Annotated in this window: 54 protein-coding genes (2 of these 54 cut by a window edge); 28 read left to right on the forward strand and 26 right to left on the reverse strand. The window is 66.6% G+C overall.

The annotated features are described in order from the left end of the window. The 7 genes from ACVK00_RS26075 to dapA all read right to left on the reverse strand — a co-directional run. On the reverse strand, positions 1-264 hold the 5' portion of the coding sequence (locus ACVK00_RS26075) for a DeoR/GlpR family DNA-binding transcription regulator (protein WP_166724513.1). It extends 543 nt beyond the left edge of the window; only the first 264 of its 807 coding nucleotides appear in the window; the start codon lies at positions 262-264; the stop codon falls past the left edge of the window. A gap of 104 nt (positions 265-368) precedes the next feature. Beyond that, entirely contained in the window at positions 369-1,556 is a 1,188-nt protein-coding gene (locus ACVK00_RS26080) for a sialidase family protein (RefSeq protein WP_284894071.1), read from the reverse strand. A gap of 23 nt (positions 1,557-1,579) precedes the next feature. After that, positions 1,580-2,998, reverse strand: coding sequence for a sodium:solute symporter family protein (locus tag ACVK00_RS26085; protein WP_284894072.1), 1,419 nt, complete (start codon positions 2,996-2,998; stop codon positions 1,580-1,582). A gap of 130 nt (positions 2,999-3,128) precedes the next feature. Then, positions 3,129-4,154 (reverse strand): 4-hydroxythreonine-4-phosphate dehydrogenase PdxA, encoded by a 1,026-nt coding sequence (gene pdxA / locus ACVK00_RS26090; RefSeq protein ID WP_284894073.1) that lies wholly within the window; start codon positions 4,152-4,154, stop codon positions 3,129-3,131. 11 nt (positions 4,155-4,165) lie between these two features. Further along, the gene (locus ACVK00_RS26095) at positions 4,166-5,449 is read right to left on the reverse strand and encodes a four-carbon acid sugar kinase family protein (protein ID WP_284894074.1); all 1,284 of its coding nucleotides are present in this window, start codon (positions 5,447-5,449) and stop codon (positions 4,166-4,168) included. After that, positions 5,446-6,612 carry an iron-containing alcohol dehydrogenase gene (locus ACVK00_RS26100; protein WP_284894075.1) on the reverse strand — a complete coding sequence of 389 codons (1,167 nt, stop codon included), beginning with the start codon at positions 6,610-6,612 and terminating at the stop codon, positions 5,446-5,448. The genes ACVK00_RS26095 and ACVK00_RS26100 overlap by 4 nt, the downstream gene beginning before the upstream one ends. Before the next feature lie 14 nt (positions 6,613-6,626). After that, positions 6,627-7,523 carry a 4-hydroxy-tetrahydrodipicolinate synthase gene (gene dapA / locus ACVK00_RS26105; RefSeq protein ID WP_166724526.1) on the reverse strand — a complete coding sequence of 299 codons (897 nt, stop codon included), beginning with the start codon at positions 7,521-7,523 and terminating at the stop codon, positions 6,627-6,629. Positions 7,524-7,750: 227 nt separating this feature from the next. Between dapA and ACVK00_RS26110 the strand changes: the two genes are divergently transcribed. After that, positions 7,751-7,897 carry an MFS transporter small subunit gene (locus tag ACVK00_RS26110; protein ID WP_284894175.1) on the forward strand — a complete coding sequence of 49 codons (147 nt, stop codon included), beginning with the start codon at positions 7,751-7,753 and terminating at the stop codon, positions 7,895-7,897. 78 nt (positions 7,898-7,975) lie between these two features. Then, positions 7,976-9,421, forward strand: coding sequence for a DEAD/DEAH box helicase (locus tag ACVK00_RS26115; RefSeq protein WP_284894077.1), 1,446 nt, complete (start codon positions 7,976-7,978; stop codon positions 9,419-9,421). Positions 9,422-9,465: 44 nt separating this feature from the next. Here the strand turns inward: ACVK00_RS26115 and ACVK00_RS26120 are convergent, their stop codons facing one another. From ACVK00_RS26120 to ACVK00_RS26145, 6 genes are all read right to left on the reverse strand, one after another. Continuing rightward, complete coding sequence (locus ACVK00_RS26120) at positions 9,466-10,398, reverse strand: hypothetical protein (RefSeq protein ID WP_284894078.1); 933 nt, start codon at positions 10,396-10,398, stop codon at positions 9,466-9,468. 81 nt (positions 10,399-10,479) lie between these two features. Then, positions 10,480-11,049, reverse strand: a complete 570-nt coding sequence (locus ACVK00_RS26125) for a YdeI/OmpD-associated family protein (RefSeq protein WP_284894176.1) — start codon at positions 11,047-11,049, stop codon at positions 10,480-10,482. A 106-nt stretch (positions 11,050-11,155) separates the two neighbouring features. After that, positions 11,156-12,544, reverse strand: coding sequence for an MFS transporter (locus tag ACVK00_RS26130; protein ID WP_284894079.1), 1,389 nt, complete (start codon positions 12,542-12,544; stop codon positions 11,156-11,158). A 102-nt stretch (positions 12,545-12,646) separates the two neighbouring features. After that, on the reverse strand, positions 12,647-13,825 hold the full coding sequence (locus ACVK00_RS26135) for a CaiB/BaiF CoA transferase family protein (RefSeq protein ID WP_284894080.1): 1,179 nt from the start codon (positions 13,823-13,825) through the stop codon (positions 12,647-12,649). 14 nt (positions 13,826-13,839) lie between these two features. Then, complete coding sequence (locus ACVK00_RS26140; RefSeq protein WP_284894081.1) at positions 13,840-14,997, reverse strand: acyl-CoA dehydrogenase family protein; 1,158 nt, start codon at positions 14,995-14,997, stop codon at positions 13,840-13,842. Positions 14,998-15,027: 30 nt separating this feature from the next. Continuing rightward, positions 15,028-15,873: an FAS1-like dehydratase domain-containing protein gene (locus ACVK00_RS26145; RefSeq protein ID WP_284894082.1), complete on the reverse strand. Its 846-nt coding sequence runs from the start codon at positions 15,871-15,873 to the stop codon at positions 15,028-15,030. A 139-nt stretch (positions 15,874-16,012) separates the two neighbouring features. Between ACVK00_RS26145 and ACVK00_RS26150 the strand changes: the two genes are divergently transcribed. Together ACVK00_RS26150 and ACVK00_RS26155 are read left to right on the forward strand one after the other, a co-directional pair. Further along, positions 16,013-16,963: a LysR substrate-binding domain-containing protein gene (locus ACVK00_RS26150; protein ID WP_284894083.1), complete on the forward strand. Its 951-nt coding sequence runs from the start codon at positions 16,013-16,015 to the stop codon at positions 16,961-16,963. 33 nt (positions 16,964-16,996) lie between these two features. Beyond that, on the forward strand, positions 16,997-17,239 hold the full coding sequence (locus tag ACVK00_RS26155; RefSeq protein ID WP_284894084.1) for a helix-turn-helix transcriptional regulator: 243 nt from the start codon (positions 16,997-16,999) through the stop codon (positions 17,237-17,239). Between the two features lie 90 nt (positions 17,240-17,329). Here the strand turns inward: ACVK00_RS26155 and ACVK00_RS26160 are convergent, their stop codons facing one another. Beyond that, positions 17,330-18,064, reverse strand: coding sequence for an ABC transporter substrate-binding protein (locus tag ACVK00_RS26160; protein WP_284894177.1), 735 nt, complete (start codon positions 18,062-18,064; stop codon positions 17,330-17,332). 349 nt (positions 18,065-18,413) lie between these two features. Continuing rightward, positions 18,414-18,707: an antibiotic biosynthesis monooxygenase family protein gene (locus tag ACVK00_RS26165; RefSeq protein ID WP_284894085.1), complete on the reverse strand. Its 294-nt coding sequence runs from the start codon at positions 18,705-18,707 to the stop codon at positions 18,414-18,416. 113 nt (positions 18,708-18,820) lie between these two features. On the opposite strand from ACVK00_RS26165, the gene ACVK00_RS26170 reads away from it, so the two are divergent. The 4 genes from ACVK00_RS26170 (at position 18,821) to ACVK00_RS26185 (ending at position 22,864) form a co-directional block, all read left to right on the forward strand. Then, positions 18,821-18,979 carry a hypothetical protein gene (locus ACVK00_RS26170; protein ID WP_284894086.1) on the forward strand — a complete coding sequence of 53 codons (159 nt, stop codon included), beginning with the start codon at positions 18,821-18,823 and terminating at the stop codon, positions 18,977-18,979. A gap of 70 nt (positions 18,980-19,049) precedes the next feature. After that, positions 19,050-19,487, forward strand: coding sequence for a tetratricopeptide repeat protein (locus ACVK00_RS26175; RefSeq protein WP_228910215.1), 438 nt, complete (start codon positions 19,050-19,052; stop codon positions 19,485-19,487). A gap of 105 nt (positions 19,488-19,592) precedes the next feature. Further along, a complete protein-coding gene (locus ACVK00_RS26180) occupies positions 19,593-21,002 on the forward strand; it encodes an HD domain-containing phosphohydrolase (protein WP_354123358.1) in 1,410 nt (469 codons plus the stop codon). 77 nt (positions 21,003-21,079) lie between these two features. After that, positions 21,080-22,864 (forward strand): histidine kinase, encoded by a 1,785-nt coding sequence (locus ACVK00_RS26185; RefSeq protein WP_284894088.1) that lies wholly within the window; start codon positions 21,080-21,082, stop codon positions 22,862-22,864. Positions 22,865-22,887: 23 nt separating this feature from the next. On the opposite strand, the gene ACVK00_RS26190 is transcribed toward ACVK00_RS26185, so the two are convergent. Further along, positions 22,888-23,955 carry an extracellular catalytic domain type 1 short-chain-length polyhydroxyalkanoate depolymerase gene (locus ACVK00_RS26190; RefSeq protein WP_284894089.1) on the reverse strand — a complete coding sequence of 356 codons (1,068 nt, stop codon included), beginning with the start codon at positions 23,953-23,955 and terminating at the stop codon, positions 22,888-22,890. Positions 23,956-24,298: 343 nt separating this feature from the next. Next, positions 24,299-25,207: a LysR family transcriptional regulator gene (locus ACVK00_RS26195; RefSeq protein ID WP_284894090.1), complete on the reverse strand. Its 909-nt coding sequence runs from the start codon at positions 25,205-25,207 to the stop codon at positions 24,299-24,301. A 281-nt stretch (positions 25,208-25,488) separates the two neighbouring features. On the opposite strand from ACVK00_RS26195, the gene ACVK00_RS26200 reads away from it, so the two are divergent. From ACVK00_RS26200 to ACVK00_RS26210, 3 genes are all read left to right on the forward strand, one after another. Beyond that, positions 25,489-26,430, forward strand: a complete 942-nt coding sequence (locus ACVK00_RS26200; RefSeq protein ID WP_354123357.1) for a hydroxymethylglutaryl-CoA lyase — start codon at positions 25,489-25,491, stop codon at positions 26,428-26,430. A gap of 7 nt (positions 26,431-26,437) precedes the next feature. Continuing rightward, positions 26,438-27,589: a CaiB/BaiF CoA transferase family protein gene (locus ACVK00_RS26205; RefSeq protein ID WP_284894092.1), complete on the forward strand. Its 1,152-nt coding sequence runs from the start codon at positions 26,438-26,440 to the stop codon at positions 27,587-27,589. Between the two features lie 159 nt (positions 27,590-27,748). Beyond that, the gene (locus tag ACVK00_RS26210; RefSeq protein ID WP_284894093.1) at positions 27,749-29,188 is read left to right on the forward strand and encodes an MFS transporter; all 1,440 of its coding nucleotides are present in this window, start codon (positions 27,749-27,751) and stop codon (positions 29,186-29,188) included. Positions 29,189-29,369: 181 nt separating this feature from the next. On the opposite strand, the gene ACVK00_RS26215 is transcribed toward ACVK00_RS26210, so the two are convergent. The 4 genes from ACVK00_RS26215 to ACVK00_RS26230 are packed head-to-tail and all read right to left on the reverse strand — an operon-like array spanning position 29,370 to position 33,451. After that, positions 29,370-29,753 (reverse strand): GtrA family protein, encoded by a 384-nt coding sequence (locus ACVK00_RS26215; protein WP_354123356.1) that lies wholly within the window; start codon positions 29,751-29,753, stop codon positions 29,370-29,372. Positions 29,754-29,768: 15 nt separating this feature from the next. Further along, on the reverse strand, positions 29,769-30,812 hold the full coding sequence (locus ACVK00_RS26220) for a glycosyltransferase family 2 protein (protein ID WP_228910208.1): 1,044 nt from the start codon (positions 30,810-30,812) through the stop codon (positions 29,769-29,771). Between the two features lie 24 nt (positions 30,813-30,836). Beyond that, positions 30,837-32,216 carry a glycosyltransferase family 87 protein gene (locus ACVK00_RS26225; RefSeq protein WP_284894094.1) on the reverse strand — a complete coding sequence of 460 codons (1,380 nt, stop codon included), beginning with the start codon at positions 32,214-32,216 and terminating at the stop codon, positions 30,837-30,839. Beyond that, positions 32,213-33,451 (reverse strand): glycosyltransferase family 87 protein, encoded by a 1,239-nt coding sequence (locus ACVK00_RS26230; RefSeq protein WP_284894179.1) that lies wholly within the window; start codon positions 33,449-33,451, stop codon positions 32,213-32,215. The genes ACVK00_RS26225 and ACVK00_RS26230 overlap by 4 nt, the downstream gene beginning before the upstream one ends. A 1,037-nt stretch (positions 33,452-34,488) precedes the next feature. Here ACVK00_RS26230 and ACVK00_RS26235 point away from each other — a divergent pair. The 17 genes from ACVK00_RS26235 to ACVK00_RS26315 all read left to right on the forward strand — a co-directional run bounded on the left by ACVK00_RS26235 (position 34,489) and on the right by ACVK00_RS26315 (position 52,246). Next, positions 34,489-34,671, forward strand: a complete 183-nt coding sequence (locus ACVK00_RS26235; RefSeq protein ID WP_228910206.1) for a Flp family type IVb pilin — start codon at positions 34,489-34,491, stop codon at positions 34,669-34,671. A gap of 167 nt (positions 34,672-34,838) precedes the next feature. Continuing rightward, complete coding sequence (locus ACVK00_RS26240) at positions 34,839-35,045, forward strand: Flp family type IVb pilin (RefSeq protein WP_228910205.1); 207 nt, start codon at positions 34,839-34,841, stop codon at positions 35,043-35,045. A 34-nt stretch (positions 35,046-35,079) separates the two neighbouring features. After that, complete coding sequence (locus tag ACVK00_RS26245; RefSeq protein ID WP_284894180.1) at positions 35,080-35,619, forward strand: A24 family peptidase; 540 nt, start codon at positions 35,080-35,082, stop codon at positions 35,617-35,619. A gap of 34 nt (positions 35,620-35,653) precedes the next feature. After that, the gene (locus tag ACVK00_RS26250) at positions 35,654-37,054 is read left to right on the forward strand and encodes a P-loop NTPase family protein (protein ID WP_228910204.1); all 1,401 of its coding nucleotides are present in this window, start codon (positions 35,654-35,656) and stop codon (positions 37,052-37,054) included. Between the two features lie 35 nt (positions 37,055-37,089). After that, entirely contained in the window at positions 37,090-37,935 is an 846-nt protein-coding gene (cpaB, locus tag ACVK00_RS26255; RefSeq protein WP_284894096.1) for a Flp pilus assembly protein CpaB, read from the forward strand. A gap of 113 nt (positions 37,936-38,048) precedes the next feature. After that, positions 38,049-40,028 (forward strand): type II and III secretion system protein family protein, encoded by a 1,980-nt coding sequence (locus tag ACVK00_RS26260; RefSeq protein ID WP_228910202.1) that lies wholly within the window; start codon positions 38,049-38,051, stop codon positions 40,026-40,028. 20 nt (positions 40,029-40,048) lie between these two features. Then, positions 40,049-40,345, forward strand: coding sequence for a hypothetical protein (locus ACVK00_RS26265; RefSeq protein WP_228910201.1), 297 nt, complete (start codon positions 40,049-40,051; stop codon positions 40,343-40,345). A 25-nt stretch (positions 40,346-40,370) separates the two neighbouring features. Further along, entirely contained in the window at positions 40,371-41,642 is a 1,272-nt protein-coding gene (locus tag ACVK00_RS26270; RefSeq protein WP_228910200.1) for a pilus assembly protein TadG-related protein, read from the forward strand. Positions 41,643-41,655: 13 nt separating this feature from the next. Next, on the forward strand, positions 41,656-42,189 hold the full coding sequence (locus ACVK00_RS26275) for a TadE/TadG family type IV pilus assembly protein (protein ID WP_284894097.1): 534 nt from the start codon (positions 41,656-41,658) through the stop codon (positions 42,187-42,189). After that, a complete protein-coding gene (locus tag ACVK00_RS26280; protein ID WP_228910198.1) occupies positions 42,186-42,629 on the forward strand; it encodes a TadE/TadG family type IV pilus assembly protein in 444 nt (147 codons plus the stop codon). The genes ACVK00_RS26275 and ACVK00_RS26280 overlap by 4 nt, the downstream gene beginning before the upstream one ends. Positions 42,630-42,650: 21 nt before the next feature. Then, positions 42,651-43,859 (forward strand): AAA family ATPase, encoded by a 1,209-nt coding sequence (locus tag ACVK00_RS26285; RefSeq protein WP_228910197.1) that lies wholly within the window; start codon positions 42,651-42,653, stop codon positions 43,857-43,859. Between the two features lie 19 nt (positions 43,860-43,878). Next, complete coding sequence (locus ACVK00_RS26290) at positions 43,879-45,246, forward strand: CpaF family protein (RefSeq protein ID WP_284894098.1); 1,368 nt, start codon at positions 43,879-43,881, stop codon at positions 45,244-45,246. Between the two features lie 33 nt (positions 45,247-45,279). Next, positions 45,280-46,257 carry a type II secretion system F family protein gene (locus ACVK00_RS26295; protein WP_228910195.1) on the forward strand — a complete coding sequence of 326 codons (978 nt, stop codon included), beginning with the start codon at positions 45,280-45,282 and terminating at the stop codon, positions 46,255-46,257. A 38-nt stretch (positions 46,258-46,295) separates the two neighbouring features. Further along, positions 46,296-47,267 carry a type II secretion system F family protein gene (locus ACVK00_RS26300; RefSeq protein WP_284894099.1) on the forward strand — a complete coding sequence of 324 codons (972 nt, stop codon included), beginning with the start codon at positions 46,296-46,298 and terminating at the stop codon, positions 47,265-47,267. Between the two features lie 736 nt (positions 47,268-48,003). Next, entirely contained in the window at positions 48,004-50,733 is a 2,730-nt protein-coding gene (locus ACVK00_RS26305) for a xanthine dehydrogenase family protein molybdopterin-binding subunit (protein WP_284894100.1), read from the forward strand. Further along, the gene (locus ACVK00_RS26310; protein WP_284894101.1) at positions 50,730-51,248 is read left to right on the forward strand and encodes a (2Fe-2S)-binding protein; all 519 of its coding nucleotides are present in this window, start codon (positions 50,730-50,732) and stop codon (positions 51,246-51,248) included. The genes ACVK00_RS26305 and ACVK00_RS26310 overlap by 4 nt, the downstream gene beginning before the upstream one ends. Continuing rightward, positions 51,245-52,246 (forward strand): hypothetical protein, encoded by a 1,002-nt coding sequence (locus ACVK00_RS26315; RefSeq protein WP_228910191.1) that lies wholly within the window; start codon positions 51,245-51,247, stop codon positions 52,244-52,246. Before ACVK00_RS26310 ends, ACVK00_RS26315 begins: the two co-directional genes overlap by 4 nt. Before the next feature lie 28 nt (positions 52,247-52,274). On the opposite strand, the gene ACVK00_RS26320 is transcribed toward ACVK00_RS26315, so the two are convergent. The 5 genes from ACVK00_RS26320 to ACVK00_RS26340 all read right to left on the reverse strand — a co-directional run. Continuing rightward, positions 52,275-53,537: a serine hydrolase domain-containing protein gene (locus tag ACVK00_RS26320; protein WP_284894102.1), complete on the reverse strand. Its 1,263-nt coding sequence runs from the start codon at positions 53,535-53,537 to the stop codon at positions 52,275-52,277. A gap of 153 nt (positions 53,538-53,690) precedes the next feature. After that, positions 53,691-54,650 (reverse strand): SphA family protein, encoded by a 960-nt coding sequence (locus ACVK00_RS26325; RefSeq protein ID WP_284894103.1) that lies wholly within the window; start codon positions 54,648-54,650, stop codon positions 53,691-53,693. Between the two features lie 33 nt (positions 54,651-54,683). Beyond that, a complete protein-coding gene (locus tag ACVK00_RS26330; RefSeq protein WP_165754404.1) occupies positions 54,684-55,211 on the reverse strand; it encodes a flavin reductase family protein in 528 nt (175 codons plus the stop codon). 5 nt (positions 55,212-55,216) lie between these two features. Next, a complete protein-coding gene (locus ACVK00_RS26335; protein WP_284894104.1) occupies positions 55,217-56,455 on the reverse strand; it encodes a styrene monooxygenase/indole monooxygenase family protein in 1,239 nt (412 codons plus the stop codon). A 63-nt stretch (positions 56,456-56,518) separates the two neighbouring features. Beyond that, positions 56,519-57,038, reverse strand: partial view of an SDR family oxidoreductase gene (locus ACVK00_RS26340; RefSeq protein WP_284894105.1) — the 3' portion only. The gene runs 269 nt beyond the window's last position; only the last 520 of its 789 coding nucleotides appear in the window; the start codon falls outside the window, past its right edge; its stop codon occupies positions 56,519-56,521.

A 57,038-nucleotide genomic window follows, 5' to 3' on the forward strand; every position in this document is an offset into this window, starting at 1 on the left:
GAACGCGCTCGCCGCGTGCGCGATCGCTTCCTTCTGTTCCTGCGAACTGACGCGCCGCTCCTCGAGCGAGGGCTCCGGCTCATGGCCGCCCACCGCGGCGGCGCCGCCGTAGGTGCGCAGAATGCGACGGTCGCTCGCGAGCGCACGCAGATCCCGGCGAACGGTCGCTTCCGACATCCCGAAGTGCTCGCACAACGTCGCAACGTCCGTCATGCCCCCGAGCACGGCCTGCAGCATCGCCTCCCGGCGCCTGGTCACTTTCATGTGCGTGATTTCCTGGTCTGATCGCATTGGCGCGCAAGTCTGCGCATCCCGACCGACAAGTTTATCGAATTGCCGCAGTGACCGGCCAGTTGCTTCGACGGGTGTCATCGCCCGCGAACCCACGCCTCGTCGACGCGCACGTATTTGATTTTCTGCCGAAACCAGGTGAAGGCGATGTGCAATGCGCCGTCTTGCGACTGCACGATGGACGGATAGGAATACTCCCGGTTGCGCTGATCCGCGGAATTGTTCGTCATGCAGTACCCGTCGCCGATTTCCAGGTTGCGGCGGCGGCGCCATGTCCTGCCGCCGTCCTCGGAGATGGCCAGCGACATCGGCGCGCGCGGGGCGCCCCAGAAAGCGGTGCCGCGCGCGGACGCCTTCTGGTCGCGCAGCTCGCCGCTGTCCTCCGAGTCTTCGATGTCGTCGTACAGGGACGCGCGACGCGCGTTACCGTGCGACGCATCGCTCTCGTTGAACACGAGTGCGAGGTGGCCGTTCTGCAACACCGTGAACTGGATCGACGAGTTGTTGTTCGGCACATCGGTCGGCTCGGGCGCGCTCCACGTGCGGCCATCCGTCGAGCGACTCGCGTAGACGAAGTCCGCCCAGCGGCTGCGGTAAAGTGCCAGCAGCGAGCCATCGCGCAGCACGTGAACGTTCATGTGCACGCACCCGACGCTGTCCGGCACCTCGTGCAGCGCCCATGACGCGCCCTGGTCGTCGGAGACCATGACCGCGCTGACGTCGTCGTTGCCGACCCAGCGTTCACCGGGCGCCGTGCGGCACAGGAATACCGGGCAGAGCCACGTGCCGCTGTCGAGCGCGATGATCGGCTGGCGGACGAATGTCCCGGGGCGATCGAACAGGGTCTCGACGGGGCCCCAGGTGACGCCGCCGTCCGTCGACACGCGGCGGCGAACGATCGCGGTGTTCTGATGGCCGGACAGTTGCGCGGTGTAGATCAGCCACAGGCGGCCGTCCGGCGCGGTGAACAGCACCGGGTTCTGTTCCGAGCGGGTCGGGTCGTCCGACAGCTTTTGAGGCGACGACCACGCGTTCGCGCCGGCGGCGAGACGCGACAGGTAGATGGAGACGTCGGGAATGCCTTCCTGGGTGCCGCCGAACCAGACGCACAGCAGGTCGCCGTTTTCGAGGCAATGCAGGTTGGCCGCGTGGTTCTGCACGCAGGCGGTGGGCAGAAACGCTTCTTGCCGTTCCGCGTCGGCATACGCCGTGCGAACGCAGTGATCCGACGCGGCGCTCGCCGCTTCAACGAGGTTCGTGCTCATGAAATGTTTCTCGAGTGGCGAGGTTAGTGCGATTCGCGATGCGTGAGCGGCTTGTCGCGAAGATTCGAGCCCTCGCCATGAAACAACAGCTTGCCGATAACGAGCACGATGGCGGGCGTCACCAGGGCGACGTACATGTTGTCGATGCCGAACGGATTGCCGAGCAGGTACCAGACCGTCGTGGCGAGCGTCGCGACGATCAGGGCCGAGACGGCGCCGCGCTTGCCGCTGAAGAACGGCAGGTAGATACCGATCAGCGCAACGACCGACACCGACAGACGCAGCGCACGGCTGAAGAACGACAGCGCGAGGATCTGCGGGACGAACAGCACGAAGATCAGCGGGAGGAAGCCGACGATCAGCGAGATCCAGCGCGTCATTCTCAGTTCGACGTCGGGCGTCGGCTTGAAGCGCGGCACGTAGAAGTCCTTGACGATCAGCGATGCGATCGCCAGCGCGACGGTGCAGACGCTCACGAAGATGGATGCGACGAGCGACGTCGTGACGATGCCGGCCAGGATGGGGTTCATGTGCTGCAGGAACACCGGCAGCGCGTACAGGCTCTTGATGTTCGGATACAGGTACTTGGCCGTCACGCCGATGAAGCCGAGCGCGAGCCCGATCGGCACGCACAGGAGCGCGGCGATCAGCGATGACGCGCGCGCACCCTCGGGGCTGCGGGTGGCCGAGATGGCCTGGATGATGAACTGCGTCGAGAAGATCGCGCCGGCCGTGCCGATGATCCATGCGCCGATCGTGCCGCCCGACAGCGCACCGGTCCACGTGAAATAGTGCGAAGGCATGTTCTGCGCCATCGGCCGGATGCCGCCCGACAGCTTCCACGCGACACCGACCAGGATGGCGATGCCGAGCAGCTTCACGGCGCTGTGAATGACCGTCAGGTACGCGACGCTCTTGAGGCCGCCCCACACGAAGTAGACGGTGCTGACGATGGCGGTGATGATGGCGGCCGTGGGCAGGTTGATCCGCATGACCGTCGAGATGGCCGCCGCCCCGCTCACGTAGTTGCCGACGTTCACCACGAACAGCGCGTAGATCATGATCGCGGACACGGCGAGCTTCGCGCCGTTGCCATAGCGTTGCGCGATGAAGCCGGAGATCGTGAACTCGCCGGATGCATACAGGCGCTTGGCCATGAACAGACCGAACAACAGAAAGCCGATGGCCGCCGCCAGGACCGACCACGACGCGGCGATGCCGGCCGAGAACGCTTCCTGCGAGGTCCCGACCGTCGATTTCGCGCCGATGAATTCCGACATCAGCAGGATGGCGACCACCAGCGCGGGCATCGAGCGCCCGGCCACCATGAACTGTTCGGAATTACGGCTGCGCAGGCGAATGCTGATCACGCTCGTAATCACAATGTAGGCGACCACCATGCCGATGATGGTGGCTGTGTCCCAATAACTGAAGGTGGCCATCGCTTGTCTCCACGTTACCTTCGGTTGATATGCGTTCGGGTATGTCGGGCGATCCGGCATGTGCCTGCCGGTATCGCTCCTTGGTCGATGCGGGTTGTTGCGTGTCGTTGCGTGTCGGTGCGGATGCCGCTTACGCGGCGCTGGCGACGGGTGCCGGCTCGTTGCGTCGCGTGGCGAGCTCCACGGCCTGGCGGAACGCCTCCAGCAGGCTGCGTTCGTCGGCGATGCCCTTGCCGGCGATGTCGAAGGCGGTGCCGTGGTCCACCGACGTGCGGATGACCGGCAGGCCGACCGTCACGTTCACGCCGGCTTCGAGGCCCATCACCTTCACCGGCCCGTGTCCCTGGTCGTGATACATCGCGACGACCACGTCGAAATCGCCGCGGCCCGCACGGAAGAACAGCGTGTCCGCCGGCAGCGGGCCTTCCACGTCCCACCCGCGTGCCTGGAGGACCTGGACCGCCGGAACGATCTTTTCTTCCTCTTCGCCGTAGCCGAACAGGCCGTTCTCGCCGGCATGGGGGTTGATGCCGCATACGCCGATGCGGGGATTCGCGATGCCGGCGCGAACCAGCGTGTCATGTGCGCGCTCGATCGTGCGTTGCACGAGGCCCGGCTCGATCTTGCGAATCGCGTCGAGCAGGCCGATGTGCGTCGTCACGTGGATCACGCGAAGGTTGGGCGCGACCAGCATCATCGACACCTCGTCGATGCCCGTCAGATGCGCGAGCATTTCCGTGTGTCCGGGAAAAATATGGCCGCCGGCATGCAGCGCTTCCTTGTTGAGCGGCGCGGTGCAGATCGCGTCGAGCTCGCCTTTCGACGTCAGCTCGACGGTGCGGGCGATGTATTGATACGCGGCGTCTCCGGCGACGGCGGACAGCTTGCCATAGGGCAGGTCGGCCGGAATGAGCGCCATGTCGATGCAATCGACGACCCCCACGCGGAACGCGCCGTCGGCCGGCCGGCTGACGGCACGCACCTCGAGATCGACGCCCGCCCTGCGGCCGGCGTCCCGCAGGCGCGCGGCGTCGCCGATGACCACGGGACGGCATTGCTCATACACGGACGCATGGGCAAGGCTTTTCATGATGATTTCCGGTCCGACGCCGGCCGCGTCGCCCATGGTGATGCCGATGATGGGGCGGTTGTCCATGGCAGTTCCCTTCACAAATTGGTTTGAGCGGTATTGGCCGTCTTGCCTTCATTCGCAAGCCGGCGCCACGCGTGATGGATCGACCCGGGCTGGCCGAAGCCGCCGGCCTTGGTCACGACGGGGAGTGTTTTTCCGTGCAGCCGGCATTCGAGCAGCGGCATGCCGTCCTCGATTTCGTCGACGACGCGCAACGCGCTCGCCCCGGCCGCGGTGAGCAGCGCGCGCGCCGTTTCGCCGCCGGTCGCGATGATCGCGCCTGCATGGCGCACGGCGGGCGCAAGCAAGGACGCCAGACGATTGCAGAACAGCAGGCCGTCCTTCACGTCGCCGCGCTGCGTCTGGCTCAACGAGACCACCACATGCCGGCCGCGGCGCAGGGCGTCGCATACGACCGTCGTCACGTCGCTGCGCGGGTCATCCAGCGCGGGGATGGCGACCTCGAGCGCAACGAGACTGGCACCGGCGTTGGCCTTGAGGTACTCCACCTGCGCATGCGAGATGCTCGACATGCTGCCGACGACCGTGAGCACCGGTCCTTGCGGATCGTCACCGGCGGCCGTCGGTTCGGTGATGCTGCAGGGCGGCACCAGCGCTTCGATGACCGCGGGGGCCAGGCCGGCCGAGCCGACCCAGAACACGTTGTCGAGCGCCGCGGATGCGCGGGCAATGCGTTGCAGATCGTCGTCGGATTCCGCATCGCACACGACGGCTTGCGCGCCCTCGGATTGCAGCTCCCGCAGGCACGCCGTGAGCGCGCCCGGTTCGCCGCGCACCGTGCCGATTGCCGCGTAGGCGACGCGCAGATGTTCGGCGCAGAGCAGCGCAACCAGGTCGGCCTTGCCCGGGATGTTCTCGTTGCGCCAGTATTCGCTTGCTTCGACCGGCACGCCGCGCACCCATTGCCGTCCGTCGCGGGTGGTGCGGCCGGATGCCGGGTAGGCGGGGCACACGATCGCCATGCCAAGCTGCGACGCCAGCGCGGCGACCTCCGCCGCGACATTGCCTCGCAGCGTCGAGTCGACCTTCTTGTAGATGCGCGTGCCGGCACGCGACAGCGACTCGACGGCGGCGACGTTGCGCCGGGCGGCCACGTCCTTCGATGCGCGGCGCGAGTCCACGTCGACCGACAGGATGTCCACGCCGTTCGTCAGTGCGGGCGCGGGCTCGGTGTCGAGCAGGACCATCGCCGTCAAGCCGTGACGCAGCCCGGCCACCGCGCAATCGGCCGCGCCCGACAGGTCGTCGGCGACGATCAGGAGCCGTGCCGCGTGCTGTGCGACCGCGTTCGCGTTCATGGCAGCAAGCGGCTGTAGATGGATTTCATGTCGTCGAGCGTCAGCGCCTTCGGATTGTTGCCGAGCAGGCGCTTGACCTTCGATGCCGCGACCGCCAACGCGTCGAGATGTTCTTCGGACACGCCGAACTTGCGCAGGTCCTGAGGAATGTCGACGGCGGCCGTCCATTCCTCCATCTTGGCGATCAGCTTGCGTGCCGCGACCGGGTCCGCGTCCGTTTTCGATGCCAGATCGAGTGCGCGCGCAACGTTCGACAGCCGGCTTTCGATCGCATCGAGGTTGAAGGCCATCACGTGCGGCAGGAGCATCGCATTCGCGACGCCGTGCGTGACGTTGAACATCCCGCCGAGCGGGTAGGCCAGCGCATGCACCGCTGCCGTGCCGGCGGCGGTGAGTGCGAGGCCGCCGTACATCGACCCGAGCATCATCGCTTCGCGTGCTTTCAGCGACCGGCCGTTTTCGTACGCTTCGACGATGTTCGCGCCGATTAGGCGCATCGACTCCATCGCGTACATGTCGCTGATCGGGTTCGCCTTCGTCGAGATGTACGATTCGAGCGCATGCACGAATGCGTCCATGCCGGTCGCGGCCGTGATCGGCTTCGGCAGGCCGAGTGTCAGCTCCGCATCGAGAATTACGATTTGCGGCAGCAGGTGACGGCTGACGATCCCGACCTTCAGCGCTTCGTCCGGCAGCGTCACGATCGCGTTGGGCGTGACTTCGGAGCCGGTTCCGGCGGTCGTCGGCACCAGGATCATCGGCACGCCCGGGTGCTTGATCAGGTCGATGCCGAGCCAGTTGCGCAGCGGTTCGTCGTTGGTCAGCCGGACCGCGAACAGCTTCGCGGCATCGAGCACGCTGCCGCCGCCGATGGACAGAATCGCCTGCGGTGCAAAAGGCGCAATCTGCTCCTGGTACACCGTCTCGACGTTGCCGATGGTCGGCTCCGGCTCGACGCCGCGAATGATGCGCACGTCGACGTCTTTCGCGTTGAGCAATTCGATCACGCGATCGGCAATGCCCAGTTCTTCCATGGCGGGCTGCGTGATCAGCGCAATGCGCTCGACCGGCGTATCGAGCAGCGACAGCTTGTCGGCAAGCGTGCCGAGGCTGCCGGCGCCATGGACGATGTGCTTGACGGTCTGGAAGTGATAGGTAGTCATGCTGATGACCCGTTTCAGTGGCCGCGCGCGGCGTCGTGGTAGATGGAGAGCGCTTGCGCCAGGCGCTCGCGCGCGCTGGCGTCGAGCGGCTGGGCGGGAGACCGCGCGGGGCCTGCGGGCATCCCGAGCATGTGCGCGGCGGTTTTCAGCACGACGGGCATCGTGCCCAGCGCGAACGCATCGCGCAGCGCACGCAGCGATTCCTGGGCGGCGCGTGCGCCAGCGATATCGCCCGCCTGGAACTTGTTCCAGATGGACATGACGACCTGCGGGACGGCATTGGTCGTCGCGGCGACCGCACCGTCGCCGCCGGCGATCAGCGTCCAGAGAATCATCGAGTCGGTGCCGGTGAAGACCGCGAAGTCGTCGCGACGCAGATTGATCAGTTGCAGCAGGCGATCGAAGTCGCCGCCACTGTCCTTGATGCCGCGAATGTTCGGAATTTCCGAAAGCCGGCGCACGGTATCGACCGTCAGCGTGATGCCCGCTTTCGCGGGGATCGTGTAGAGCATGACCGGAAGCGGCGTGGCCTCGGCGATCTTCTTGTAGTGAGCGTAGAGCTCCGGTTGCGTCGCGCCGTTGAAATACGGCGTGATCACCGAAACGGCATCCACGCCGACCTCGGTCATCTTCCGGTTCAGGTCGATCACGTCACGCGTCGCATAGGCGCCGGTGCCCGCGATGACGGGCACGCGCGAGCGGGCCTGGCTGACCGCGATGCGCGCGATGCGCAGTTTCTCTTCTTCGCTCAGTGCGATGAATTCGCCATTGGTGCCGAGCACGAACAGCCCGTGCACACCCGATTCGATGAGCCGTTCGACCAGCGCGCGCAGGCCGTCTTCATCGACGTTCTCGTCCGCCGTCATCGGCGTGATCAGCGCGGGAACGATCCCCTTGAACGACATTGACATGCGTGCTCCATCGCGGAAGGGACGGCGGGCGAACGTGCCGTCTCCATGGGTTAGGCAGATATCAGCGGGCTGCGCGCTTGCGGGCACGATGGCGCCGCCACGCACGTCAGCCAGTGCAACTCGGATGACGGAACGATGTGCTCGTTTCGATCAAAATGGTTGCGCGATGTGTGCATTCTAGCTGATGTGGTGACTGAATCAGTCAATGAAAACCCTAATGTGACCGAATCGATCATTTTGATCGGCATCATCGGGTCGCTTCCGTCCATCCGACCAACAAGGCGGTGCTCGTCGTGTTTTGGTGCTACGTGCTGATTCCGCTTGCGTGGGGCACCGTCAATACGCTCACGACGGCGATGAAGCTGTTTCGGTGACGGCACGCGGACGCACTGATCTGCACGGTGCGATCAGCGGCAACCGCTAGAATTGCGGTTTTAGCCCGGAACACGTCCATGTCTTTTGCCTCGCTCGGCCTGATCGACCCCTTGCTGCGTAATCTGCAGGACCTCAATTACCAGACACCTACGCCGGTGCAGGTCAAGGCGATTCCCGCGGTGCTCGGCGGCAAGGACGTCATGGCTGGCGCGCAGACCGGCACGGGCAAGACGGCGGGTTTCGCGCTGCCGCTGTTGCAGCGGCTCGTGCAGCAGGGCCCGGCGGTGTCCAGCAACCGGGCGCGGGTTCTGGTGCTGGTGCCGACGCGTGAACTGGCCGAGCAGGTGCTGCAAAGCTTCGTCGCTTACGGCAAGGGCCTCGACTTGCGATTTCTGGCCGCCTACGGCGGCGTGAGCATCAACCCGCAGATGATGAAGTTGCGCAAGGGCGTCGATGTGCTCGTTGCCACACCGGGCCGTCTGCTGGATCTCAACCGCCAGAATGCCGTGCAGTTCGATCAGGTCGAAACGCTGGTGCTGGACGAGGCCGACCGCATGCTCGATCTGGGCTTCGCGCGCGAGCTCAATGCCGTCTTTGCCGCGCTGCCCGTTCAGCGCCAGACCCTGCTGTTCTCCGCGACGTTTACCGACGATATCCGCACGATGGCGGCGAGCATTCTGCGCGGCCCGGTCAATATCAGCGTCAGCCCGCCCAATGTCACGGCCAGCAAGATCAAGCAGTGGGTGGTGACGGTCGACAAGCGGAACAAGCCGGACCTCTTCATGCACCTGGTGGCCGAGAACAACTGGGACCACGCGCTGGTGTTCGTCAAGACCCGCAATGGCGTGGAGTATCTGGCGGCCATGCTGGACGAGGCGGGCTATGCGGTCGACACGATCCACGGCGACAAACCGCAACCCGCGCGGCTGCGTGCGCTCGAGCGTTTCAAGACGGGCGAAGTGCAGATGCTGGTCGCCACCGATGTGGCGGCGCGCGGGCTGGATATCGATGACTTGCCGCGCGTGATCAACGTCGATCTGCCGATCGTCGCGCAGGATTATGTGCACCGGATCGGGCGTACCGGGCGCGCGGGCGCCAGTGGCGTGGCGGTGTCTCTGGTGTGTGCGGATGAAGCCCCGCAACTGGCCGCGATCGAAGCGCTGATCGGGCAGACGCTGCGCCGGGAAGAAGAGCCGGGGTTTGAAGCCGAACACCGCGTGCCGGAAACCAGCGCGACGGGGCAGATCATCAAGAAGCCTAAAAAGCCGAAGAAGCCCAAAGTGCCGCACGGTGGGGCGGCGGCTGTGCCGATGGCCGGGAAAAAGCCGCGGCCGCAAGGCGGTGAGGGCAAGCGCAAGGCGGCGGGGCAGGGTGCCGGGGCCGCGGGCAAGGGCGCAAGCGTGTTGAACGGTAGCCCGTTCAGCGTGCAAAAGCCGCGCGGCAAAGGCAAACCCGCGGGCAAGGCGGTTGCGGGGGCGCGCAAGCCGGCTGGGAAGCCTGCGGGTGGTCGCGGCAAACATTGACCCTGATCCGTTGGGCGGCTTGTCCGCCAGCGATTCGCCGCCTGCTACTCCGTCTGCTGCCGGCGGTATTCGTCCTGTTTCATCCGCATGTACTGCTGCCGGTCGATTTCGTGTAGCTGCCGCGCATATTGCTCGCTGGAATTGAACCAGGTGCTCAGGCGTTGCTCCAGCTGCTTGTCGGGCGGGCTCGATAGTGTGGCGAGATAGGCATCGATGGCCAGGTAGTAGCGCATGGTGTTGCGCTCGACGAGGCCTCGTACCCCATCGACGTATTCCGCTTGTGCCGCGGACGGACTGGCGACCTTGGTGAAGCCGACCTTGCCGCGGTCAAACGTTGCCAGAAAGCTTTTCATCGCAAGACGCCCGACCAGGCCATAGCTGAATGCATAGGTCAGATGCAGGAACGTGTGGTCGCTACCGAGCTGCACCGCTTCCAGGACAATCTGATAATCCCGGGTGTTCAACGGGCCGCTGTCGGCGCGGAGTTTTACCTTGAAGTATCCCGGGGCCGTGACCGCCGCATCGTAACGGAAATACAGGCGGTAAGTGGACTGGAGCTCCGCGGCGGCTTCCCGTTTGCTGAGATTCAGGGTCAGCATGTTGTCGCTATTCGTGCCAGAGGCGCGGCAGTACTTGATATTCGGATGCAGGATCAGGAGATCGCACCAGTTCGCCAGGCCTTGCGACCGGTAATCAAGGACGTCGCTGACGGTCGCGAATGGGTAGTCCACTTCTGCGTATATTTCGCCCGTGACCGTGGAGGATGATTCCTGGGAATCCAGATACAGCCGCCGATGAAACGCGTTGTGGTCGAGCTGGGGTTTCAGATTCTGGTATAGCGCGCGCAAGCTGGTGGCGTCGTCGGACGCACGCGCCGACAGCCCCACGCACGACAGCCAACATGCCGCCAGAATGGTCAACGTGCACGCTCTTCTGCGTACCGGCGCGCTGGCTGGGTTTCGGTCACGCTTGCTCATCAACGTGCTCCGGCTGATTATTCGAATGGGCGGGGCGCGCATGGCGTCCGGCGATTTTCGTCGGCTGTCGAACTTCCCGGTCTACGGATGAATGGTTTCGCCGCGATGCAGCATGCCGATGAACTCCTCGATCTTGCGCACCCGTGTTGCGGGCATTTTGGCATGCTGTAACCGAAACAGGATGGCGTAGCGGTTTCGGCCGCTCAGCGTCGCAAAGAACGCGCCGGCCTTGGGATCGGCATCCAGCGCGGCCTGCAGGTCGGCCGGCACGACCGAGTTGCTGGCGGACGTATACGCAGCCTCCCAGCGGCCATCCTCTTTGGCTTTCTCGATTTCCCGCATACCCGCAGGAAGCATTCTGCCTGCGGCGATCAGCGCTTCGGCCCGCTCTTTGTTGAGCCTGGACCAGATACTTTTTGCGGAGCGTGGCGTGAAGCGTTGCAACCAGTACGCTTCACTTTCAGTTTGTTTTTTGCCGTCGATCCAGCCATGACAAAGGGCGCTTTCCAGCGCCTGTTCGTATGTGAAGGTCGGCTGCCCCGCGCCCTTTTTGGCGAGGCGCAGCCATATCCCGGTCGAGGTGCCGCCGTTTTGCGTCAACCAGGTTTCCCATTCATTCTGGTCAAGGAATGTCAGGCGAGACTCAGTCATGGCGCGATCCGAATGGTTGCATTCAGGCAGCGAGGCTGTTTCGTTCACTGAACCCTCGTAGATTACCGATTTGCACGGATTTGGGAATACCCGATTTTATCGACAATCACACTTGCGTCACCCCCGGCGCGACCGCCGCGCCATCCGCGTCGCTCGTCCCTGGCGCAACTTCCTCCAGCGCCTGCCGCCCCGTTTCGACCCGCAGCAACCCGATCGCGACACACAGCACGCCGAGTGTCGCGCTGACCATCGCGATCACGCCTGACACACCGAACGCCTGATAAAGCGCGAGTGCCAGCGCGGGCGTCCCGATCGACGACATCCGCCCGCACATCCCCGCGACACCCGTGCCACGCAGCCGCACCTCGGTCGGAAACAGCTCCGGAATATAGCCAAACAACCCAAGCGTCGTGATCGTATAGATCGCACTGACGAGACAGAACCCGACCAGAATGATCGCCGTGGTATCGCGCAGCGACACATACAGCCAGCCTAGCGCGATGCTGAGCAGCGAAGCCATCACGATCCCCTTCGCTCGGCCGATCCGGTCCGCGATCAGATACCCGATCAACCCGCCGACCGGCGACCCGATCGACATCAGGAACACGAAGCCGAGCGACTTGACGACCGACAACCCCTGCGTGACGAAAAACGTCGGCAGCCACGCAATGAAGCCGTAGAGTCCCACGTTCACGCCGATCGCCGTCAACGCGGCGACCGCCATACGCCCACGCATCCCCTTCGAAAACAGCACGCCGAGCGGCACCTTCCCGACATGCAGATCCACGGTGCGCCGCACCGGCGGCAGCGTCCCGACCTGCTGGCTCACCTCCTGCTCGATCGCGGCAAGCGTCGCCTCCGCCTCGTCGAGCCGCCCGACGGATTCGAGCCAGCGCGGCGATTCCGGCATCCGCTTGCGCATGAACCACACGACCAGCGCACCGATACCGGCCAGCGCGAACATATAGCGCCAGCCGAGATGCGGAATGATCCAGTACCCCGCGGCCAGCGCGGCGAACAGCCCGCTGTTGGTAATGATCGCAAGCAGCGACACCCACTTCCCGCGCGTCTCGGGCGGCACGAACTCGGCGAGGGTCCCGGCTGCAACGACCAGTTCCGCCCCGAGCCCGATCCCCATGATGAACCGCAACACGATCAACCATTCGATGTCAGGCGCGAAACACGCGGCGATCGACGCGAGCCCGAACACCGCAAGATTGAGCTGATACGAATACCGCCGCCCGAGCCGGTCACCGACATACCCCGCGACGAACGCGCCGATCATCATCCCGACGAACGTCGACGACACGAACATCGCGCCATGCCGCAGATCGGTGAATCCGTCCTTGACCATCGACGCGACCGAGCCGTTGGCGAGATAGATGTCGAACGCGTCGAGGAACGCGCCGCCGGCGATCAGCCCGAGTATCTTCCAGTGGAACCTTGAAACAGGCAGCCGGTCGAGCCGGCCGGCGGCATTGACGGTGTTCGCCATGATGTCTCCAGATGTGTGGCGCTCTCGCATCTGCTGACCAGACGCGGAGACGCTTCGATAGTGTGATGAGGGGCGCGCTGCGATCAGCGCGGAAAGGCCCGGTCAAACCGCGCCGGATGCATGCAACGTGTGAATCTGTTCATCGGCATAGCCGAGCTCGCGCAGCACGGCATCGGTATGCTGTCCGAGCGCCGGCACGGGATCCATGCGCGGCTCGTCGCTCGGCGCGATGCCGGGCGGCAGCAGCGCGGGGATCTCGCCGGCAGGCGTGTCGACCCGCGTCCAGCGATGCCGGGCGGTGAGCTGTTCATGCGTCCACACGCCATGCATGTCGTTCATCCGCGCATTCGCGATGCCGGCCTGCTCGAGCCGGTCGATCACGTCGGCGGCGGTCAGCGTCGAGAACGCGCGGACGATGACGGATGCCAGGTCGTCACGATTCGCGACGCGGCGGCTGTTCGACCCGAAGCGCTCGTCGGCCGCGAGCTCGGGCATGCGGAGCACGGTCTCGCAGAAGCTTTTCCATTCGCGCTCGTTCTGCAGGCCCAGCATCACGGTGTGGCCGTCACCTGCCTTGAACGGACCGTACGGAAAGATCGTCGCGTGCGACGCGCCGGCTTGTCGCGGCGGCGACTGGCCGTCGATCGCGTAGTAGAGCGGATAGCTCATCCACTCGACCATGCTTTCGAGCATCGACACGTCGATGTGCCGGCCGCGTCCGGTGCGGCCGCGCTCGATCAGCGCGGCGAGGATGTTCGAATACGCATACATGCCCGCCGCGATATCGGCGATCGAGCAGCCGGCCTTGGCCGGCTCGCCGCCGGAGCCGGTAATGCTCAGGAATCCGGATTCACTCTGGATCAGCAGGTCGTACGCCTTCTTGTCGCGAAACGGCCCGTCGAGCCCATAGCCGGAAATGTCGCAGACGATCAGCCGCGGATAGCGCTCGCGCAGCGTGTCGTAGGCGAGCCCCAGGCGCTGCGTCGCGCCGGGGGCGAGGTTCTGCACGAACACGTCGGCATCCGCGAGCAGCTTGTTCACGACGTCGAGCGCCGCGGGCTGCTTGACGTCGAGCGTGATGCTTTCCTTCGAGCGGTTGGTCCACACGAAGTGCGACGCGAGCCCCGACACGCGTTCGTCGTAGCCTCGCGCGAAATCGCCGACGCCCGGCCGTTCGACCTTGATCACGCGCGCGCCGAGATCCGCGAGCTGACGCGTGCAGAACGGTGCGGCGATCGCGTGCTCGAACGTGACGACCTTGATGCCTTCCAGTGGACGCATGCTCGTCACTCCCGTCAGAACGACCGCGGCAGGCCGAGGATGTGCTCCGCGACATACGACAGGATCAGGTTCGTCGAGATCGGCGCGACCTGGTACAGGCGCGTTTCGCGGAACTTGCGCTCGACGTCGTATTCGCACGCGAAGCCGAAGCCGCCATGGAACTGCAGGCACGCGTTCGCGGCTTCCCACGACGCGTCGGCCGCGAGCAGCTTCGCCATGTTCGCCTGCGCGCCGCACGGTTCGTGCGCGTCGAACCGGCGCGCGGCCTCGAAGCGCATCAGGCTCGCGGCCTCGACATTGATGAACGAGCGGGCGATCGGAAACTGCACGCCCTGGTTCTGGCCGATCGGGCGGCCGAACACGACGCGATCCTTCACGTATTGCGACACCTTGTCGACGAACCAGTAGCCGTCGCCGATGCATTCGGCGGCGATCAGCGTGCGCTCGGCGTTGAGCCCGTCGAGGATGTACTTGAAGCCCTGGCCTTCGTCGCCGATCAGGTTCTCGGCGGGGATTTCGAGGTTGTCGAAGAACAACTCGTTCGTCTCGTGGTTGACCATGTTCGGAATCGGGCGCACGGTCATCCCGTTGCCGATCGCGTGATGCAGATCGACGATGAAGATCGACATCCCCTCCGACTTCTTCTGCACGTCCGACAGCGGCGTCGTGCGCGCGAGCAGGATCATCAGGTCGGAGTGCTGCACGCGCGAGATCCATACCTTCTGGCCGTTGATCACGTAGCGGTCGCTCTTGCGCACGGCGGTCGTCTTGATCTTGGTCGTGTCGGTGCCGGTGGTCGGCTCGGTCACCCCCATCGACTGCAGGCGCAGCTCGCCGCTCGCGATCTTCGGCAGATAGCGCTGCTTCTGCTCGGCCGAACCGTGGCGCAGCAGCGTGCCCATGTTGTACATCTGGCCGTGGCACGCGCCGGAGTTGCCGCCCGCGCGGTTGATTTCCTCCATGATCACCGACGCCTCGGTCAGCCCGAGGCCGGAGCCGCCGTATTCCTGCGGAATCAGCGCGGCGAGCCAGCCGGCTTTCGTCAGCGCGTCGACGAACGCTTCGGGATAGCCGCGCGCTTCGTCGATCCCGCGGAAATAGTCAGCGGGAAACTCGCCGCACAGGTCGCGAACGGCTTCGCGAATGTCTTGGTACGCGTCGGTAGGGTTCATGGGTTATATCGGGTAAAGCGTCGGAATGGATCAGGCGAGGGTCGCGCTCGCGGACATGGTCAGCCAGCCGTCGTGGTCGCTCGCCCAGAGCTCGACGGTCTTGCCGTCGTCGGCGAGGCGGCCGCACACGCTGAAGGAGTGGCCGAGAAAGGTCGGCCGCACCGCGCGATAGGCGTATTCGCTGATCGTCGCGCCGGGCAGCGAACGCGTGACGAGGTCGAGCAGCAGCGTCGAGATCAGCGGGCCGTGCACGACGAGGTCCGGATAGCCTTCGACGTTGCGCACGTAGGTGCGGTCGTAATGAATGCGATGGCCGTTGAAGGTCAGCGCGGAATAGCGGAACAGCATCACTTCGTCCGGCGTGATGTCGCGCTGCCATTGCGCATGGTCGGGCGCGGCCTTCGGAGGGGGCGCGGCGGCGCCCGGCGCGGCCGCGCCGCGATAGACGATGTCGTGTTCCTCGCGGATCGCGACTTCGCCCGCGGCTTCGATCACATGCTCGACGGTCACGAAGCCGAGCGTGCCGCTGCGGCCTTCCTTGCGCTCGATCGACAGCACACGCGACGTGCGCGTCGCGATCGTGCCGATCGGCAGCGGGCGTTCGAATGTCAGCCGGCCGCCGGCCCACATGCGGCGCGGCAGCCCGAGGTCCGGCAGGAAGCCGCCCTTGCGCGGATGGCCGTCGGGGCCGAGCTCGGCCTGCTGCGCGATCGACCAGAAATACAGCCAGTGCCAGGCGGGCGGCAACGCATCGCCGGCGGCGGGAACGATCGGGTGGTCGAGCGTGGCCGCGAATGCGACCGCACGTTCGACGCCGATCAGGTCGGTCGCGACCTGCTGGACATCGTCACTGGCATTCGACCCGGGAGCATTCACTGTCACCTCCATCGCCGGGCGGCCGGCGCTTCTGACTTGGCATGAAGTGACTGTAGGTGAAGCGCTGGCGCGGCGGAAATACCGTTTGAATGTACCGGTCATAGGGGTATCCTATGGCTTTCGCGTCGATCGAACCGCCATGGACATCCGTCAGCTCCGCTACTTCGTCAGCATCGTGGAATACGGGAGCCTCGGGAAAGCGGCCGAAAAACTCTTCGTCGCGCAGCCGTCGCTGAGCCAGCAGATCGCGAAGCTCGAAGGCGACCTCGGCGTCACGCTGCTGGTGCGCAGCCCGCAGGGCGTGAAGCCGACGGCGGCCGGGCAGGCGCTGTACCGCCATGCGCGGCTCGTGCTGCGGCAGATGGAGCAACTGCGCCAGGAAGTGCGGGAAGGCGCGGGTAGCGAGTCGGGCACGGTCGCGGTGGGTTTTCCGACCACCATGACGTCGATCCTCGCGGTGCCGCTGTTCGAACGGATCCGGGCGCGTTATCCGGGCATCCGGCTGCAGTACATCGAGACCATGAGCGGCTTCATCAACGAGCTGCTGGCGAACGGGCGGCTCGACCTCGCGATCCTGTTCCGAGAGTCGAACACCACCGGCATTACCGCGATGCCGCTGTTCGACGACGTGCTGTATCTGCTCGGCGAGCCGGGCGGCGCGGTGCCGTCGCGCGCGCGAACCTGTTCCCTCGCGTCGCTCGCCGGCGTGCCGCTCGTCGCGCCGGGCGTGCAGAACGGGCTGCGCCTGTTGCTCGAGCGCACGTTCGCGCGCGAAGAGGTGCCGCTGAACATCGTCGCGGATATCGATTCGTTGCCGACGATGATATCGCTCGCGCAGGCGGGCCTCGCGTGCACGATCCTGCCCGCGTCTGCGCTGGCGTCGCGCGAGCCGTCCAGCCGGCCGAAGATGCGCCGGATCGTCGAGCCGGAGATTCGCCGGCCCGCGAGCCTGTGCTGGTCGAACACATCCCCCGTCAATTCCGCCGCGCTGGCCGTGCGGCAAACGATCGTCGAACTGATCGGCGAACTGGCCGCAAGCGGCGTATGGACGGGCATCACGCTGCGCGCGAGCGATGCCACGCCGTCGTGACGGGTGGGATGCGCGGGCTGGGTCCGCAGGCCGATGCGCAACCTGTCCCGCTCGGCATTCGCGGATCGATTCCAGCGTGTCGTGGGCCAGGCGCCGTTGAGCTATCTGACGACCTGGCGTCTGGATCGGGCCGCGGAGCTGTTGCGCTACAGCCGCGCACCGGTAGCCGATATCGCGAACCGCGTCGGCTATACGTCCGAGGCGGCGTTCAGCCGCGCGTTTCGCGGACGGTACGAGATGTCGCCGATGCAGTGGCGGCGAGCCAATACCGAATAGGTCCGCGCGAGGCTTGGGGTGTGCGGCGCCGATGTACGGTGAGACACCGGCGCCGTGGTTGCGTCAGTCAGAGGCCGATCCCGATCACTATCACGCCAGGGGCGCGACCGACGCGCCCGTGATCCCATGGCGCTTCAACGCGTCCGCGACGAAGCCCGACGCCTTCATCTCCTCGACGAACGCGCCGAGCAATTCGGCCGCCGCTTCGCCGCGGCTCTTGGGTACTCCCATCGCCTGACGGATCACCATGAAGCGCTCGTCGAGCAGGCGCAGGCCGGGCGTCTTCGCCGCGTCGGCCTCGAGTTGCTGCTTCACGCCCGCCGCGACTTCGAGCCGCTGTTCGACGAACGTCGGCACGACGGCCTGCGACGTCGGCGCGCGCACGATCTGTGCGGCTTTCAGCTCGCGCGTGAGGAACAGGTCGTACGCGCTGCCCTTGCCGACCGCCACGCGGTTGTGCGGCTGGTCGACGTCCGCATTGCCGCGGATCGGCGAATCGTCGCGCACGAGATAGAAGCCTTCGATCAGCACGTAGGGCGCGGTGAACGCGACCGTTTCGCCGCGCAGCGGATCGACCGCGAAGAAACCGAAATCGGCGCGCTCTTCGGTCAGCGCCTGCACCGACTTGCCGGCGGCATCGAACACCACGAGCTCGAGCTCGGCCGACAGCCGCTCGGCGAACGCGCGCGCGAGGTCGATCGACACGCCGAACGGCTCGCCGGTTGCCGGGTCGCGGTTCGCGAGGATCGGGTTGCCGAGATTGATCGACGCGCGCAGCTTGCCGGTCGGTGTGAACGCGGAGAGGACGGATGGGTCGATGGTCATGAAAGCCTCGCGGGTTATCGGATGCGCCGGTCGCACGGGCGCTCGGGGTTTGAGAATGACACGGATGCGTGACGGCGCATCGAGCGCATGCAGCAGATGCTGACGCAGTGCCTCGGATGCTGCTTCGTTGCGGTCGCGCTCGAGTAGTTCGAGCACGTGCGAATGCTGCTTCGCCTGTTCGACGTAGCGCTCGCGATCCTGCATCGACCGGTACGACCGCAGCCGGTTCACGCTTCGACGAGCGATTCGTGGAAGCGCACGCCCCGATCGTGCAACTGATCGGCCGGGTTTCGGCGGCGCGCCGGTGCAACGGGCCGGGCGTTTGCCTGACCCGCTTTTATCGTGTCGATTACTTGACCGCGACTTCCGTATGCGCGACTTGCGGCGGGCTCTTGAAGAACGGCCCGGCCAACTGCCGCCACGCCTGAAAGTCGTCCGATTGCCGGAAATGCACCATGTGATCGTCCACGGTGTCCCACTTGACGACGAGCAGGTAGCCGCCGCTGCGCTCGATCACGCGGTGCAGCTCGGCGCCGCCGCAGCCGCGCGCACGCGCGAACAGCGGGAGTGCCTGGCGAACCGCCGCTTCGAATGGCTCGGCCTGCGACGGGTCGATTTCGAGCGATGCCATTTCCAGAATCATGAATGCTCCATACGGGTTGAATGATGCGAACGGATCGTGATGCGACGCGCGCCGCGCACGGCGCGTCCGGCAACGATACCGTAATTCGGCATCTCGCTCGGCCGAGCCGCCTGATGGCCTACCGCAAGGCCGTCGATCGCGACCAGGCGGAGCGGCGTTGCCACGAGCACGTGACGCCGATCGACCTGCTGCTTGCCGACCAGCACGAGGCGGCGGCTGACTTCAAGAAGCTTCACGTGCACAATGCGGTGCGGGAGAAGACGGGCGATTGAACGTGCGCGGTCCGGCATCGAGATCGCCCGATTGCCACGCTGCATTTATTTCCGGAGAGAGGAGCTCAACATGGCAGAACTGGACGACGTGCTTTACGAGCGGATCGGCGCGCTGAGCGAGGCGGGCGATGCGTTGGTCGAAGACGGGGACTACGCAGGCGCGCTGGAAAAATACTGGCAAGCGTTCGACCTGCTTCCCGAACCCAGGACCAACTGGGAGGCCGGAACCTGGTTGATGGCAGCCATCGGCGACACGAATTTCCATCAAGGCGACTACGAGGCCGGACGCGACAATCTCGGCCATGCGATGCATTTCCCCGACGCGATCGGCAATCCGTTTCTGCACCTGAGGCTCGGTCAGTGCCAGTTCGAGCTCGGCAATCTCGACCGTGCCGCGGACGAGTTGATGCGCGCCTACATGGGTGGCGGCCCGGAGCTGTTCGAGGACGAGGACGACCAATACCTGCGGTTCCTGGCGACACGGGCGGAAGGGATCAAGGCACCCTGACACGGGCATTCGCTCCGCGCACGGATCAGCGTTTTCCCCGATGTGGAAGCGGCCGTACAGGCCGATGTCACAGAGGTAGTGAAGACAATTGATCCGAGGCCAATTATGACGACATCCGCGATGAACGGAGCGAACGATGCACTACCCGAAACGATCGCCGAAGCCGCATCCGGCGACACCGCCGCCGCTGCGTCGATCCTGCTGGTCGACGATGAACCGAGCGTGCTGTCCGCGCTCAAGCGCGTGTTGCGGCCCGCGCGCTACGGCGTCCTGACCGCCGACAGCGGCGAAGCGGCGCTCGAGATCCTGGCGTCGACCGAAGTCGACCTGATCGTGTCCGACATGCGCATGCCGAACATGAGCGGCGCGGCGTTTCTGTCGCGCGCCCGCTCGCTGTACCCGGACACAATGCGCATCCTGCTGACCGGCTATTCCGACATCGCGTCGATCGTGGAGGCCGTCAACGAAGGCGGCGTGTACCGCTACCTGAACAAGCCGTGGGACGACCACGACCTGCTGATGACGATCGAGCAGGCGCTCGAGCAGCGGCGCTTGCGCGCCGAAGCCGCGCGGCTCGCCGCATTGACCGAAGCGCAGAACGAAACGCTGCGTCGCTTCAATACGGAACTCGAAACACAGGTGCGTGCGCGCACCGAGGAGCTCGCGCAAACCGTGATGTTCCTCGAAGCGGCGCAGGCCGACCTGAAAGGCAGTTTCACCGCGATGGTGCAGGTGTGCGCGAGCATGATCGAACTGCGCTGCGGGACCGCCGGCGGGCATGCGATGCGCGTCGGCGAGATCGCGCGGCATCTCGCGCTGTCGGCCGGGATGAGCAACCTGCACGCGCAGGACGTCTATTTCGCGGGGCTGCTGCATGGCATCGGCAAGCTGTCGCTGCCCGATGAACTGCTGCACAAGACGCTCGTGAAGATGACGACGGACGAACACAGCCTGTTCCAGCAGCACCCGCTGCGCGCGCAGATGGTGCTCACGCCGGTCGCGCAGTTGCACAAGGTTGCGTCGATCGTGCTGCACCAGTACGAGCGATACAACGGGCGCGGTACGCCGGACGGCCTGACGGGCGACGCGATCCCGCTCGGCTCGCGGATCGTCGCGATCGCGCGCGACTTCGAAGGGCTGCGCAACGGCGAGATCGGTGCGCCGCACTCGGTCGAGCAGGCGATCGACGTGCTGCACTCGCAGGCCGGCGTGCGTTACGACCCGCTGCTCGTCGCGCGCTTCATCGAACTGATGCGGCATCCGGCGAGCCTCGGCATCGCGACGTCCGTCGCGGAGATCCCGTCCGCGCAGCTGCGCGAAGGGATGCAGCTCGCCGACGATCTGCGCACGCATCGCGGCGTGCTGCTGATGACGAAGGGCAGCGTGATGTCGGCGCATCAGATCGAACTCGTACGCCGCTTCGAGGCACGCGAAGGGACACCGTTCGACATTCTGGTGCTGACCGGTGCCGCCGCGTCGAAGCAGGCGCCGGCCGGCGCCGCGCCGCCGGCCTGACGTCGCGTACCGCACGGCCGCGGCGCGCGATCGTCCGTGCGCCGCGAACGCGTTCATCTCGACCGGGGCGCTCGATCATGCATGGCACCTACAATCCGCTGCTTGTCCTGCTGTCGCTCGTCATCGCGACGCTGGCCTCCTATACGGCGCTCGACCTGGCCGCGTTCATTTCGCTGCTCGACAACCCGAAGCTCAAGCGCGCATGGCTTGGCGGCGGCGCGGCCGCGATGGGCACCGGCATCTGGTCGATGCACTTCGTCGGCATGCTCGCGCTGTCGCTGCCGATCCCGCTCGGCTATGCGCTGTCGGATACCGTCGCGTCGCTCGTCATCGCGGTGCTCGTGTCGTATTTCGCATTGAACATCGTCACGCGTGCGCGGTTGCACCGCCGGCGCCTGCTCGCGGGCGGCGCGCTGATGGGCGCCGGGATCGTCGGGATGCATTACACGGGAATGGCCGCGATGCGCATGGCGCCCGGCATTCGCTACGATTCCGTGCTGTTCGCGGCGTCGATCGGTATCGCGGTGATCGCGTCGACCGCCGCGCTGTGGATGGCGCAGGCGCTGCGCGTGCGACAGGCGCGCCATGCGACCGCGCTGCGCATCGGTGCGGCGCTGATCATGGGCATCGCCATCACGGGCATGCACTACACGGCGATGGCGGCCGCGCATTTCGCGCCGGATGCGCGATGCGGCGCGGCGAACGGGATCGATGGGCCGTGGCTTGCGACGACGATCGCGCTGTTCACGATGGCGACGCTGATCGTCACCCTGCTGGTCTGCCGTTTCGATGCGCGGACAACGTTTCTGCGCGGGATGACGGACACGCTCGAACGGCTGGTGCGATTGCGGACCGCGGAACTCGAAACGGCATTGCGACGCTACGAGCAGACGACGGCGATGCTGCAGCGCACCCGCGAAAACATGGCGACCGAGATCGACGAGCGCAAGGCGGCGCAGATCCGGCTCGAGCAGGAGAAGGACGAACAGCGGCGCCTGTTGCGGGCGCTCGAGGAAACGCACGTGCAGCTGCTGCAGTCGGAAAAACTCGCATCGATCGGCCAGCTCGCGGCCGGGGTCGCGCACGAGATCAACAATCCGGTCGGCTTCATCAGCGCGAACCTCAACACGCTGAAGACGTGGGTGCGCAGCCTGCTCGACGTGATCGCCGCGCACGAGGACGCGCTGCCGCAGCTGGAACCCGCCCAACGTGACGCGCTCGCCGCGATGGGGCGCGTCGCCGATCTGGACTACGTGCGCGACGAGATCGTGACGCTGATCGACGAGTCGATCGACGGCGCGCTGCGGGTGCGGCGCATCGTGCAGGACCTGCGTGATTTCTCGCGGCCGGGCAGCGGCGAATGGTGCGTGGCCGACATCCATGCGGGCCTCGAGAGCACGCTCAACGTCGTCCACAACGAACTCAAGTACAAGGCCGACATCGTGCGCGAGTACGGCGACGTGCCGCACGTCGAATGCCTGCCGTCGCAATTGAACCAGGTATTCATGAACCTGCTCGTCAACGCGGCGCACGCGATTCCCGAGCGCGGCGTGATCACGATCCGTACGTCGAGCGACGACGAACAGGTGTCGATCGCGATCAGCGACACCGGCGCCGGCATGACGCCCGACATCGTTCGGCGGATCTTCGATCCGTTCTTCACGACGAAGCCGGTCGGGCAGGGCACGGGGCTCGGCTTGTCGGTGTCGCACGGCATCGTCGAGCGACACCGCGGCGCAATCGACGTGACGAGCGAGCCGGGGCGCGGCACGACCTTTCGCATTCGACTGCCGATCCGGCGCGCAGAGGCGAGCGCGAGCGTGAGCGCGAGCGAGACGGCAGCAGTCGGGCAGCGCGCATGAGTGCGAGGCGGGCAGCGTCGCCGCTATCGCTTGCGCCGCCGCCTTCGAAAGAAATTCCAGAACATCGCGGTGGCGTCCGGACCCGTCGCCGAGTGGAACGCTTCGCGCGGATCGCCGCCGCTCCACGCGTGCGCGAGGCGGCGCACGATGCAGACGCGGACGATCACCCGGCCGCCGCGCAGATAGTCCGTGTAATCCGCATCGTCATGCGCGTAGGTATGCCGCTCGCCGACGCGCAGCTCACCCTGTTCGTCGACGAGCCGATTGATCCGCGCGAACGCGATGCCGAGCTGCAGCGCGTTTTGCTCGGCGACGACCGTATCGAGTCCGCCATGCATGACGAGCGCAGGCATGCCCGGATACGCGCGCACGTCGACGCATGCGTCGACCACGCGTATCGGGTCGTCGCGCAGGCCGCGGCGCATCAGGCTCATCGCGGCCATCGTCGACAACGGCGGCGCGATGGCTGGACCGGAATGCAGGCCGACGGCCGCGAACCGATCGGGATACGCGAGCGCCAACTGCGCGGCCAGCCCGGCGCCGGCCGACATGCCGGCCAGATAGATCCGGTCGCGGTCGAACCCGCGCTCCCGCACGATCGCATCGATCAGCGACACGACCGCCGGGAGCTCCGACTGCGACGCATCGCCATGCCAGTTCCAGCAGCGATGCGCGTGGGCGGTCTTTGCCTGTTCGGGAAACAGCACGGCAAACCCGGCACGCTCCGCGACGCGGCACATGCGTGTGCCCGCGGCGAACGACTCGGCGGTCTGCTTGCAGCCGTGCAGCATGACGACGACCGGCATGCCCTCGGTCGTCACCGGTGGGGCGGGCAGGTACAGCGCGTAGGCGAGATGGTTGACGAGGCGGCCGGCGGCCGGGCGCGCGGAATGAAACGAACGCAGCCAGGTGCCGGGCGCGTGGCGCGGCGACGGGTGGGCGGCCGGCGCCGGCGTGCGGGTGCGACGCGGGGTGGCGGGGCGTTTGACCGACACCGCCGGTTTGGCTGTCTTCCGTTTCGGTCGCGTGCTTGTCGCGGCGGAAAACAGGTCGAAAGGCCGTAGCCAGAGGCTGGTTTTTTTCCTGGGCATGGACGAATCTCGTGCCGGCGGCTCGCGCAACAGCATGCGGCGCGGCCGGCCGTCGGATGGAAGTCGAATGCGGGCAGAGCACGATTCGTGCTTGCGGGAAGCGTCCGCGTCGAAGCGGTCTCGCACGGCTGACACGAAGGCGGCCGGCGGAGTAAATGCCATGCCACGCGACATCTTGACAGACGGGTCGCGATTCGCACGGGCCACGCGGCATGCTAGCAGGCGTCGCTCGTATCGGGTGCGATGGTTTCATGACGGATCGATGAATGTTTCGACCCTGTCGTGGGGCGGGGCATCGGTGCCGCTGTGCTGCGCGAGCTGATTGCCGACGCGGCGCGCTGTATTACCGTCCGTCGACGGCGCGGTTCGCGAGATGGTCGACCATCCGCTGGGCGGCGGGCTGCAGCGTATCGAAGCGCTGGAAACACACGATGAAGCGACGCTTCGCCCATGAGTCGGTGAGCGGGATCACGTGCACGCCGAGCGACTGCCGGTAAGCCGCCGCGACTTCGACGGGAATGACGCTGATACCCAGGCCCGCGGCCACGACGCGAAACGCCGCATCGAAACTCGACACGATCACCCGATACGACACGGTCCGGCCGCGGTCCGCGGCGGCCCGCTTGAGCATCGTATGAACGGCGGTGGCCGGCGGCAAGCCGACGTGCTCGAATTCGAGCGTGTCGTCGAAGCCGATCGACTGACGGCCGGCGAGCGGATGCTCGGGATGCACGGCGAGCGCCAGCTGGTCGTGGCGATAGGACCGCGCCTGCAGCCCTTGCAGGTCGACGTTGTCCCAGCACACGCCGAGCGCGGAAGCCCCTTCGCGCACCTGCCGGACCAGATCGCGCGACAGACGCTCTTCCACGTCGACCTTGATGTTCCGGTTGGCGGGGTCTCGCATGAACGATGCGATGTCGTCCAGCAGGACTTCCGCGATCGCCGATGCCGACGCGCAGATGCTCACGCGCCCCTGCAGCCCGTCGCCGATCGCGGTGACGTCGGCCGCGATCCGCTCCATCGTGAACAGCATGCTGCGCGCATGCTCGAGCAGCGCGATGCCGGCCGGCGTGGGTGCGACGCCGCGTCGTGACCGCGTGAGCGCAGGCACGCCGAGATCGCTTTCGAGCTGCGCAATGCGCTTGCTGATCGCCGAAGGCTCGATGTGCGCTTCTTGCGCGGCACGCGCGATATTGCCGTGATCGCACACCGCCACGAACAGCCGCAGTGTCTTGAGGTCGATGTCGCGCATCGGTGCAGTCTCCGCGTGTCGGAACGTTCCGGGCCGGAAGTGTTCGGCTCGATTCCGCCGGTTTCCGGCTTCTCCGGGAATGCCAGAAATTACCACGGCGACGGCGACGCGTCGCTCCGCTTGCATTGCTTTCGAAACACCTTCAAGGCGTGGCGTGGAGGGATTCCGTTTCGGAACGATCTCGGTTCCAAACCGATGCTTTACGTTTTTTCGGGAATCTCTAAAGTGGGGCTATCGCCGGCGTGTGACGACCGGCCACTGATTGCGGAGACAGCCACGCCATGCCTTCTTTTCCCCCCCACGTCGTGATTCGCGAGGTCGGATTGCGCGACGGCCTGCAAAGCATCCAGGCCGTTCTGCCGACCGCGCGCAAGCTCGAATGGATCGCCGGCGCCTACGCGGCCGGCCAGCGCGAGATCGAAGTCGGCTCCTTCGTGCCGGCGCGGCTGCTGCCGCAACTGGCGGATACCGCCGAACTCGTCGCGTACGCGAAAACGCTGCCGGGCCTCGCCGTATCGGTGCTGGTGCCAAACCTGAAAGGCGCGCAGCGCGCGCTCGAAACCGGCGCCGACCTGCTGCTCGTGCCGTTGTCCGCGAGCCGCGAACACAGCCTCGCGAACCTGCGCAAGACGCCCGATGAAGTCGTCGCCGAGGTCGCGCGCATCCGCGCCGAGCGCGATGCCGCCGGCTCGACGACGCTGATCGAAGGCGGCATCGGCACGGCATTCGGCTGCACGACCCAGGGGCGCGTCGAACCGGACGAAGTCCTGCGCTGCATGCAGGCGTTGCTCGATGCGGGCGCGGATCGCGTCAGCCTCGCCGATACGGTCGGCTACGCGGGGCCGGCTGCCGTGCGCGCGCTGTTCGAGCGGGCGCGTCGCGTCGCCGGCGATCGCTTCTTTTGCGGTCACTTCCACGATACGCGCGGCCTCGCGCTCGCCAACGTCTATGCCGCGCTCGAAACCGGCGTCGCGCGTTTCGACGCGACGCTCGCCGGCATCGGCGGATGCCCGCACGCGCCGGGCGCAAGCGGCAATGCGTCGAGCGAAGACCTGGCGTTCATGCTCGCCGACATGGGCATCGACACCGGCATCGACCTGCCGGCGCTGCTGGCGCTGCGCGCCAAGGTCGCGCGCTGGCTCGACGGCGAATCGCTGCACGGTGCGCTGTGGCGAGCCGGCCTGCCGAAAACCCATCGCGCGTCGATCGCGCTCAATGCCTGAGGACTTCATGGAAACCAACGCAAGACTGCCGCTCGACGGCGTGCGCGTGATCGAGTTCACGCACATGGTCATGGGGCCGACGTGCGGGATGATCCTCGCGGATCTCGGCGCGGAGGTCATCAAGATCGAGCCGCCCGGCGGCGACAAGACCCGCACGCTGCCGGGCCTCGGCATCGGCTTCTTCCGGACCTTCAACCGCAACAAGAAGAGCGTCGTCCTCGACATCAACACGCCGGAAGGCAAGGACGCCGCGGTCGAACTGATCGGCACCTGCGACGTGATGCTCGAGAATTTTCGTCCGGGCCTGATGACGAAACTTGGTCTGGACTACGACACGCTGTCGAAGGCGTTCCCGCGGCTTGTTTATGTGTCGCACAAGGGCTTCCTGCCCGGGCCGTACGAGAAGCGGCTCGCGCTCGACGAAGTCGTGCAGATGATGGGCGGGCTGTCGTACATGACGGGGCCGGTGGGCCGGCCGTTGCGCGCGGGAACGTCGGTCAACGACATCATGGGCGGCATGTTCGGTGCGATCGGCGTGCTCGCCGCGCTGCGCGAACGGGAAGTCACCGGGCGCGGCCAGGAAGTGCAAAGCGCACTCTTCGAGAACTGCGTGTTCCTCTGCGCGCAGCACATGCAGCAGTATGCAATGACGCATGAAGCGCCGCCGCCGATGCCCGCACGCGTGTCCGCATGGAGCGTGTACGACGTGTTCACGCTTGCCGACGACGAGCAGCTGTTCATCGGCGCCGTCAGCGACAAGCAGTTCGTCACGCTGTGCGACGTGCTCGGCCGGCCGGATCTGCCCGCCGAACCGCGCTTTGCCAGCAACGCGTTGCGGGTGGCGGTCCGGCCGGCATTGCTCGACGTTCTCGGTGACATCCTGAAGGGCCACCGGGTCGACGAACTGACGCCGAAGCTCGAAGCCGCGGGCATTCCGTATGCACCGATCGTGCGACCGGAGCAATTGCTCGACGATCCGCATCTGAAGGCCAGCGGCGGCCTCGTGCCGATGGAGGCCGACGACGGCACGACGACCGACGTCGTCCTGCTGCCGTTGACGATGGGCGGCCGCCGGCCGGGCGTCCGGCAGGCGCTGGCCCGGGTCGGCGAACACACGCACGAGATTCTTTCGCGGCTGACCGGCCGCGCGGCCGCATGACCCGCTACCGCCTCGGCAGCGAGCCGATCCGTCGAGGAGTTGCAGCAAAAAAACGTTGAGAACCGCGCGCCGCGCATGACGTGCGCGGCGCGCAACACCGGCAGACGGACCACGATCGAACAACAAGGCCGTCGACATTCGCCGTATCAGGAGACAGACATGCAGCCCACCGTCACCGCGGATTCGCGTCCGCATGATTCGCCCTTCATCGATGTCGACGTCATGCCGGGCGCCGCGATCGCCGCGCGCATGGATCGCCTGCCGATCACCCGCCATTTGTGGATGCTGGTGCTGCTGATTTCACTGGGCGGCTTTTTCGAAGTCTACGATTTGATCTTCACCGGCTATATCGCGCCGGGCATGGCGAAGAGCGGCGTGCTGCAAACCACCACGCACGCGTTTTTCGGCTTCACCGGGATCGCCGGCTTCATCGCCGCGACGTTTGCCGGCCTGTTCGTCGGTACGTTCGGGCTGGGCTGGATGCCCGATCGCTACGGCCGGCGCGCGGTGTTCACGGTGTCGCTGCTCTGGTATTCGATCGGCTCGGTGATCATGGCATGTCAGACGACCGCCGAAGGCATGATCCTCTGGCGCTTCATCACCGGGATCGGCGTCGGGGTCGAGATCATCACGATCGACAGCTACGTGACGGAACTCGTCCCGCAGCAGATGCGCGGCCGCGCGATGGCGTTCAACCAGAGCGTGATGTTCGCGGCGGCGCCGGTCGCCGCGATCCTGTCGTACTGGCTGGTGCCGACCACGGTGTTCGGCATCGACGGATGGCGCGTCGTGGTGCTCGCGGGCGCGCTCGGCGCGTTGCTGGTGTGGTTCATCCGGCGCGGCGTGCCGGAGAGTCCGCGGTGGCTCGCGATGCACGGACAGGTCGACAGGAGCGACGCGATCGTGCGGCACATCGAGGCGATCGTCGAACGTCAGTCGGGGCAGCCGCTGCCGGCGCCGTCGCCGATCGTCGAACAGCCGCGGCATCGACGCGCATCGCTCGCGGAGTTGTGGCAGCCGCCGTATCGTTCGCGTCTCGTGATGCTGATCGTCTTCAACTTCTGCCAGGCGATTGGCTATTACGGTTTTGCGAACTGGGTGCCGACGCTGTTGATCAGCCAGGGCATCACGGTCACGAAAAGCCTGCTCTATTCGTTCATCATCGCGTTCGCGTTGCCGGTCGGGCCGCTGCTGGCGATGGCCGTCGCCGACCGGATCCAGCGCAAATACCTGATCGTCGGCGGCGCGCTGGTCGTGATCGTATGCGGGACGGCGTTCGCGCAGGTCAGGGCCGTGGTGCCGCTCATCCTGCTCGGCGTGCTGATCAGCTTCGCCGGCCAGATCATCTCGGTCTGCTACCACGCTTACCAGGCAGAGTTGTTCCCGACCGCCGTGCGGTGCCGGGCCAACGGGATCGTGTACTCGGCCAGCCGGGTTGGCGCGATGATGTCGGGTTTTTCGATCGCGTTCCTGCTCCGGGATTTCGGATTGCCCGGGGTATTCGCCGGCATCACGGCGTGCATGCTGGCGGTCGCGGTATCGATCGGGTTCTTCGGGCCGAAGACCAACGGCCTGCGCCTCGAGGAACTGAACCGTTGATGGACCGTTGCGGCGGGTGCGGACGCGCGGGCGCGCGGTCCGGGCTCGCCGCTGGCGCCGAGCCAGCAACGTCTCGCTCAATACGCTGAACGTCGCGCCCGGCCGGCGAGCCCACGCGGGCGCCGCAGATCCTGCATGAAGGCATCTCGAAGGGCGGCGGCGCGCTTGCCGCCGTAAAACTTTACCGATACGTCCACACCCGATGCATCACGAACATCGTCGGCGGGATCAGCAGCGCGATCGCGACGATGGCCCAGCCGCGCGGCACGTCGAGCAGTTCGGCAACGCGCGCGAGCAGCATCGTTTCGGCGAAGCCGGCCAGCGCGACCGTCAGATAGCGCACCAGGTTGCGCGAATGCACCGTCGACGAGAAGCTCCACAGCGTATTCGCGAGATACGAGAACGCCGTCGCGCACACGAACGCGACGGCGTTCGCGAACACCTGCGTCGCATCGAATAGCGCATACATCGCGGATGCGACCAGCACGTGCAGCGCGGTCGAGCCGAGTCCGGACAGGCCGAAGCGCGCGAGCCGCACGCGCTCCACGCAGAGCAGTTCGAACATCGCGATCTCCGCCGGTCAGCGTGCGCCGACCCGCACGCGGGCTGGCTGGACGCGGCGGCGTGCGGCCGTGCGCCGCGTATCGCGCGCGACCGGCAGCTCGATCACCTTGGCGTGCGCCTCGTAGCGGCGGCGAATCAGATAGACGGGACGTTGCTTCGACTCGTCGTAGATGCGTCCGATGTACTCGCCGACCACGCCGATGCCGATGAGCTCGATCCCGCCGATGAACAGCGTGACCGACAGCAGCGACGCATAGCCGAGCACCGGGTTGCCGAACAGCAGCGTACGGCCGACGATGAACGCGCCGTACAGGAAGGAGAGCGCGGCGATGCCCAGGCCGATATAGGTCCAGCTGCGCAGCGGCACGGTGCTGAAGCTCGTGATCCCCTCGAGCGCGAAGTTCCACAGCTTCCATCCGGAGAACTTCGAGTGCCCGGCGCTGCGCGCTTCGCGCTGGTACTCGATGATCACGGTCTGGTAGCCGACCCACGCGAACAGCCCCTTCATGAAGCGATGCCGCTCCGGCAGGCTGCGCAGCGCGTTCACGACCTTGCGATCCATCAGCCGGAAGTCGCCGACGTTCTCCGGCAGCTTCACGTCCGACAGCAGGTTGTGGACGCGGTAGTAGATCGCGGCGGCGGTGCGCTTCGCGAACGAATCGCATGCGCGGTTGCTGCGCTTCGCGGCGACGACTTCCACCCCGTCGCGCCAGTGCTCGAGCATCACCGGAATCAGGCTCGGCGGATCCTGCAGGTCGGCGTCGAGCGGGATCACGGCGTCGCCGGCGGCTTCGTCGAGGCCTGCCGTCAGCGCCGCTTCCTTGCCGAAGTTGCGCGTGAGATCGATGACGCGCACCCGGCGGTCGCTCATGCTGATCCGGATCAGGCGTTCGAGCGTGTCGTCGCGGCTGCCGTCGTTGACGCAGACGATCTCGAAGCGGATCGCGTCGAGGCCGGCCATCAACGGAATCACGACGTCGAAGAAGCGTTCGACGGCTTCGCCTTCGTTGTAGAACGGCACGACCAGCGAGACGAGCGGCGTGTAGAGTGATTCGCGCATGATGGTTTCCCCTGTAGTCACGTGTCAGCGATCGGCGCGGAAGCTCGCGCGGCCGATGCGGCGCAGTCCGTGCGCCGGGCGGTGGTGCGATCGGACCGGATGCGTGAAGCCGGTCTCGGTCGAGTGGTCGCGCGCGTCGGGCATCGACGGCGCGTCGTGTCTTTCCTGTGCAATCCGGGCGACGAGCAGCGCCAGCGATGCGAGCGTGACGAGCGGCATGAACTGGAACGACAGGTGCGGCACGACCAGCAGGCCGGCGAGCGGCATCACCCACAGCAGCAGCAGCCATTCACGATCGAAGCGCCGCCAGCCGTGCGTCCACGCATAGCGTGCGTACCACGCGATCACGAGCCCGTACCAGGTCAGGTCGTAGTCGTACAGATAGGGACCGACGACCAGGGACGCGCACGCGAGCGTCGCGGCGCGCAGCGCATACGAACATGCCCCGCGCCACGCGTACATGACGGCGAACGCGGCGGCCGCGGCCGACAGCAGCTGCAGGCCGAGCGCGACGGAATGGGGCCAGCCGAGACCGGTGGCAAGCACGAACACGGTCGGCATGCGCGCGAGCCGCGCGTGGCCGGCCCCGACGATCTGGTATGCGGCGTGCAAGCCGTGCGCGAATGCGACCCAGGCGTCGAAGCCGAACATCAGCGTCGACAGCGCGAAGCCGCTGGCAATCGTCGCGACCCATGCGGCCAGCGCACGCCATTGTCCGGCGCACAGCAGCGCGAGCGGAAACAGCACCGCCATCTGCGGCTTCATCGTCAGCAAGCCGAAGCAGATGCCGGCGATGACGGGGCGGCGATTCAGCGTCAGCAGCCCGACGCCTGCGAGCGTCGCGGTCAGCAGGCTTGTCTGCCCGACGATCACTGCGAGAAACGCGCCGGGGAACGCGAGCGCGCAGAGCAGCGCGCCCTCGCGCTGTACGGTTGCGCGGATCGTCGTCACGAACAGCGCGTAGGTGGCGCCCAGCCACAGCACCACCGCGAACATGTACGGCAGCCAGCCGAGCGGCAGCACGAACATCAGCATCGTGGGCGGGTAGAGCCACGGCAGCGAGCCGTTCCCGGCGTTCATCAGCGGGAGCGCGACCTTCTCGACCTCGAACAGCGACGGCAGGTTCCACGCGTTGATCCCGAGGCCGTGCGCGGCGAGCCACGCGGCGCCCCAGATCGGCGCGACATCCTGTGCCAGGGGTTCAGGCAGGGATGTTTGCGACCAATGTACGCGCGCGAGATACACGAACATGAACAGCAGTTCGGTAAACAATACCGCTGCCGCATAGAGGCGCACCCGATCGCGATTGAGCCAATGCGGGAAACGGCGCGGGCCGGCGATCGGCAGCTCCGGATGGGCGTCCATTGCTGAATCCGCGTGCATGAGGGAGAGCGGTGATTTCATGGTGCGCTCCGAGGTGCAAGGTTGGCGCGACGCACGACGACGAACAGGACGGCGAGCAGCACGATCGGGCCGATCTGCGGCAGCTTCGTTATCCGGTTGAACACCTCGAATATCGGCAGCAGCCACGCGAGCACGATCACGATCTGATCTCCCGGCAGCCAGCCGTCTTCCAGTCCGTGGGCGATCACGCAGAAGACCGCGATGCCGAGCCACGCCAGTTCGTAACTCCACAGATAGGGTGTCGTCAACAGCGCGGCGACCGCCAGCGCCGCGCCGCACAGCCGCATGTCGGTCGTGCGGCGCCACACATGGACGGCGGCTGCGATGGCGAGCAGTCCGACGGCGGCTTGCGCGACGAGCGCGATCGGGATCGATGCACCCGCGAGCCGCAGCGCCGCGAACGTCGTCGGTGAAACGAACCAGTAGGCAGGCAGGGTGAAATGCATGCCGCGCACGATCGACATCGCGTGGGCCACGCCGGTCAGCGAGCTGGTGCCGGTCAGCGCTATGCCCGCCACCACGAACAGCGTGGTCGTGAGCGCGGCCGCCGCGAAGGTGCGCCATGCACGCGCCGCGATCAGCACGAACGGAAACACGATCGCCATCTGAGGCTTGATGGCGAGCAGCCCGATCAGCACGCCGGCGACGATCGGGCGTCGGCCGAGGAAATGCAGCGCGAGCGCGGCGATACCGGCGGTCAGGATGCTGTTCTGCCCGTACAGGACGGACGCGAACACGCCGGAATAGGCGAGCACGACGAGCGCGGCGGCGCGCGGAACGGGCAGGTACGCACGCAGGCCCGACAGTCGCAAGACGGCGTACGCATAGCATAAAAGGCTGCCCGCAAAAAAGAGGAAATACGCGGGCAGGAAAGGCACGAGGGCAATCGGCGCGACGAACAGCAGCATCGTCGGCGGATAGAGCCAAGGCAGCGATTGGCGACCCAAATAGCCACCGAACTGCGCTACCTCGGCATGGGAGAAGAAGACCGGATCGTAGATCGCTGCGGCATGGCCTTGCAGCACGAGTTGCGAGGCGGTCCAGAAGACGGAGAAGTCGACGCCCGGCCGGGCGGTGGTCTGCGATGTGAAGGTATTCGTGACGGCGCCCCAGGTGATCAGGAATCCAACACAGAGCATCAGCATGATGCAGCTGTACGGAATGATCCGGTCCGCTGTCAGCCATTGAGCACAGCGTTTGGCGCGATAGCGCACTCCACGATTGGCTGTGTACATGATGCCCCGTTTGCAGTGAAGGCCGCATGGTGTGCCGCAGCCTTTTTGTGTTGTCGTGTATCCGGAGCGAATCGCATTCAATGGCGCTGTCCGGTGAATGCATTGTTGGAGAAAAAATCTCGTGACGCAAACCGCGGGCTGAATCGTGAAATATCGATTTGGCGGCGACAGGGCTGAAAACCGGGTTTTTACGTCTGAAAAAACCGCGCCGGCGCAAATGATGTTTCTCGCTTGAAACATTCCGGGTTTTTGGCCGGTCCGGCACGTCTCGGAACCAGCGTCCGGGGAGCGGCTTCGCGCATTCGGGAAAATCCCGAGAAAATTTTTTGGTGCCTTGCACAGCACGGCGGCGCTCAGGCCGGCACGCCATGGCGACCGGAACGCGTATATCAAATCTGAAACATTTCGCGCATGGCGCCGAGGCCCGACTGGCGGGCGAATGGCCCGAACCCTTGCTGCGCCTGGCTTTCTTTCCGGCTGGCCTGCTCTTTGCGTCAAGGTCCGCACGACAGTCGACGATGTGATGAATGACCGGTTCAAGCAACGGACTCACCCAACCGGACTGAATCACCTGCGGAAAGCAACGGATCGAGGGCGCGTCGGGGAATACGCCGCCCAGGCCTTGAAAACCGCCGGAAACGTCGACCGAGCAAATAGGCGACGGCATCGTCCGCGCTACAAGAATCACATGACAGCATTGGGGAATAAAAATGAAAGACCAGAGCACGCCGCGGCTTGCATGCCGCGCAGAAGACCCGCAGCAGCATCGACGCGCTTGCGTCACCCGTTCAATTCGAATCCATGCGCCGGACGGCAGTCGTTCCGTTCCGCTCGATCGTCGCGTCTCGCCGATCGAATCGCGCATGCGCATCGCCCGCTCCAGCTCACCGACATACGCTCGCCCGGACAGTCTCGACAACTGCCGTGCCTGTTGCTGAGCGCAGCATCCGAATCGCTTTGTTGTGCCGGTAGTACCCCGCTCCCCGCGTCGATCCCCGACAACGGGATTTTCATAGTAGTGCGAAAGGAGAAGAGCCATGTCCAAGTTCATCCAGAAGGTCCGCGGTTTCGTCCAAGACGAACAAGGTGTGACGGCCATCGAATACGGCCTGATCGCCGCACTGATCGCCGTCACCCTCGTTGCAGCACTGACGTTGGTCGGCAAAGACCTCAACGACGTCTTCAACACGGTTGCAGACGATCTCAACGCGGCCATCTGAATGGCGGGGCGACGAACGGTGGGTCCGGCCCGTTCGTCGCCATCCCGTCACGCGTGCAGGGCCGGACGCAACCCCAACAGATGTCGGATGGAACGAACGGCGGATGGCTCGGCCGGTGCAGTGCTCGAGCCTCCCCCGCTCCTTGATCGACCGAATCGGAGGCCGCCATGCGGGCCAGGGAACGCGCGGTATCGGTATTGCGATGGATCGGCGACGACCAGGGCGTGACGTCGATCGAGTATGCGTTGATCGCGGCGCTGGTCGCCACCGTCGTCATGGCAAGCGTAATGACGCTGGGAGGCTCGCTTGACGACACGTACAACATGATCGCGTCGGTCGTGACCGATGCGGTCAATACCGCACTGGGTCAGTGATCCCTGACATTACGTCCAATCGAGGTTCGCCATGTTGCTGCCTGCCGCGCTGCCTTACCCGGTTCCGTTGTGCGTGACGCTGCTCGCGATCGTCGCGGCCAGCACCGACATCACGAGCCGACGCATCCCGAACCGGCTCGTCGCGCTCGGTCTGGTCGGCGCGCTGATCGCACAGTGCGCGCTGCACGGCATCCAGGCAGGTGCGCTTGCGTGGCTGGCGGGCGCGGCGACCGGCTTCGGCCTGCTGCTGCCGTTCTATCTGCTGCGCGGAATGGCTGCAGGCGACGTGAAGCTGATGCTCGCGATCGGCGCATGGGTCGGCGCGCAGATGACGTTCTACATCGTGCTGGCCACCTTTCTGGTCGGCGGGATCGGCGCGATCGGCTTTGCGCTGCTGCGCGGACGCATGCGCCAGATGTGCGCGAACGTGTGGGCACTGATTGCGCACCGCGCGACCGGCGCGTATGCAGGGGCAACCGACGGCCCCGTGGAAGTCGCGTCGGTTGGCGCGTTGCCGTATGGCGTGGCGATTGCCGCCGGCACGCTGGGCATGCTGTTCGTTTCGTCTGTATAGAGCGTGACGAACCCGCAACGAGGATGAAACGCACATGAACACGATCCCCACCGAACCGAAACGCGACGCGCAGGTTGCACACCTGCCGTATCCGCCGCCGTCGCGGGAGGTGCATGCGAAACCGGGCGCGCTGCTGCCGCCGGCGCCGCGCTCGCTCGAGGAAACCGGCTTGACCCAGGCGTTCGTCGCAGGGCTCGTGCTGAAGTCGACGCTGGTGCTCGGTCGCCCGTCGTACGGCGTCCTGATCGAGCGCCACTGCCTGCCGCTCGCGGTGCTCGACGATGTCTTCGCGTTCCTGGTGCGCGAGCATCTGGTCGAACTGACCCATCGCGGCAAGACGGACCTCGACGTGACGTTCCGCCTGACCGACGCGGGCCGCGTGCTCGCGCTCGAAGAGCGTTCGCGCAGCAGTTACAGCGGACCCGCGCCGGTGACGCTCGACGCGTATCTCGACTGTGTGTCGACCCATTCGGTGCGCAAGCTGCGCGTGGCCCAGAACGACGTGTGGGCCGTATTCGAAGGCGTCGTCATGGACACGGCGATCCTCGATTCGGCGGCCGCCGCGCTCAACGCCGGCCGTCCGCTGCTGATCCACGGCCCCGCCGGCAGCGGCAAGACCTTCCTCGCGGAGCGGCTCGGCGCGCTGATGGGCGGCCACGTGCCGGTGCCGCATGCCATTTACGCCGCCGGCGAAGTGATCCAGATCTACGACCCCATCGTGCATGTCGACGCGGCGTCGCAAGCCGACGGCCAATCGGTCGATCGCCGCTGGTGCCTGTGCGAGCGGCCGGTCGTGATGTCCGGCGGCGAGCTGACGCTCGACGAGCTCGACCTGCGCCGAGACGAAGGGGCGGGCTTCTACCAGGCGCCGCCGCACATGAAGGCGAACATGGGCATGTACATCGTCGACGATCTCGGCCGCCAGCGCGTCGAGCCGCGCGACCTGCTCAACCGCTGGCTGCGCCCGCTCGACCGCGGCGTCGATTTCCTGACGCTCGAGTCCGGCAATCGTCTCGTGCTGCCGTTCGACGTCTGGCCGGTGTTCTCGAGCAACCTGGCGCCGGAGCAGTTCGCCGACGACGCGTTCCTGCGCCGGCTCGGTTCCAAGCTTCACGTCGGCGCGTTGTCGATCGACCACTACCGCACGGTGTTCGATGCCGCATGCGCGTCGCTCGGGCTGGTGCCGGCGCACGACGCATTCGACTATCTGCTGTACCGGCTGCACCTGCCGAGCGGCAAGGCCTATCTCGCATGCTTCCCGATGGATCTGCTGCGCCTCGTCGCCGCCGGCGCGCGGTATCGCGGCGATCCGCCCGAAGTGACGCACGACGCGCTGTACGACGCATGGGCCAGCTATTTCGGCTCGGCGCCCGAGCGCGACGGCGTGCATCCGCCGCCTGTCGAGCACGGCGGGCGCACGTACATAACCGGTTGAGCCGTTTCTTTCACGATTCGTTGAGGAGCATTGCCATGAAAAACAGTCGAGCGCTCTTGATGCTGATCATCGCGATGGTCGCGGGGCTTGCCGCGGTCGTGTTCGCGTCCCGCTGGCTGATGAATACCTCCAGCAGCTCGGTCACGTCGGTCGCGGTGGCGACCACCGACCTGAACCTGGGCGAGCCGCTCGGGCCGAACCAGATCCACATGGTGAGCTGGCCGTCGGGCAGCGTGCCGACCGGCGCGTTCGCCGACACGAAGGAACTCGAAGGGCGCGTCGTGCGCACGAGCCTCGCCCGCGGCGAGCCGGTGATCGAGTCGAAGCTCGCGCCGGTCGGCACGAAGGGCGGGCTGTCCGCGGTGATTGCCGACGGCAGCCGCGCGATCACCGTGCGCGTGAACGACGTGGTCGGCGTCGCGGGCTTCGCGCTGCCGGGCAACTACGTCGACGTGATCGTCAACACGCAGGAACAGCAGGGCAAGACCGACGGGCAGAGCATCTCGAAGATCGTGCTCGAGCACATCCTCGTGCTCGCCGTCGCGCAGCAGGTCAGCCGCGACGACACCGCACCGAAGGTCGTCAACGCGGTGACGCTCGAAGTCACGCCCGATCAGGCCGAACGCCTCGACCTCGCGCGCAGCGTCGGCACGCTGTCGCTCGTGCTGCGCAACCAGGTCGACCAGAAGACGCGGACCACCGACGGCGCAACCAAGCTGACGTTGCTCGGCAAGGCCCCGGTACCCGACGCGACGCCCGCACCGGCACCCGCACACGTACGGACCGTGCGCGTGCATGTCGCGTCGCACGCCGCACCGGAGGCGCGCCGCGATTGCGTCGGTGTGCTGACGGGCGTGCACGGCAGCGTCGAATGTTTCTGAACACGCAAAACACATCCAGATAACCAGATTAACCAGATCGGCCGCCGTCAGGGCACGGCGGCCTTGCAAGGCAAAAGCCGGCGTCTCGCCGGTCACTCGGGGGATCAGACGAAATGAAGATCAATCCGCAATACTCAGGTACCGGCCCGGTGCGCACGCGCATCGCACGGGGCGCGATGATGGCCGCGATCCTCTGTGCAGGAACGCTGACCGTGTACAGCGCACTGGCCCAGGAAGGCGCCGAATCGGCTGCGCTGATGAAGGGCGGTGCCAGCGCACCGGCCGCCGTCGCGAAGGGGCCGATGCAGATGACGATCAGCATGGCGCCGGCGCCGGCCGCCGCGGCCGCCGCGTCGGCGGCGCCGATGCGCGGGCCGAACTGCGTGGGTGCGGTGCGTGATGCGACCAGCGTCAGCGTGCCGCTCGGCAAGTCGCTGCTCGTGCCGATGCCGGAGCCGGTGCGCAACCGCACCATCGGCAACCCGGCCGTCGCGCAGGCGACGATGGTGTCGCCGCAGACGCTGTACATCCTCGGGCTGTCGGTCGGCACGACCAACATGATCGTGCAGGGCAGGAGCGGTGCGTGCCGCGTGATCGACGTGGCGGTCGGCGCGGACGCCGGCGGCCTGCAGGCGTCGCTGCAGCAGCTGATGCCGGGCGAGCGCGACATTCACGTGTCGACCGCCGCCGGCACGATCGTGCTGGCAGGCAACGTGTCGAACTCGCAGGCCGCGCAGCAGGCCGTGCAGATCGCCCATGCGTACAGCGACAGCGCCGGTGACGGCGGCGGGGCCGGCAAGGGCGCCGGCGTGCTGAACATGCTGGCCGTCACGTCGCCGCAGCAGGTGATGCTCGAGGTGAAGGTCGCCGAAGTGTCGAAGACGCTGATCAACCAGATGGGCAGCGCATTCAACATCCAGGGCGGCTTCGGCTCGTGGAGCGGTGCGCTCGTCAGCAACCTGCTCGCGGGCGTTGCAAGCGGCGCGATCTTCAACAAGGCGAACAACAAGCCGTTCCGCGTCGCGGCCGACGTGCAGAACACCGACAACCTCGTCAAGATCCTCGCGGAGCCCAACCTCGTGACGATCAGCGGCCAGGAGGCGACGTTCCTTGCCGGCGGCAAGATCTTCATCCCGATACCGCAGAGCAGCGGCAACGGCACGTCGTCGATCACGCTGCAGGAAGAGGAGTTCGGCGTCGCGCTGAAGTTCACGCCGACGGTGCTCGCGAACGGCCGGATCAGCCTGAAGGTGGCGCCGGAAGTGTCGGAGCTGTCGCAGACGGGCGTCACGCTGAGCGCGACCAACATCGGCGGCACGTCGATCCTGCCGCTGATCACGACCCGGCGTGCGTCGACGACGGTCCAGATGAGCGACGGCGAATCGTTCGCGATCGGCGGGCTGATCAAGGACAACGCGACCGGCGCGCTGAAGGCGATCCCGGGCGTCGGCGAAGTGCCCGTGCTCGGCGCGCTGTTCCGCAGCACGTCGTTCCAGCAGGACCGCACCGAGCTGATCTTCCTGATCACGCCGCACCTGGTGAGGCCGCTGCAGACCGCCGACGTGCCGTTGCCGACCGACAGCTTCTCGAAGCCGAGCGAAGCCGACGTGTACGCGACCGGCAACATGGAAGGCCGCAAGGGTGTCCGCAAGGCGGCCGTGCAACCGTCGAACAACGCGACGGATGCACCGCAGACGCCGGCACCGGCTCCCGCGCCGCAATCGGCCGCACCGGCCGCACCGGCCGCGCCAGCCGCCGCACTGCCCGCACCGCGTGCGCCGCAGCCTGCCGAGGCACCGGCGCCGGTGCCGGCCCAGCCGGAGAAAGCTGCGGCTGCAGCGGCCGAGGCAGCGGGGGCGGTGAACGCCGAGCCGACGCCTGCCGCGCAGCCGCAGCCGCCATCGCCCGCACAACCGCAGGCCGATGCGGCCGGTGCGGCGCGGATCGCGCGCATCGAAGCCGCAGCCGCGCGCCTCGCGGCGGCCGCCTCCGGCACGCCCGCGAAACCTGCGCCGCGTCCGACGCCCAGCGTGCCGGCCGCCCATGCGCAGATCGCGCGGGCGAGCGCGGCACCCCAGTCCACCGATCGTTGAAGCTATCCAAGGGGAAGCTCATGAAATCCGCCTACCTCGTATTCGTGCGCCGCGCGGCGCTTGCCGTCCCGCTCGCGTTCGCACTCGCCGGCTGCATGTCGTCGAGCCCGGTGTGGGACAGCCGCTTCGGCGACTCGGTCCGCGCCGTCACGCAGGCCCAGATCATCGATCCGCATGCCGGGGAACACGCGGCAGCGCACCCGGGGGTCGATGGCCGCGCCGCCGCGTCCGCGCTCGACAGCTACGACAAGTCGTTCAAGCAGCCCGAGCCGAAAGCCAATGCATTCGTGATCGGCATCGGCAAGTCGGCGCAATAAAACAGGCACGCTCAGGGAGAACGCCATGTCCAGCGCAGCTCGTCATCCGAAGCTCACGCGTCGCGGTCTGCATCGTCAGCAAGGCGCCGTCGCGATCATCGTCGGTCTCGCACTGGCGATGATGATCGGGTTCGTCGGTCTCGCGCTGGACCTCGGCAAGCTGTACGTCACGCGCAGCGAACTGCAGAACAGCGCCGATGCCTGCGCGCTGTCCGCCGCGCGCGACCTGACGTCGGCCATCAGCCTGCAGGTCGCGGAAGCCGACGGCATCGCCGCCGGCCATGCGAATTTCGCGTTCTTTCAGCAGAACGCGGTACAGATGCAGACGGATTCGAACGTCACGTTCAGCGATTCGCTGACCAATCCGTTCCTGACCAAGACGGCGGTCGCCACGCCGGCGAACGTCAAGTACGTGAAGTGCACCGCGCAGTTGAGCAACATCGCGCACTGGTTCATCGAAGTGCTCAACACGATTCCCGGCCTGCAGGTCGCGAACGCGGCGCAGGTCGCGGCCAGCGCGATCGCGACGGTTGGGGCCGGGCAGACCACCTGTGCGATTCCGGTGTTCGTGTGCAAGCCGGCGTCCGCCGCGCCGTACAAGGTCGGCGACTGGATCTCGTCGCCGTCCGGCTCGTCGTCGACGTACGGGCCCGGCAACTTCGGCTGGGCGGCGCTCGATGGTTCGACGAACGAGCCGACCATCGCCGGCGAACTGTCCGGCAACACCTGCAACATCACGTCGCCGCCGGACCTCGGTTCGACGGGCCTGAAGTCCGCGTCGCTGCGCGCCTGGAACACCCGCTTCGGCATCTACACGAACGGCGCCAACGGCTCGAGCGGCCAGCCGGACTTCACCGGCTATGCGTATGTCGGCCCGAAATACGGACCGCCGGGAACCCCGGGCATCGTCGGCGACGCGTACACGCAGTTCGTGCTCGATCGCGCGAGCTTCAAGACCTACCAGGGCGACGGTACGCCGCCCACCGGCAGCGGCATCTCGACCAACGGGACCGTCACGGCAAGCAACTACCAGACGTATGGCGGCGACCGCCGGGTCGCGCTGGCCCCCGAGGGCGACTGTTCGACGCTGTCGGGCAGCAGCGGCAAGGTGCACGTCACGCAGTGGGACTGCGTGCTGATGCTCGATCCGCTGCCGTTCAGCCCGGGAGCCGGCGGGGTCGTGGCGCACCTCGAATACCTCGGCTCCACGGCCTCCGGCAGCACGCCGTGCGCGACGCACGGCCTGCCGGGCAGCGGCAGCTCGGTCGGTATCAAGGTACCGATGCTCGTTCAATAGAGGAGACGCGATCATGAAAAGGGTCCCGATTCGCCGGTCACGCATGCGCGGTGTCGCCGCGGTCGAATTTGCGCTCGTGCTGATGCCGATGATCGTGCTCGCGACCGGCGTGGCCGAGTTCGGCCGCGCGATCTACCAGTACGAGACGCTCACCAAGGCGACGCGCAACGCGGCGCGCTACCTGTCGGTCTTTCTGCCGAACGACAGCGCGTATCCGCTCGCGGAGGCGCAGTGCCTCGTCGTGTACGGCAGCACCACGTGCGGCTCCGCCGGCACCGAGCTGGTGCCGGGGCTCACGACGTCGATGGTGATCGTCTGCGACGCCACGCATTCGCCCGATTGCGCCGACGCGTCCGACCCGTCGCAGTTCGCGAACCTGCCGACGTACGACTCGACCAACAACGCGGCAAGCGGCACGGCGACCGGCAGCATCAACGTCGTCGAAGTGAAGGTGAAGGGCTATCAGTACCAGCCGATTCCGGCCTACCCGGGGCTGTCGTCGATCACCTTCGGCAACATCGTCACCGTGATGAGGCAAGTGTCATGACCCCGCGCCCCTCTCCGCCGTCGCGCCGTCGCGCCCAACGCGGCTCCACGATCGTCGAATTCGCGCTGATCGCGTCGATCCTGATCACGCTGCTGATCGGCATCTTCGAATTCGGGCGCGTGCTGTTTTACTGGAACACGGCGAGCGAGGCCATCCGGCTCGGCGCCCGCACGGCGATCGTCTGCGACGTGAACGCGCCCGGCGTCGTGAAGCGCGTGAGGTCGCTCATGCCGATCCTGGCCAATTCGAACGTGTCGGTGACCTACTCGCCGTCGGGCTGCAACGTGAGCTCCTGCTCGTTCGTGACCGTCAGCATCAGCAACGTCACTGTCAACACGATGATCCCGATCGCGAACGTTGCGATCACGATGCCGTCGTTCACCACGACGCTGTCGCGGGAAAGCCTGAACTCCTCGACGGGCGGCACCGCCTGTCAATAATCGAACCGACGAGGCACAGTCATGATCAATATCCTCGTAGCCGCCGACGATACCGCCCGGCTCATGCAGATCGCGCGTCTGGTTACCGACAGCGGACACTATCGTGTGACACGTGCGCACGGTCGGCCGTCCCAGATCGAGCATCGCACCGATGGACTCGATTCATTCGATATCCTGCTGATCGACGGCGCGACGACCGATGCGGCCGAGCTGTCGGCGATCGAGCGGATCTGCCGGCTGCACCCGTGCCTGATCGGCATCCTGGTGACCGCGGATGCGGCGCCGCACGTGCTGCTGGACGCGATGCGCGCCGGCGCGCGCGACGTGCTGCAGTGGCCGATCGATCCGGCGGCGCTCGCCCGCGCGCTCGAACGTGCCGCCGCGCAAAGCACGCGGCGCGACGGCGGCGACACGCGCTTCGTGTCCTTCATGTCGTGCAAGGGCGGCGCGGGCACGAGCTTCGCCGCGAGCAACGTCGCGTACGAGATCGCCGAAACCCACAAGCGTCGCGTGCTGCTGGTCGATCTGAACCAGCAGTTCGCGGATGCCGCGTTCCTCGTCAGCGACGAGACGCCGCCGTCGACGCTGCCGCAGCTGTGCGCGCAGATCGAGCGGCTCGACGGCGCGTTTCTCGACGCGAGCGTCGCGCACGTGACGCCGACCTTCCACGTGCTGGCGGGCGCGGGCGACCCGGTCAAGGCCGCGGAGATGCGCGAGGATGCGCTCGAATGGATCCTCGGCGTCGCGGCGCCGCGCTACGACTTCGTGATCTTCGATATCGGCGTGAGTATCAATCCGCTGTCGATGATCGCGCTGGATCGCAGCGACCAGATCCAGCTCGTGCTGCAGCCCGCGATGCCGCACGTGCGCGCCGGCCGCCGGCTGCTGGAGATTCTCGTGTCGCTCGGCTACCCGGCCGACCAGTTGCGGCTGGTGGTGAACCGGATGACGCGCGCGAGCGAACGGTCCCGCGCCGCGCTCGAGGAAGTGCTCGGCCTGCACGCCAGCTGCACGATACCCGACGACGTCGACACCGTGCGCGAAGCGCTCGACCTGGGGCATCCGGCCTCGCGCGTCGCACGTGGCGCCGCGGTGACGCGGGCATTGCAGGCCTGCGCGAAGCAGATCGTCGAAGGGGACGTGCGCACGCGGCACGGCACGTCCAGCAGCGAACCGTTGATGTCCCGGCTGTTCGGCCGCAAGGCCACGCCGAAGCTCAAGTCCATGTGAATCTTTCGGGGAAACCATCATGTCATTGCGCGAACAGATGTCCTTGCACCGGACGCAGCCGCAGGCGGCGGGCACCGAATCGGCAGGTGCGGCCCATTCGTCGGTACGCAACGCGTACCAGAAGCTGCGCCGTGAAATTCACCTGACGGTGCTCGAGCGCGTCGAGCTCGAGCGCCTGTCACGCCTGCCGCAGGAACAGGTCCGGCAGGAAATCTCGTCACTGATCTCGCGCATTCTCGACGAGGAGCGGCTGCTCGCGAACGACATCGAGCGGCGCCAGCTCGCGATCGACGTGTACGACGAAATGTTCGGTTTCGGCCCGCTCGAGTCGCTGCTGCGCGACCCCGGCATCTCCGACATCCTCGTGAACACGTACCGCCAGGTCTACGTCGAGCGCAGCGGCCAGCTCGAGCTGACCGACGTGACGTTTTACGACGACGCGCACCTGATGAAGGTGATCGAGAAGATCGTGTCGCGGGTCGGGCGGCGCATCGACGAATCGACCCCGATGGTCGATGCGCGTCTGCCGGACGGCTCGCGCGTGAACGCGATCATTCCGCCGTCGGCGATCGACGGGCCGCTGATGTCGATTCGGCGCTTCGCGGTCAACCCGCTGAAGATGGACGACCTCGTGAGTTACCAGAGTCTCACGCCGCCGATGGCGGAGCTGCTCGACGCGCTGGCCCACGCGAAAGTGAACGTGCTCGTGTCGGGTGGCACCGGCAGCGGCAAGACGACGCTGCTCAACATCCTGTCGGGCTTCATTCCGCGCTCGGAGCGGATCGTGACGATCGAGGATGCGGCCGAGCTGCAACTGCAGCAGCCGCACGTGCTGCGCCTCGAAACGCGGCCGCCGAACATCGAGGGCAAGGGCGAGATCACGCAACGCACGCTCGTGCGCAACGCGCTGCGGATGCGGCCGGACCGGATCATTCTCGGCGAAGTGCGCGGCGCGGAAGCGCTCGACATGCTCAATGCGATGAACACCGGCCACGAAGGCTCGCTCGCGACGATCCACGCGAACACGCCGCGCGATGCGCTCACGCGGCTCGAGAACATGATCAGCGTCGGCGGCCTGACGCTGCCGCCGAAGACGATGCGCCAGCAGATCGCGTCGGCGATCTCGGTGGTGGTCCAGGCGACGCGGCTCACCGACGGCAAGCGCAAGATCGTCAGCATCCAGGAGTTGACCGGGATGGAAGGCGACATCATCAACATGCAGGAGATCTTCACGTTCAAGCGCACCGGCATGGATCGCGACGGTACGGTGCGCGGACACTTCTGCGCGACCGGCGTGCGGCCGAAGTTCGCCGAGCGGCTGCAGGCGTTCGGCATCAACCTGCCGGATTCGCTGTACGACCCGGCGCAGCGTTACGAGACGAAGTGACGACGCGCCATCGTCTGATTCCGGGGAGGCCTCATGGACTCGATCTATTACGGTTTTGTGATTCTCACCTTCGTCGCGGTCGTGCTCGCGATCGAGGGCGTCTATCAATGGTGGAACGCGCGTCACGGTGCCGCGGCACGCCGGATCGAGTCGCGCCTGCGCGCGATGTCGGCCGGCGGCGGCGTGCAGCAGGAGCGACTGTCGATTCTCAAGAAGCGGATGCTCGACGAGTCGAAGCCGTTCGACCGGCTGCTGATGCGGATGCCGCGCATTCAGGCGCTGGACCTGGTGCTGCAGCAGTCGGGGCTCGACTGGACGGTCGCGAAGCTGGTCGTGATCAGCGCCGTATTGCCGGTCACGGCGGCGCTCGTGCTGACGGTCACCCCGTTGCCGCTGATCGCCGTGCTGCCGATTGCGCTGCTGACCGCATGCCTGCCGGCCATGTACGTGATGCGGCATCGCAACCGCCGGATGCTCAAGCTCGAGCGCCAGCTGCCGGAGATCTGCGACATGATCGCGCGGGCGTTGCGCTCCGGCCACTCGTTCTCGAGCGCGCTCGGGATGATCGGCGAGGAGTTTCCCGAGCCGATGGGCGGTGAATTCCGGATCACGTTCGACGAGATCAACTACGGCGTGTCGCTGCACGATGCGCTGGTGAACCTCGCGACGCGCGTGCCGGCCCACGACCTGCGCTACTTCGTGATCGCGGTGCTGATCCAGCGCGAGACCGGCGGCAACCTGGCCGAGCTGCTCGACAGCATCGCGTCGCTGGTGCGCGAGCGCTTCAAGCTGTTCGACAAGGTCCGCGTGCTGTCGGCGGAAGGGCGGCTGTCGGCCTGGATCCTCGGGCTGCTGCCGTTCGGGACCGCGGCCATGATGGCAATGTTGAACCGGGAGTTTCTGTCGGTGCTCTGGCAGGATCCGGCCGGCATCAAGATGGTCGGCGCGATGCTGGGGTCGATGGCACTCGGCCTGCTGTGGATTCGCCGCATCATCCGGATTCGCGTCTGACGCGTGTCTCAGGCTTCACGAACCGATTCGAGGCTGTCATGCAAAACCTGAGCGTAGTACATACCGTGATGCTGGCCGGCTTGTTCATTTTCGTCGCCGGCGGCGTGCTGGTCGCGATGCTGCTGTTTGCGCCGCGCAACATCGAGCGCCGGATTCAGCAGGCGAGCGGGGCAAGTGTGGGCATCGGCGGCGGTGCGGACGGCGACGGGCAAACGTCGCGCTGGATCGCGAAACTCGTCGAGCTGTCGCAACCGATTTCCCGGCTGTCGGTGCCGCAGGAGGGCTGGGAGAATTCCCCGCTGCGGATCCGGCTGATGAATGCCGGCTGGCGCAATCCGAGCGCGGGCGCGCTTTACTTCGCGGCGAAGACGGTGCTCGCGCTGGTGCTGCCGGGCGCGGCGCTGCTGGCGCTCGCCACGACGCGGCTCGCGGATCAGCGGATGCTGCTGTCGTTCATCCTCGTCGCGCTCGCCGGGATCGGCTACTACGTACCGAATGTGATCCTGTCGCGGCGGATCGCGACGCGGCAGCGGGTGATCTTCGAGGACTTTCCGGATGCGCTCGACTTGCTGACCGTCTGCGTCGAAGCCGGGCTCGGGCTCGATGCGGCGCTGATGCGGGTGAGCGAGGAACTGCGCTTTCGCAGCGAAGTGGTGGCGGGCGAGCTCGACTTGCTGCTGCTCGAGATGCGTTCCGGGTTCACGAAGGAAACCGCGCTGCGCAATTTCGCGCTGCGCACCGGCGTCGAGGATATCGAATCGTTCTGCGCGATGCTGATCCAGGCCGACCGCTTCGGCACGAGCATCGCCGAATCGCTGCGCGTGCTGTCCGACATGCTGCGCACGCGGCGGCGGATGCGCGCCGAGGAACGCGCCGCGAAGATCGCGCTGAAGCTGCTGTTCCCGCTGATCTTCAACATCTTCCCGGCGCTCATGTGCGTGTTGCTCGGGCCGGCGATGATTCACGTGTATCGCGTGCTGCTGCCGTCCCTCGCCAGCATCGGACACTGAGTAGCGGCGCGGGTGGCCGCGCGAAAACGAATTGGCGTGCCGGCCCGGCCGCACCGGTCGGCCGGCACGGTAAGGTCTTCATGGGAGGCTCCTCCTCCCCCCGGGCGGCGCCGCGAGACAGGTCGATCATAGCGGCGTCAATGCAACCCGGACCCATGGTCGACCCTGGATACAGCCGTAGTCCACTGCCCGCGCGGGTGGCCCCCTACGGTTAATCGCGAACGCAACCGCGGCAGTGCGCCGGCCGGACGGGAAATCGACCCGGCAAGGCCGGTCCGCACCGCTCGTGCTGCGCGAAAATCCCCTTGAAATTCCCGTTTCGAATTCCTACGATTATTCAAAATCAGGCTCGAATGACGGTGCGCACGGGGCGATTGACCTGCGTGCCGGATATATCGGACACCACATCTGAATATCGAGCGTCTGCCCGACGATACGGAAAACAGGCCAGTCGTCCACGATCAAGGCCGGGGGAATCATGAACGAACACACAGCGCGACGCACGCGGTCCGACGCTTCATCGAGCAGGCGCCCATCCGCGTGGAGCGAACCCGCGAACCCGCCGGGCATCGTCGCGCATCCTCTGCCTCCCGACTCCTGAGAACCGGCGCACGCAACCGCGCCCGGTACACCGCCTTCTCACCGACACCTGCGCATCGGCGCCCACGCGGCCGGCGTGGCGACGCGCGTCGCGCAGTCGACGGACCGACATAACAATTCGAACGAGGGACGCAGCATGGCCATCCACGTGCCTGTGACACGCCGGACGTTTCTGAAGCTCGCCGGTAGCGGCGCCGTCGTCGCCGTGTCGGTCACCCATTTGCCGGCCGTCGTGCTCGCCGCGGGCGACACGCAGGCCGATGCGAACGGCCCGAACTGGGCGCCCGTGCCCGGCAAGGCGCGCTGGCGCATCGACGGCATGCCGAAGGTCACGGGCCAGAAGATCTACGCGCGCGACTTCAAGTCCCGCGACTTCGTCGGCTGGCCGCAGCGGGAAAACTGGCTCTATGCGCTGCGCTGCGACCGGGTCGACGCCGTGTACCAGGGCTACGATCTCAGCGTGCTGCCGGCCGAACTGCGACCGGTCGCGATCGTCGACAGCGCCTTGCTGAGCGCGCGCCGGATTCCGCTTGCGCCCGAACCCGATCCGATCGCGAACCAGGACATCTACTGGCTCGCGCGGCCCGGTCATCCGGCGGACTGCTACGGGCAACCGGCCGCGCTGCTGATCTTCGAGAACTTCGACGTCTATCGCCGCGCGAAGAAGCTGCTTGACTTCAATCGCGGCGTGATCCGCTACGGCGCGTCGACCGGCGCGGGCCCGGCCGCACCGGTCGTGCCGTATTTGCCCGTGACCGTCTACGTGCGCGACGACGAACGACGGTTCAACTACGTCGACAACTACCAGACCGACAGCAACGGCAAGCCGAGCGCGAAGTACCTGGAGGAACGCGAGGCGGCAGTCGCCAACATCGATGCGACGATTGCCCGCCAGGCGGCCGCCGGCGCGTGGATCGGCGTTCGAGCGACCGGCGACGACGGGTTCGAGACGCCGGCGATCGACCCGATGTTCATGGAGCCCGAGTCGGGACTCGCATGGTACGACGCGTCCGCCGCGAGAATGAGCCTCGTGCTCGGCACGCAATCGGCGAACGACGATGCGACCGGCGCGTGCGCGCTGTTCGACGGCAGCGACATCCCGGTCAAGGAGGCGCATGTCATCGCGTGCTACCCGGGCGGCGGCTTCGGCGGACGCGACAAGTCCTATTTCCCGCTGTATCTGGCGCTGGCGGCGCCGTTCGCGAAGGGCGCGCTGCGCTGGCAGCAGTCGCGCTACGAACAATTCCAGGTCGGCCTGAAACGCTGCGAGACGCAGTTTTCCGAATCGCTGTGGTTCGACCGTCGCGGCAAGCTCGAAGCGATCACCTGCGATTTCCTGTTGAACGGCGGCGGCAAGAAGAACCTGTCGCCGTACGTCGCGCAGCTTGCCGCGTTGAGCGCGATGAGTTGCTACGAGATCCCGCGCGCACGCGCGCAGGCCGCATCGACCTATACGCGGGAAGTCTTCGGCGGATCGCAGCGCGGCTTCGGCGGGCCGCAGGCGTTCATGGCGATCGAGACGCTGATGGACGAGGCCGCGCGCCAGCTCGGGCTATCGCCGTTCGAGATCCGGCGCGCCAATCTGCTCGGCAAGGCGCCCGATCTCGGCAAGGGCCGCGCGATCACGGGTGCGCCGATCCTGTTCGACCTGCAGCTCGACGCGCTGCTCGACCGGCTCGAGCGTCATCCGCTATGGCTCGAGCGCGAGCGCACGCGCGCCGAGCGCAACGCGCGCAACCTCCGGTACGGCGTCGGTCTCGCGATGGCGAACGAGGCATACGGCACGTCCGGCGACGGGATGTTCGGGATGGTGCAGATCCTGCCCGACGGCAACCTGCGCGTGATCACGCCGTATACCGACATGGGCAACGGCGCGGCCACGACGCTGGGTCTCGCCCCGGCTGAATTTCTCGGGCAGAACGCGCAAACGATTGCGATGAGCGAGATCGCGCCGTTCAACGCGCTCGGGCTCACCCCGAAAGGCCCGTCGAGCGCTCCCAATTGGGTGCGCTACTACTACGGTTCGTCGAGCGCGTGCCTCGGCGCGTTCCATCAGTACCACGCGGTGAAGGGGGCCGCGCAGGCGCTGTTCCTGCAAAGCGTGCTGCCGGCCGCGCGCGCACGGTGGGGCGTGAACGTGCGGGCCGCGGACGTGCGCTGGGTCGATCGCACGCTCGTCGCGAACGGCCTCGCGCCGATTTCGTGGCCTGTGCTGCTCGGCACGATCGGGAAGCTGGGCCTGCAGACCGTGGCGGCCGTGCACGCGAGCTATGCCGGCTACTTCTGGAAGGGCACCTATCCGTTCGCGTCCGGCAGTGCGCAGATCGACTACGACTACGTGGCGGTCGGCCTCGACCCGTATCGCCTCGCGCCGCTGCAGCGCGTGCTGCAGCCGCCACCGGTCAATACGGCACTCTACGGGCGGACGACCTATGCGCCGTCGGCGACGCTCGTCGCGGTGGCGGTCGATCCGGCGACCGGACGCGTGAAGGTCGAACACGTGGTGACGGCCGTGAGCGTCGGCCGGCAGTTGTCGCCGGAACTCGTCGAAGGGCAGTCGCAGGGCGCGGTCGCGATGGGGATCGGCAACGTGCTGACCGAGACTTGCCCGCTGGGGCCGGACGGGCCAGGCGGCGGCCGCTGGAATCTCGATCGCTACGAGGTCACGCGGCTGCCGGACATCCCTGTGCAGGAGCTGATCGCATTGCCGCCGCCGGCCGGCGATCCGGCCAATGCACGCGGCATCGCGGAAGCGGTGATGTGTCCGATCGCGCCGGCGCTGCTCAATGCGCTCGCGATGGCGACGGGGCGGCGGTTCCGGGTGACGCCCGTGACGCCGGAGAAGATTCGGGAGGCACTGCAATGAGCAATCCGGTCCGGATGACCATCAACGGCAAGGCCGTCGAAGCAGACGCCGCCGACGGCGACATGAACCTCATCGACTTCCTGCACGAGCGGCGGGACCTGACGGGCACGAAGCTGTGCTGCGGCATCGGCGTGTGCCGCGCGTGCACGGTCGGTGTGCGCAACACGCCCGATGCGCCGATGGAAAAGACGCTGTCGTGCTCGACGCCGGTCAGCGCGATGGCCGACATGCACGTGTACACGATCGAAGGGCTCGCGCAGGGCGGCGCGCTGTCGCCGCTGCAGCAGAGCTTTCTCGAGTCGTTCGCGTTCCAGTGCGGCTACTGCGCGTCGGGCTTCCTGATGGCCGCGACCGCGATGCTCGACCATCTGCGCGCGCAGCCGGTGCACGAGCGCGATCTGGACGCGATGATCGAAACCTGGGTCGGCGGCAACATCTGCCGTTGCACCGGCTACGTCAAGTACATCGAGGCCATTCGCAAGGTGGCGCTGCGCTATACGAAGGGGGCGGCATGACGACGAGAACCCGCGTCGCCGCGCTGGCGATGCTGCTGGCCGTGCAGGTTGCGCCGGGCGCGCCGGGCGCGCGCGCGGCGGAAAACGCCGATGCGTCGCTGCATGAATATGCGCAGCAGTGCACCGACGAAATCGGCGAGATTCCCGCGTTCGACTGCAACGCCGGCACCGATGTGCCGATCACCGTCAACGGCCGCGTGCCCGCGCGCTATGCGGCACACATGACGTGCGATCGCCCGGCGCTGCTGCCGTATGACGCGCCGACGTCCGGGCAGTGCACGCCTTACTCGAAGATCCTCGACCTGTCCCACGGCGACACGCAGATCTCGGCGTTTTGCCGTCGCAAGCAGATCCGCGCGAACCGCAGCCCGTATTACGACGAAGTCGACATCGTGCTGCACCATGCGGGCAACGGCAAGACCTGCTGGTTTCATGCGGAGAAGGGCGGCACGGCCGGCATGAACGCCGCGCGCGTGCCGCCGCCGAACGAGACGACGCCGCCGCCCGGCCATCCGTCCGCGGCCGAGTTCTGGTGGAAGCCGGCCGCGACCGCGTCGAAGCGCTGCGTGTCGTGTCACGACGCGAGCCCGGTCATGTACAGCCCGTGGATCGGGCAGGTATGGAACAAGGTGCCAACCGATCCGTGGGGCAAGTACGTGAATCTCGGCGCCGACTTCGCGTCGTGGACCTCGCATGCGATCAGCACGCCCGGCAACACCTGCATCGGCTGTCACCGGATCGGCGACCAGAACAGCTGCAAGATCTACGTGCCGCTCGCGGCCGGAATGCTGCCGCCGCCGAAGGGCAGTAATGCGCGCGCGAGCCGGTATCCGCTGACGCACTGGATGCCGATCGACAACAACAAGAGCCTCTACGAATGGAATGCGGCGAACGTGAAGTCGGTGAGCGACCTGCTCGAATGCTGTTCGGCGCGGGGCAAGAACGATCCGAAGTGCAGCTTCACGCCGGCGGCGCAGGCAGCGCAGGCGGTGAAATAGGCCGCCCGCGATTGCCGGCGCAGGCGCGTCACGGCCGTCCCTCGCTCGGCACGTCCGACACCTTGCTGAGCTCGGCCATGATGATTCGAGCGATCTCGTTGGCCGGTGCGCGTCCGTCGGGGCCGGCCCCCGTGTTCGCCCACGTGACGATCGTCGTCTTCGTCGCCGGGTCGTAGCCGGCGAACGTATTGAAGCCCGGTATTTCACCGGTGTGTCCGTAGAACGTACCGAACTTCGCGAGCCCCATGCAGTAGCTGGCCGATGCGGGATTCGACGGATCGATCGGCGTGCAGCTCGCGAGCCGTTGCGCCTGCAGGTCGGCGTTCAGATAGCCGCCGCCGACCATGCGCTGCACGTACGCACCCAGTTCGGTCGCGGTCGAGATGCCGGAGCCGGCCGTCCATGCCCACGACGTATTGACGGTCGTCACGTTGGCGGGCTGCAGCGTGCCGTTTTTCGCGGCCGCCTGGCGTGCCGGGGACAGCGCGTCGCTGTCGATCGTCTCGGTATTGGTGCCCCACTGATAGCCCTGCGGCGACGGCGCGGGCAGCGCCGTGTTGTCCTGCGGCGGCAGCGCGGTTTCGGTCAGGCCGAGCGGCGCGAACAGCCGCGTCCGGATCGCATCGGCGGCGCTCATGCCGGTGAGCTGCTGGATGATCAGGCCGAGCAGCACGGTATTCGTGTTCGAGTAGCGGAAATCCGCGCCCGGCGCGAAATAGACCGGCTGGCTCTCCGCGATGCCCAACAGCTCATCGGTGGTCCACACCTTGTCAGGCTGCGCATCCAGCGTCTGGTTGAACGCGAGATTCGTCGAGTAGTTGTAGAGGCCGCTGCGCATGGTCAGCAACTGCTCGATCGTGATCGAGTCGCCGTTCGGCACGTTGGCGACGTACTGGCTGACGTGATCGGTCAGGTGCAGCCTGCCTTCCTGCACGAGTTGCAGGATCACCGTGCCCGTCCACGTCTTCGTCACGCTGCCGACGCGGAAGTGCGCGTTCGTCGGGATCGGCGTGTTCGTGCCGCGCACGGCCGTGCCGAACGACGCGAGCCAGTTGCCTTGTGGCGATTGCACATAGACGACGGCGCCGGGTGTCATCGTATCCGCGAGCAATGCGTCGATCTGCGGACGTGCCTCGGTCGCGTAGGCCGGTTCGCCAGAGCTCACCGAGCTGTCGCCGCCGCAGGAGGAAACCGCGATGCCGACGGCCAGCGCCGGTGCAATCGCCGCCACGCGACGCATCAGCCGCTTGGCGGCGCGCGGGAAAAGCCGGGGAGGAGCAGAAGTCGCCATCGCGTGTTCCCTTCCTGTTCGTGATGTCTTGGTGTCTCCTTGCCAACCCCAGAACTATAGGACACGCATCCACGCGCCGAAGGTGTACGTTGAATTCGTCATACGATACCGACCCCGGCCGGCGCCGCCCGACGCCGGCGGCCGGCCTGCGCGCTATTGAAAGTGGTGCACGTACCGCAACACCATCCGCGTGCCCTGCGGCCGGTTGCGCGCATGGACCTCGAAATACGCGTTGAACATCAGGTGATCCTGCGGCGAGAAGCTGAGCATCGCCCCCGGCCCGATCGCCAGCACGGCTTCCCGCGTGCCGGAAACATCCTGACCGTTCGCCTTCATGTCGGTGGTCTGGCGCAGCCAGTAGCCGTTGAGCCCCAGCCGCAGCCCGGGCCGCACTTCGTACTCCGTCGCGAAGTTCGCATGCACGGCCTGGCCGGCCTGCGTCGACGTCACGTCAGGCCCCAGCGCGGTCGCCGGCTCGTGATTGGTCGCATTCCACAAATAGTGCAGCCGCCATGACACGGTCCACTTCGGCGTGACCCAGAACGTCGCGGCCCAGTACGGATCGAACGACCAGAAATGGCTGCCCGGATTGATCGCACGCGCCGGATCGTAGGCGCCGGTCGGCGCGATGAACTGGAATTCCACCCGCTGCGCGAAGCGCGGGCCGTGCGCGCCCATCACAGGGTCGAACTGGATGAACGGGCCGACCAGCAGGTCGCCGAACCCGGCACGGGAATTCAGCGCGACGTTGCCGATCCCGTCGTTGGTATGCACGGACGCCACCCACGGCAGGATCACGTCAAGACCCGGATGCATGCCGCCGAACGTCAGCGGCGACTGGTAGACGAGCTGGCTCAACCCCGCGAACAGGTCGATGTCCTGCTTCGGCAGCCCGACCTTGTTGCCGGCATTGTCGTTGATGCGGCCGGCCGTGTAGTACTCGAGATACTGCGTGCCGTACCAGCCGGAGCCGGCCGGCGGCATCCCGTCGAGGAAGCTGGTCATTCCGAGGTTGACTGCCGGCAGGTCGGTCGCATGGGCCGGCGCGGGTCCGGTCAGGCCGGCGAACACGAGGCCTGCGATCGCAAGCAGGCGAGAGCCGCATTTCATCATCACCATCTCCTGGATATTGATTGGTATCACTAATCAAACGGCGCGAGAAAAATCGGGATGCGCCGAGATCGCGCGATACTGGCCCGCGTGGAACACGAGCGGCGCATGGCCGTTCGTATCGAATGCCTCGATCTGGCCGATGAACAGCAGGTGGTCGCCCCCTTCGTAATGGCCGACGTTGCGGCACACGAAACGCGCGCTCGTGCCGTCGAGGCAGGGCACGCCGCCCGCATCGGCGTCCACGTGCGGCACGCCGTCGAACTTGTCGGCGCTCGGCGTCGCGAAACGGCGCGACAGCTCGATCTGGTCGTGCGCGAGGATGTTGATCGCGAAGTGCGTGGCCGCGACGAAATCGGGGCGGCTCGGCGCCACCTTGCGCAGGCTCCACAGCACGAGCGGCGGGTCGAGCGACAGCGACGAGAACGAATTCGCGGTGAGGCCGACCTTGCGCCCGTCCGGCGCGCGCGTGGTGATCACGGTGACGCCGGTCGGAAACTGTCCGAATGCGGCGCGCAGTTGCAGCGGGTCGAGGGCCGGATGGCCGGAAGTGGTGGTGTCCATGTCGCTTACTCCGAACGCTCGGCGTGTTCGCGGATCAGCGCCGCGCAGGCCGACGGGTCGAACCACCACGGCGTGAACTGGCGCGGATCGTCGAAGCCGTTGACGATCGTCGCGGCCAGCGTCGGCAACTGGCCGGCCGCGCCGAGCAGTTCGAGGATGTGCGGCGGCGGCGGGGTGAGCAGCGAGTTGGTCCAGCGCACGACGTGCTGCGCGTACCCCCAGTAGCGCTCGAATGTTTCGTGCATCCAGCCTTCGTCGAACGGCGCGGCTTCGCGTGCGAGGATCGCGTCGCCGTACACCTTCGCGCACTTTGCCGCATTGTTCGAGCCCTGGCCGGTGATCGGATCGTTGACGACCACCGCATCGGCCATGCCGAACACGGTGCGGCCCGACGGCAGGCGGAAGAACGGCTTGCGCACGGTCGGCGTGAAGCGTCCCGACAGCGTGCCGTTCGCGTCGGTGAGTTCGACGTCGCGGCAGCGGTCGAATTCCCACGGCACGTATTGCTGCAGGAACGACAGGCTGCGGTCGAGATGCTGCTCGGGTGTCTTTACGTCGGCCCAGCAGTCGAGCGGGCCGCCGGGGATGCCTTCGAACACCATGATTTCGCACGGGCCCGTCGTGGTCAGCGCCGGAAACACGAAGTATTCGCCGATGCCGGGCAGCAGGTTGAAGCGCACCCGCGAATACGGCTGGCTCGGCGTCATCCCCTTCACGTAGGTGAGGGCCAGCGCGCGTTGCGGGCGCTCGAACGCGCTGCGCGCGTCGTCGCGGCCCAGCAGGTTGACGATTTCGCCCTTGCCGGCCGCGAGCAGCACGAGATCGTGGCTGCGCGCGAGATCCTCGAGTTCCGGCACGCCGACGTCGCAGAGGCGCACGTCGGCGCCGCGGCGCTCGATCGCGTCGAGCCAGTCGGCCATCTTCACACGCTGGTCGACCGATTGCGCGTAGCGGGTCAGCCGCGACGACCAGTCGATCGCCTTGCGGCCGTTGCCTTCCGGATGCGGCACCGCGATGCCGATGCCCTCGACGGACGGGCACGCTTCTTCCCAGCTGTTCAGGCCGAGATCGCGCTCGATCTGCAGCGCGGTATGGAACATGCACTGGCTCGACATGACCTTGCCGGTACGGATCTGTTGCGCGTCGCGGTTGGTCGCGAGCGTGACGTGATAGCCCTGGTCGAGCAGCGTGAAGGCGAGTTGCAGGCCGGCCTGGCCGGCGCCGACGATAGCGATGCGTTTCATGACGAAATCCTTGGTAGAACGAATGACTTGGTTCGGAATAGGGGCGCAAGAAACGGCTTGCGGTTACTCCGCGAGGCGCGGAATCGCCGGCACCGCCTGCTCGGGGCCCATCGCGGAATAGCCGCCGTCCACCGCATAGTCGGCGCCCGTCACGAAGCTCGCGGCGTCGCTGCACAGGAACGTGACGACCTGCGCGACTTCCGCCGGATCGCCGACACGACCGAGCAGATGAAACGGTGCGGCCACGCGATCGGTCTTCGCGCGGTCGCCGTGCGTCAGCTCGTCCATCACGCGCGACCACGTCCAGCCAGGCGACACCGAGTTGACGCGTATCCCGTCGGCGGCGAGATCCATCGCCATGCTGCGCGTGAGCTGGCGCATCGCGGCCTTCGAGGTCGGGTAGAGCCAGCGGCCGGTCTGCGCGCATTGCGCGGAGATCGAACTGAAGTTCACGATCGCGCCGCCGCCGCGCCGCGTCAGGTACGGATGAACGGCCTTGACCAGCATCGCGGCCGACACGACGTTGACGTCCATCGCCGCGAGCCAGTCGCGGCGCGACGCCTGGATGCCGTTGTCGACGTAG

It is taken from the genome of Burkholderia sp. PvR073 (genome assembly GCF_054055695.1).

Coding starts and splice junctions, on each gene's coding strand:
- ACVK00_RS26080 (WP_284894071.1), bottom strand. CDS start 1,556: ATGAGCACGAACCTCGTTGAAGCGGCGAGCGCCGCGTCGGATCACTGC.
- ACVK00_RS26085 (WP_284894072.1), bottom strand. CDS start 2,998: ATGGCCACCTTCAGTTATTGGGACACAGCCACCATCATCGGCATGGTG.
- pdxA (WP_284894073.1), bottom strand. CDS start 4,154: ATGGACAACCGCCCCATCATCGGCATCACCATGGGCGACGCGGCCGGC.
- ACVK00_RS26095 (WP_284894074.1), bottom strand. CDS start 5,449: ATGAACGCGAACGCGGTCGCACAGCACGCGGCACGGCTCCTGATCGTC.
- ACVK00_RS26100 (WP_284894075.1), bottom strand. CDS start 6,612: ATGACTACCTATCACTTCCAGACCGTCAAGCACATCGTCCATGGCGCC.
- dapA (WP_166724526.1), bottom strand. CDS start 7,523: ATGTCAATGTCGTTCAAGGGGATCGTTCCCGCGCTGATCACGCCGATG.
- ACVK00_RS26115 (WP_284894077.1), top strand. CDS start 7,976: ATGTCTTTTGCCTCGCTCGGCCTGATCGACCCCTTGCTGCGTAATCTG.
- ACVK00_RS26120 (WP_284894078.1), bottom strand. CDS start 10,398: ATGAGCAAGCGTGACCGAAACCCAGCCAGCGCGCCGGTACGCAGAAGA.
- ACVK00_RS26125 (WP_284894176.1), bottom strand. CDS start 11,049: ATGACTGAGTCTCGCCTGACATTCCTTGACCAGAATGAATGGGAAACC.
- ACVK00_RS26130 (WP_284894079.1), bottom strand. CDS start 12,544: ATGGCGAACACCGTCAATGCCGCCGGCCGGCTCGACCGGCTGCCTGTT.
- ACVK00_RS26135 (WP_284894080.1), bottom strand. CDS start 13,825: ATGCGTCCACTGGAAGGCATCAAGGTCGTCACGTTCGAGCACGCGATC.
- ACVK00_RS26140 (WP_284894081.1), bottom strand. CDS start 14,997: ATGAACCCTACCGACGCGTACCAAGACATTCGCGAAGCCGTTCGCGAC.
- ACVK00_RS26150 (WP_284894083.1), top strand. CDS start 16,013: ATGGACATCCGTCAGCTCCGCTACTTCGTCAGCATCGTGGAATACGGG.
- ACVK00_RS26155 (WP_284894084.1), top strand. CDS start 16,997: ATGCGCAACCTGTCCCGCTCGGCATTCGCGGATCGATTCCAGCGTGTC.
- ACVK00_RS26160 (WP_284894177.1), bottom strand. CDS start 18,064: ATGACCATCGACCCATCCGTCCTCTCCGCGTTCACACCGACCGGCAAG.
- ACVK00_RS26165 (WP_284894085.1), bottom strand. CDS start 18,707: ATGATTCTGGAAATGGCATCGCTCGAAATCGACCCGTCGCAGGCCGAG.
- ACVK00_RS26170 (WP_284894086.1), top strand. CDS start 18,821: ATGGCCTACCGCAAGGCCGTCGATCGCGACCAGGCGGAGCGGCGTTGC.
- ACVK00_RS26175 (WP_228910215.1), top strand. CDS start 19,050: ATGGCAGAACTGGACGACGTGCTTTACGAGCGGATCGGCGCGCTGAGC.
- ACVK00_RS26180 (WP_354123358.1), top strand. CDS start 19,593: ATGACGACATCCGCGATGAACGGAGCGAACGATGCACTACCCGAAACG.
- ACVK00_RS26185 (WP_284894088.1), top strand. CDS start 21,080: ATGCATGGCACCTACAATCCGCTGCTTGTCCTGCTGTCGCTCGTCATC.
- ACVK00_RS26190 (WP_284894089.1), bottom strand. CDS start 23,955: ATGCCCAGGAAAAAAACCAGCCTCTGGCTACGGCCTTTCGACCTGTTT.
- ACVK00_RS26195 (WP_284894090.1), bottom strand. CDS start 25,207: ATGCGCGACATCGACCTCAAGACACTGCGGCTGTTCGTGGCGGTGTGC.
- ACVK00_RS26200 (WP_354123357.1), top strand. CDS start 25,489: ATGCCTTCTTTTCCCCCCCACGTCGTGATTCGCGAGGTCGGATTGCGC.
- ACVK00_RS26205 (WP_284894092.1), top strand. CDS start 26,438: ATGGAAACCAACGCAAGACTGCCGCTCGACGGCGTGCGCGTGATCGAG.
- ACVK00_RS26210 (WP_284894093.1), top strand. CDS start 27,749: ATGCAGCCCACCGTCACCGCGGATTCGCGTCCGCATGATTCGCCCTTC.
- ACVK00_RS26215 (WP_354123356.1), bottom strand. CDS start 29,753: ATGTTCGAACTGCTCTGCGTGGAGCGCGTGCGGCTCGCGCGCTTCGGC.
- ACVK00_RS26220 (WP_228910208.1), bottom strand. CDS start 30,812: ATGCGCGAATCACTCTACACGCCGCTCGTCTCGCTGGTCGTGCCGTTC.
- ACVK00_RS26225 (WP_284894094.1), bottom strand. CDS start 32,216: ATGAAATCACCGCTCTCCCTCATGCACGCGGATTCAGCAATGGACGCC.
- ACVK00_RS26230 (WP_284894179.1), bottom strand. CDS start 33,451: ATGTACACAGCCAATCGTGGAGTGCGCTATCGCGCCAAACGCTGTGCT.
- ACVK00_RS26235 (WP_228910206.1), top strand. CDS start 34,489: ATGTCCAAGTTCATCCAGAAGGTCCGCGGTTTCGTCCAAGACGAACAA.
- ACVK00_RS26240 (WP_228910205.1), top strand. CDS start 34,839: ATGCGGGCCAGGGAACGCGCGGTATCGGTATTGCGATGGATCGGCGAC.
- ACVK00_RS26250 (WP_228910204.1), top strand. CDS start 35,654: ATGAACACGATCCCCACCGAACCGAAACGCGACGCGCAGGTTGCACAC.
- cpaB (WP_284894096.1), top strand. CDS start 37,090: ATGAAAAACAGTCGAGCGCTCTTGATGCTGATCATCGCGATGGTCGCG.
- ACVK00_RS26260 (WP_228910202.1), top strand. CDS start 38,049: ATGAAGATCAATCCGCAATACTCAGGTACCGGCCCGGTGCGCACGCGC.
- ACVK00_RS26265 (WP_228910201.1), top strand. CDS start 40,049: ATGAAATCCGCCTACCTCGTATTCGTGCGCCGCGCGGCGCTTGCCGTC.
- ACVK00_RS26270 (WP_228910200.1), top strand. CDS start 40,371: ATGTCCAGCGCAGCTCGTCATCCGAAGCTCACGCGTCGCGGTCTGCAT.
- ACVK00_RS26275 (WP_284894097.1), top strand. CDS start 41,656: ATGAAAAGGGTCCCGATTCGCCGGTCACGCATGCGCGGTGTCGCCGCG.
- ACVK00_RS26280 (WP_228910198.1), top strand. CDS start 42,186: ATGACCCCGCGCCCCTCTCCGCCGTCGCGCCGTCGCGCCCAACGCGGC.
- ACVK00_RS26285 (WP_228910197.1), top strand. CDS start 42,651: ATGATCAATATCCTCGTAGCCGCCGACGATACCGCCCGGCTCATGCAG.
- ACVK00_RS26290 (WP_284894098.1), top strand. CDS start 43,879: ATGTCATTGCGCGAACAGATGTCCTTGCACCGGACGCAGCCGCAGGCG.
- ACVK00_RS26295 (WP_228910195.1), top strand. CDS start 45,280: ATGGACTCGATCTATTACGGTTTTGTGATTCTCACCTTCGTCGCGGTC.
- ACVK00_RS26300 (WP_284894099.1), top strand. CDS start 46,296: ATGCAAAACCTGAGCGTAGTACATACCGTGATGCTGGCCGGCTTGTTC.
- ACVK00_RS26305 (WP_284894100.1), top strand. CDS start 48,004: ATGGCCATCCACGTGCCTGTGACACGCCGGACGTTTCTGAAGCTCGCC.
- ACVK00_RS26310 (WP_284894101.1), top strand. CDS start 50,730: ATGAGCAATCCGGTCCGGATGACCATCAACGGCAAGGCCGTCGAAGCA.
- ACVK00_RS26315 (WP_228910191.1), top strand. CDS start 51,245: ATGACGACGAGAACCCGCGTCGCCGCGCTGGCGATGCTGCTGGCCGTG.
- ACVK00_RS26320 (WP_284894102.1), bottom strand. CDS start 53,537: ATGGCGACTTCTGCTCCTCCCCGGCTTTTCCCGCGCGCCGCCAAGCGG.
- ACVK00_RS26325 (WP_284894103.1), bottom strand. CDS start 54,650: ATGATGAAATGCGGCTCTCGCCTGCTTGCGATCGCAGGCCTCGTGTTC.
- ACVK00_RS26330 (WP_165754404.1), bottom strand. CDS start 55,211: ATGGACACCACCACTTCCGGCCATCCGGCCCTCGACCCGCTGCAACTG.
- ACVK00_RS26335 (WP_284894104.1), bottom strand. CDS start 56,455: ATGAAACGCATCGCTATCGTCGGCGCCGGCCAGGCCGGCCTGCAACTC.